The 57427-nt window shown below is 63.1% G+C and carries 54 protein-coding genes (2 of these 54 running past the window's edge); 21 read left to right on the top strand and 33 right to left on the bottom strand.

The window, feature by feature from the left end; all coding sequences use genetic code 11:
* Together GC119_RS00580 and GC119_RS00575 are read right to left on the bottom strand one after the other, a co-directional pair.
* Positions 1 to 1687, bottom strand: partial view of a UPF0182 family protein gene (locus GC119_RS00580; RefSeq protein WP_070573880.1) — the 5' portion only. Its footprint begins 1274 nt before the window's first position; 1687 of the gene's 2961 nt are visible here — the first part of the coding sequence; its start codon is at positions 1685 to 1687; the stop codon falls past the left edge of the window.
* Between the two features lie 20 nt (positions 1688 to 1707).
* Positions 1708 to 2787 (bottom strand): PDZ domain-containing protein, encoded by a 1080-nt coding sequence (locus GC119_RS00575; RefSeq protein ID WP_176745889.1) that lies wholly within the window; start codon positions 2785 to 2787, stop codon positions 1708 to 1710.
* Between the two features lie 166 nt (positions 2788 to 2953).
* Between GC119_RS00575 and GC119_RS00570 the strand changes: the two genes are divergently transcribed.
* Entirely contained in the window at positions 2954 to 4246 is a 1293-nt protein-coding gene (locus tag GC119_RS00570; protein WP_070777674.1) for a zinc-dependent metalloprotease, read from the top strand.
* A 120-nt stretch (positions 4247 to 4366) separates the two neighbouring features.
* On the opposite strand, the gene GC119_RS00565 is transcribed toward GC119_RS00570, so the two are convergent.
* A complete protein-coding gene (locus GC119_RS00565) occupies positions 4367 to 4915 on the bottom strand; it encodes a M48 family metallopeptidase (protein WP_226829139.1) in 549 nt (182 codons plus the stop codon).
* A gap of 504 nt (positions 4916 to 5419) precedes the next feature.
* Here GC119_RS00565 and GC119_RS00560 point away from each other — a divergent pair.
* Positions 5420 to 6376: a hypothetical protein gene (locus GC119_RS00560; protein ID WP_151952232.1), complete on the top strand. Its 957-nt coding sequence runs from the start codon at positions 5420 to 5422 to the stop codon at positions 6374 to 6376.
* Here GC119_RS00560 and GC119_RS00555 read toward each other — a convergent pair.
* Positions 6271 to 8349 carry an ATP-dependent DNA helicase UvrD2 gene (locus tag GC119_RS00555; RefSeq protein ID WP_226829137.1) on the bottom strand — a complete coding sequence of 693 codons (2079 nt, stop codon included), beginning with the start codon at positions 8347 to 8349 and terminating at the stop codon, positions 6271 to 6273. The two genes, GC119_RS00560 and GC119_RS00555, sit on opposite strands and share 106 nt — an antisense overlap.
* On the bottom strand, positions 8346 to 9344 hold the full coding sequence (nudC, locus tag GC119_RS00550; RefSeq protein ID WP_070574053.1) for an NAD(+) diphosphatase: 999 nt from the start codon (positions 9342 to 9344) through the stop codon (positions 8346 to 8348). Before nudC ends, GC119_RS00555 begins: the two co-directional genes overlap by 4 nt.
* 91 nt (positions 9345 to 9435) lie before the next feature.
* Here nudC and GC119_RS00545 point away from each other — a divergent pair, with 91 nt between their 5' ends.
* The gene (locus tag GC119_RS00545) at positions 9436 to 10497 is read left to right on the top strand and encodes a phosphotransferase (protein WP_070573889.1); all 1062 of its coding nucleotides are present in this window, start codon (positions 9436 to 9438) and stop codon (positions 10495 to 10497) included.
* Between the two features lie 73 nt (positions 10498 to 10570).
* On the opposite strand, the gene GC119_RS00540 is transcribed toward GC119_RS00545, so the two are convergent.
* Complete coding sequence (locus GC119_RS00540) at positions 10571 to 13987, bottom strand: ATP-dependent DNA helicase (RefSeq protein ID WP_151952231.1); 3417 nt, start codon at positions 13985 to 13987, stop codon at positions 10571 to 10573.
* Positions 13984 to 17226 (bottom strand): PD-(D/E)XK nuclease family protein, encoded by a 3243-nt coding sequence (locus GC119_RS00535; protein WP_070573892.1) that lies wholly within the window; start codon positions 17224 to 17226, stop codon positions 13984 to 13986. Before GC119_RS00535 ends, GC119_RS00540 begins: the two co-directional genes overlap by 4 nt.
* Positions 17227 to 17438: 212 nt before the next feature.
* Here GC119_RS00535 and GC119_RS00530 point away from each other — a divergent pair, with 212 nt between their 5' ends.
* Both GC119_RS00530 and GC119_RS10885 read left to right on the top strand, forming a co-directional pair.
* A complete protein-coding gene (locus tag GC119_RS00530) occupies positions 17439 to 18035 on the top strand; it encodes a TetR/AcrR family transcriptional regulator (protein WP_070573894.1) in 597 nt (198 codons plus the stop codon).
* A 55-nt stretch (positions 18036 to 18090) separates the two neighbouring features.
* The gene (locus tag GC119_RS10885) at positions 18091 to 18312 is read left to right on the top strand and encodes a DUF3107 domain-containing protein (protein ID WP_070573896.1); all 222 of its coding nucleotides are present in this window, start codon (positions 18091 to 18093) and stop codon (positions 18310 to 18312) included.
* Between the two features lie 117 nt (positions 18313 to 18429).
* On the opposite strand, the gene GC119_RS00520 is transcribed toward GC119_RS10885, so the two are convergent.
* Positions 18430 to 19059, bottom strand: coding sequence for a ferritin-like fold-containing protein (locus GC119_RS00520; protein WP_070573898.1), 630 nt, complete (start codon positions 19057 to 19059; stop codon positions 18430 to 18432).
* A 58-nt stretch (positions 19060 to 19117) separates the two neighbouring features.
* Here GC119_RS00520 and GC119_RS00515 point away from each other — a divergent pair, with 58 nt between their 5' ends.
* Positions 19118 to 20623, top strand: coding sequence for a DEAD/DEAH box helicase (locus GC119_RS00515; RefSeq protein ID WP_070573900.1), 1506 nt, complete (start codon positions 19118 to 19120; stop codon positions 20621 to 20623).
* A gap of 25 nt (positions 20624 to 20648) precedes the next feature.
* Here the strand turns inward: GC119_RS00515 and GC119_RS00510 are convergent, their stop codons facing one another.
* Entirely contained in the window at positions 20649 to 21494 is an 846-nt protein-coding gene (locus tag GC119_RS00510; protein ID WP_151952230.1) for a PHP domain-containing protein, read from the bottom strand.
* A gap of 56 nt (positions 21495 to 21550) precedes the next feature.
* On the opposite strand from GC119_RS00510, the gene GC119_RS00505 reads away from it, so the two are divergent.
* Genes GC119_RS00505 through GC119_RS00495 form a run of 3 tightly spaced genes read left to right on the top strand, consistent with a single transcriptional unit; the run spans position 21551 to position 25376 of the window.
* Complete coding sequence (locus GC119_RS00505) at positions 21551 to 23044, top strand: aminopeptidase P family protein (RefSeq protein ID WP_070573903.1); 1494 nt, start codon at positions 21551 to 21553, stop codon at positions 23042 to 23044.
* The gene (locus GC119_RS00500; protein ID WP_070573905.1) at positions 23045 to 24193 is read left to right on the top strand and encodes a P1 family peptidase; all 1149 of its coding nucleotides are present in this window, start codon (positions 23045 to 23047) and stop codon (positions 24191 to 24193) included. It abuts the gene before it with no gap.
* Between the two features lie 55 nt (positions 24194 to 24248).
* Positions 24249 to 25376: an Mrp/NBP35 family ATP-binding protein gene (locus tag GC119_RS00495; RefSeq protein WP_070573907.1), complete on the top strand. Its 1128-nt coding sequence runs from the start codon at positions 24249 to 24251 to the stop codon at positions 25374 to 25376.
* A gap of 87 nt (positions 25377 to 25463) precedes the next feature.
* Here the strand turns inward: GC119_RS00495 and GC119_RS00490 are convergent, their stop codons facing one another.
* Complete coding sequence (locus tag GC119_RS00490) at positions 25464 to 25844, bottom strand: twin-arginine translocase TatA/TatE family subunit (RefSeq protein WP_070573909.1); 381 nt, start codon at positions 25842 to 25844, stop codon at positions 25464 to 25466.
* A gap of 129 nt (positions 25845 to 25973) precedes the next feature.
* Between GC119_RS00490 and GC119_RS00485 the strand changes: the two genes are divergently transcribed.
* Positions 25974 to 26597 (top strand): O-methyltransferase, encoded by a 624-nt coding sequence (locus tag GC119_RS00485; RefSeq protein ID WP_176745890.1) that lies wholly within the window; start codon positions 25974 to 25976, stop codon positions 26595 to 26597.
* 58 nt (positions 26598 to 26655) lie between these two features.
* Here the strand turns inward: GC119_RS00485 and GC119_RS00480 are convergent, their stop codons facing one another.
* The 8 genes from GC119_RS00480 to fdxA form a co-directional block, all read right to left on the bottom strand.
* Positions 26656 to 26826, bottom strand: coding sequence for a DUF3117 domain-containing protein (locus GC119_RS00480; RefSeq protein WP_070573915.1), 171 nt, complete (start codon positions 26824 to 26826; stop codon positions 26656 to 26658).
* A gap of 95 nt (positions 26827 to 26921) precedes the next feature.
* The gene (locus GC119_RS00475; protein WP_070573917.1) at positions 26922 to 28139 is read right to left on the bottom strand and encodes a hypothetical protein; all 1218 of its coding nucleotides are present in this window, start codon (positions 28137 to 28139) and stop codon (positions 26922 to 26924) included.
* Positions 28120 to 28386 (bottom strand): DivIVA domain-containing protein, encoded by a 267-nt coding sequence (locus GC119_RS00470; protein ID WP_070573918.1) that lies wholly within the window; start codon positions 28384 to 28386, stop codon positions 28120 to 28122. Before GC119_RS00470 ends, GC119_RS00475 begins: the two co-directional genes overlap by 20 nt.
* Before the next feature lie 22 nt (positions 28387 to 28408).
* The gene (folP, locus tag GC119_RS00465; RefSeq protein ID WP_070573920.1) at positions 28409 to 29281 is read right to left on the bottom strand and encodes a dihydropteroate synthase; all 873 of its coding nucleotides are present in this window, start codon (positions 29279 to 29281) and stop codon (positions 28409 to 28411) included.
* Positions 29278 to 30054: a TIGR00730 family Rossman fold protein gene (locus GC119_RS00460; RefSeq protein WP_151952229.1), complete on the bottom strand. Its 777-nt coding sequence runs from the start codon at positions 30052 to 30054 to the stop codon at positions 29278 to 29280. The genes folP and GC119_RS00460 overlap by 4 nt, the downstream gene beginning before the upstream one ends.
* Before the next feature lie 61 nt (positions 30055 to 30115).
* On the bottom strand, positions 30116 to 31396 hold the full coding sequence (locus GC119_RS00455; protein WP_070573924.1) for a citrate synthase: 1281 nt from the start codon (positions 31394 to 31396) through the stop codon (positions 30116 to 30118).
* 105 nt (positions 31397 to 31501) lie between these two features.
* Positions 31502 to 32641, bottom strand: coding sequence for a succinyldiaminopimelate transaminase (gene dapC / locus GC119_RS00450; protein WP_070573926.1), 1140 nt, complete (start codon positions 32639 to 32641; stop codon positions 31502 to 31504).
* Positions 32638 to 32964, bottom strand: coding sequence for a ferredoxin (gene fdxA, locus GC119_RS00445; protein WP_061942434.1), 327 nt, complete (start codon positions 32962 to 32964; stop codon positions 32638 to 32640). The genes dapC and fdxA overlap by 4 nt, the downstream gene beginning before the upstream one ends.
* 120 nt (positions 32965 to 33084) lie before the next feature.
* On the opposite strand from fdxA, the gene GC119_RS00440 reads away from it, so the two are divergent.
* Positions 33085 to 34143 carry a GNAT family N-acetyltransferase gene (locus GC119_RS00440; RefSeq protein WP_070777677.1) on the top strand — a complete coding sequence of 353 codons (1059 nt, stop codon included), beginning with the start codon at positions 33085 to 33087 and terminating at the stop codon, positions 34141 to 34143.
* On the opposite strand, the gene GC119_RS00435 is transcribed toward GC119_RS00440, so the two are convergent.
* The 4 genes from GC119_RS00435 to GC119_RS00420 all read right to left on the bottom strand — a co-directional run bounded on the left by GC119_RS00435 (position 34140) and on the right by GC119_RS00420 (position 39711).
* Positions 34140 to 35810, bottom strand: coding sequence for a VanW family protein (locus tag GC119_RS00435; RefSeq protein WP_070573930.1), 1671 nt, complete (start codon positions 35808 to 35810; stop codon positions 34140 to 34142). The genes GC119_RS00440 and GC119_RS00435 overlap by 4 nt on opposite strands.
* A gap of 1 nt (position 35811) precedes the next feature.
* Complete coding sequence (locus GC119_RS00430) at positions 35812 to 37077, bottom strand: PIG-L family deacetylase (protein ID WP_070573932.1); 1266 nt, start codon at positions 37075 to 37077, stop codon at positions 35812 to 35814.
* A complete protein-coding gene (gene typA, locus GC119_RS00425; protein WP_070573934.1) occupies positions 37077 to 38990 on the bottom strand; it encodes a translational GTPase TypA in 1914 nt (637 codons plus the stop codon). The genes GC119_RS00430 and typA overlap by 1 nt, the downstream gene beginning before the upstream one ends.
* A gap of 88 nt (positions 38991 to 39078) precedes the next feature.
* A complete protein-coding gene (locus GC119_RS00420) occupies positions 39079 to 39711 on the bottom strand; it encodes an MBL fold metallo-hydrolase (RefSeq protein ID WP_070573936.1) in 633 nt (210 codons plus the stop codon).
* 78 nt (positions 39712 to 39789) lie between these two features.
* On the opposite strand from GC119_RS00420, the gene GC119_RS00415 reads away from it, so the two are divergent.
* Both GC119_RS00415 and GC119_RS00410 read left to right on the top strand, forming a co-directional pair.
* Positions 39790 to 40119 (top strand): DMT family transporter, encoded by a 330-nt coding sequence (locus GC119_RS00415; protein WP_083304112.1) that lies wholly within the window; start codon positions 39790 to 39792, stop codon positions 40117 to 40119.
* A complete protein-coding gene (locus GC119_RS00410) occupies positions 40116 to 40493 on the top strand; it encodes a DMT family transporter (protein WP_070573938.1) in 378 nt (125 codons plus the stop codon). The genes GC119_RS00415 and GC119_RS00410 overlap by 4 nt, the downstream gene beginning before the upstream one ends.
* Here GC119_RS00410 and GC119_RS00405 read toward each other — a convergent pair.
* From GC119_RS00405 to GC119_RS00395, 3 genes are read right to left on the bottom strand one after another with little or no spacing between them, the layout of a single operon-like run.
* Positions 40441 to 41514, bottom strand: coding sequence for an NADH:flavin oxidoreductase/NADH oxidase (locus tag GC119_RS00405; RefSeq protein WP_070573940.1), 1074 nt, complete (start codon positions 41512 to 41514; stop codon positions 40441 to 40443). The two genes, GC119_RS00410 and GC119_RS00405, sit on opposite strands and share 53 nt — an antisense overlap.
* A 6-nt stretch (positions 41515 to 41520) precedes the next feature.
* Complete coding sequence (locus GC119_RS00400; RefSeq protein WP_070573942.1) at positions 41521 to 42306, bottom strand: alpha/beta fold hydrolase; 786 nt, start codon at positions 42304 to 42306, stop codon at positions 41521 to 41523.
* 52 nt (positions 42307 to 42358) lie between these two features.
* Positions 42359 to 42988 carry a thymidine kinase gene (locus GC119_RS00395; protein ID WP_070573944.1) on the bottom strand — a complete coding sequence of 210 codons (630 nt, stop codon included), beginning with the start codon at positions 42986 to 42988 and terminating at the stop codon, positions 42359 to 42361.
* Between the two features lie 145 nt (positions 42989 to 43133).
* Between GC119_RS00395 and GC119_RS00390 the strand changes: the two genes are divergently transcribed.
* The 6 genes from GC119_RS00390 (at position 43134) to GC119_RS00365 (ending at position 50096) form a co-directional block, all read left to right on the top strand.
* Positions 43134 to 45353, top strand: coding sequence for an NADP-dependent isocitrate dehydrogenase (locus GC119_RS00390; protein ID WP_070573946.1), 2220 nt, complete (start codon positions 43134 to 43136; stop codon positions 45351 to 45353).
* A 149-nt stretch (positions 45354 to 45502) separates the two neighbouring features.
* A complete protein-coding gene (locus GC119_RS00385) occupies positions 45503 to 45895 on the top strand; it encodes a lipopolysaccharide assembly LapA domain-containing protein (protein ID WP_070573948.1) in 393 nt (130 codons plus the stop codon).
* A 48-nt stretch (positions 45896 to 45943) separates the two neighbouring features.
* Positions 45944 to 46267, top strand: a complete 324-nt coding sequence (locus tag GC119_RS00380; protein ID WP_070573950.1) for a putative quinol monooxygenase — start codon at positions 45944 to 45946, stop codon at positions 46265 to 46267.
* Positions 46268 to 46595: 328 nt separating this feature from the next.
* Positions 46596 to 48362, top strand: coding sequence for an N-acetylmuramoyl-L-alanine amidase (locus GC119_RS00375; RefSeq protein WP_070573951.1), 1767 nt, complete (start codon positions 46596 to 46598; stop codon positions 48360 to 48362).
* Positions 48363 to 48474: 112 nt separating this feature from the next.
* Complete coding sequence (locus GC119_RS00370; RefSeq protein WP_151952228.1) at positions 48475 to 49185, top strand: PIG-L deacetylase family protein; 711 nt, start codon at positions 48475 to 48477, stop codon at positions 49183 to 49185.
* Positions 49182 to 50096: a patatin family protein gene (locus GC119_RS00365; protein WP_151952227.1), complete on the top strand. Its 915-nt coding sequence runs from the start codon at positions 49182 to 49184 to the stop codon at positions 50094 to 50096. The genes GC119_RS00370 and GC119_RS00365 overlap by 4 nt, the downstream gene beginning before the upstream one ends.
* An 87-nt stretch (positions 50097 to 50183) precedes the next feature.
* Here the strand turns inward: GC119_RS00365 and tpx are convergent, their stop codons facing one another.
* From tpx to GC119_RS00345, 4 genes are all read right to left on the bottom strand, one after another.
* Positions 50184 to 50681, bottom strand: coding sequence for a thiol peroxidase (gene tpx / locus GC119_RS00360; RefSeq protein ID WP_070573956.1), 498 nt, complete (start codon positions 50679 to 50681; stop codon positions 50184 to 50186).
* Positions 50682 to 50738: 57 nt separating this feature from the next.
* On the bottom strand, positions 50739 to 51179 hold the full coding sequence (locus GC119_RS00355; protein ID WP_070573958.1) for a SufE family protein: 441 nt from the start codon (positions 51177 to 51179) through the stop codon (positions 50739 to 50741).
* A complete protein-coding gene (locus GC119_RS00350; RefSeq protein ID WP_151952226.1) occupies positions 51176 to 52081 on the bottom strand; it encodes a sulfurtransferase in 906 nt (301 codons plus the stop codon). Before GC119_RS00350 ends, GC119_RS00355 begins: the two co-directional genes overlap by 4 nt.
* A gap of 83 nt (positions 52082 to 52164) precedes the next feature.
* Entirely contained in the window at positions 52165 to 52965 is an 801-nt protein-coding gene (locus GC119_RS00345) for an alpha/beta fold hydrolase (RefSeq protein ID WP_151952225.1), read from the bottom strand.
* A gap of 95 nt (positions 52966 to 53060) precedes the next feature.
* Here GC119_RS00345 and GC119_RS00340 point away from each other — a divergent pair, with 95 nt between their 5' ends.
* The gene (locus GC119_RS00340) at positions 53061 to 53576 is read left to right on the top strand and encodes an adenine phosphoribosyltransferase (RefSeq protein WP_151952224.1); all 516 of its coding nucleotides are present in this window, start codon (positions 53061 to 53063) and stop codon (positions 53574 to 53576) included.
* Between the two features lie 166 nt (positions 53577 to 53742).
* Here GC119_RS00340 and GC119_RS00335 read toward each other — a convergent pair whose 3' ends face one another.
* The 4 genes from GC119_RS00335 to GC119_RS00320 form a co-directional block, all read right to left on the bottom strand.
* Positions 53743 to 54264 (bottom strand): O-acetyl-ADP-ribose deacetylase, encoded by a 522-nt coding sequence (locus GC119_RS00335; RefSeq protein ID WP_070573966.1) that lies wholly within the window; start codon positions 54262 to 54264, stop codon positions 53743 to 53745.
* Positions 54265 to 54304: 40 nt separating this feature from the next.
* Positions 54305 to 54673: a DUF488 domain-containing protein gene (locus GC119_RS00330; RefSeq protein ID WP_070573968.1), complete on the bottom strand. Its 369-nt coding sequence runs from the start codon at positions 54671 to 54673 to the stop codon at positions 54305 to 54307.
* A 73-nt stretch (positions 54674 to 54746) separates the two neighbouring features.
* On the bottom strand, positions 54747 to 56753 hold the full coding sequence (locus tag GC119_RS00325; protein ID WP_151952223.1) for a BCCT family transporter: 2007 nt from the start codon (positions 56751 to 56753) through the stop codon (positions 54747 to 54749).
* A 127-nt stretch (positions 56754 to 56880) separates the two neighbouring features.
* A complete protein-coding gene (locus GC119_RS00320) occupies positions 56881 to 57138 on the bottom strand; it encodes a hypothetical protein (protein WP_070777689.1) in 258 nt (85 codons plus the stop codon).
* Between the two features lie 92 nt (positions 57139 to 57230).
* Between GC119_RS00320 and GC119_RS00315 the strand changes: the two genes are divergently transcribed.
* Positions 57231 to 57427, top strand: the beginning of a protein-coding gene (locus GC119_RS00315) for an aldo/keto reductase (RefSeq protein ID WP_226829135.1). It continues 781 nt past the right edge of the window; only the first 197 of its 978 coding nucleotides appear in the window; it begins with the start codon at positions 57231 to 57233; its stop codon lies beyond the right edge, outside the window.

The raw sequence follows: 57427 nt of genomic DNA, 5'->3' as shown, positions 1-57427 counted from the left end.
GTGCGATCTTCTTGACGCGTTCGCGTGGCTGTCGGTTGAACAGAATCTGCGATTCCGGATTGACGGCATCCGAGAGGACGATCTGCTCGTCCTGGAACTTCACCGCGAAGGCCAGACGGTTGAACAGGCTGCCCACGTTCGGTCCGCCCTCACCCTGGAAGGTCGTGTAGACCTGAGCGCCGCCGTCCTTTTCATCGTCGGTCGGGTAGTCGATTTCGCGCTTCTCACCGTCCTCGGGTCCGCCGACAATCGAGTAGGTGGGCGACTGTTCGCCGAAGTAGACGCGCGGTTCGTATTCGCCGAGCTCGCCGGTTGGCGGGATGTTGGACTCAAGGAACGCCGGACGCCCGTCGGCTCCCTGTTTGTTGCCGTAGGCGGCAACAATTCCGAAGCCGTGCGTGTAGACAACCGCCTGGTTGAGCCACGAAGCAGAAGCCTGTGATTCCGGATTGAGTTCACGCACCGAAATCACGGTGTCCTGCTGTTTGCCGTCGATTTCATAGCGGTCGACGTCCAGCTGCTCGGGGAAGGAATAGAACGACCGCTGCTGCTGCAGCTGTCGGAACGTGTCCGACACCAGGTTCGGGTCCAGGAGTCGAATAGAAGCCGCAGTTTCAGCGTCAGCCCGAAGGGCACCTCGTTCGCCTTCTGTGGAGGGCTTGTACTGCTGCACTTCGACATCGTCAATGCCGTAGGCATCCCGCGTGGCATCAATGTTGCGCTGCAGGTAGTCCTTCTCAAGGCTCTGCTCACTCGGCTGCACCATGAACTGCTGCACTGCCGCGGGCAGGCCGATGATGGAAACAGCGCCGAGCACCAGCAGCATGACGACTGACACCACCGAAAGCTTCCACATGTCTCGGAAGGCATTGGCAGCAAGCAGGGCCGCAACGACCACGCCGGCAATGGCGATGATGAGCAGTGCCGGAATCGTGATGTTCACGGCGGTGTAGGTGGCACCGGCCATGAGACCGGATTCGTCCATCAGCCGAGTGTAGCGCTGCAGGAAGATGCGGCCAGCCTGAATAAGAACCAGGATCGCTGCCGTCACCGCCAGCTGCACGCGAGCTGCGCGGGTCAGCTGAATGCCCTTCTCTTCGCCGGGTCGGATCCCGCCGAAAAGGTAGTGGGCGACAGCTGCAGCGACAAGCGACAGCAGCGCCGCCATCGCCAGGAAGTCACCAACCACTTTCAGCATCGGCAAGGTGAACACGTAGAACGAAATGTCCAGACCGAATTCCGGGTCTGCTTTGCCAAACGGCGTGGGATTGAGGAAAAGGAGGACCTCTTTCCACGCACCACTCAACGACACTCCGCCGATACCGCCGATGACCAGGGGCATGACAATCGTCATGAGACGGCGCAGCGGTTCAATGGCTTCCCGATAGCGGTCGAGGTTTTCCTGCTGCGGAGTCTGCGGCACATAGACCGGACGCTTGCGGTACGCCAGCGTCAGCGGAAGAAAGACAGCAAGACCCATGACGATGAGTCCGACTGCGAACAGTGCAATCCGGGTGATCCACTCCTTGGTGAACACCGCCAGGTAGTCAACCTGGGAGAACCACAGGACATCCGTATAGATCTGCGCAAAGAGCACGTAGAGCGCCAGCAGGGCAATGACCGCGGCTATCGTCAGCACGAGGGGCGATGGGCCCTTTCGCTTCGCTGTTTCCTGACTGTTGGACACTGGGTTCCTTTCGAAGGCTCTCACTTGTCGGCGCTGCACGAAGGCAGGTCGGATGTTCGGTCTTCTGCAATGTCCTCCAGCGCGGTCCTCGCCGCGTGGAGATTGTCAATTCCTATGACCGTGATTTCACGGTTCTCGGCGGCTTCAAGCGCTTCGGGGCAGTTGCCGCGCGGAGACAGGAAATACTCGCTGCCCGCGTCGTCAGCGGCAGCTACCTTCTGGCGCGCTCCCCCAATGGGCTGGACTGTGCCGTCGGCCGTGATCGCTCCGGTTCCGGCGACCTTCTTGTCGCCTGCGAGCGGGCCTTCGGTCAGCTTGTCGATGATCGTCAGGGCGAACACGGTGCCCGCTGACGGCCCTCCGACGTTGTCGAGGTTGAACTTCACGTCAACGGGGAAATCGAAGTCCTGGTCGAGCAGGACTCCCATCCGGTGTTCGCCGTCGAGCATCGTCGGCTGGATCGTTTCGGTCCGCTGCTGCCCTTCGCTTTCGAGGCGGAGCTCCACTGGCTGGCCCTTTTCGACTTCGCCGTGAATTGTCTGCAGGGCGTCGGGCCCTTCGACTTCTTTGCCGTTGATGGCGAGCACAGTTTCGCCCTGGGTGACTTTGCCGCGCGCCGGCCCGTCTGCTGGATCTTCAGCCACCCGCATGCGCACCGTGTAGTCCATGCCCAGTTCGCTGAGTGCCGCGGCTGTCGCAACGTCCTGCGAACTGGTCATCTGCGCCGTGTTCGTCTGGCTGACCTGCTCTCCCGTGATTTCCAGCGGGTAGAGGGACTCGGTCGGCACGACCGTCTCTGTACCCTTGACCAGCCCGATGAATGCGCGCAGGGCGCTCATGTGTCGATCTGGGCCTCCCACCACGCCGACGGTGAGCATATTGAGCTGCCCGTCAGTGGGATAGGTCTGCGCACCCGTGATTTCAACGACGTCCTTGTCGGTGTCTTCGACTTTGCCGAGCGTATTGAACACCGGCCCCGGAGTTTCTACGATGTACGCCACGGGCACAACAGCGGCGATGAGCACGAACACGAACGCGAGAAAGCCCGAAAGAGCGAATGCGGAGATCCGCCTGCGGGGCTGGTGAGAGGGCCTGGCCACAGTGTCCTTTCGGTTTGTCGGCTTGCAGCATTCTAGTCGGTGCTGCAGCGCGACCACCATTTGGCATTACGTCCTCAGCGAAATGCGCACTCCCTGCGGCGCAGGGAAATCTTTTGAGCCCGGGCTTCGTTACTCTGAGAAGAACGATCAACCCTTGGGGGCCAACATGAGTGATGACAAAGACCGTCCAGATGACGACCCGATGAACAACATGTTCGGCATGTTCTTCAGCGGCGGGCAGGGACCTTTCAGCATGGATCCAGGCCAGCTGGGCTCGATGATGAGCCGCTTCCAATCGATGATGACCCCTCCCGATCCCGAAGACGCCGCTCTGCAGACAGCCGAAAGCGCCGTCCCCCAACCTGACCCGACCGTCACGAGCGAGACCAGCCAAGCCGCGGCAGACGCATTCCGACTTGCCGAACTGTGGCTGTCGAAGGTGACAGACGCCTCGTCAGAGGCTGCGAGTGTTGAAGCACTCAGCCGTCGAGGCTGGGTCAAGGAAACCATCGGCGGCTGGCTGTCGCTGGCCTCCCCCATTCAGGAGCGCACCGCCTCGGGACTGACCGAGAGCATTTCTGAGCAGATTCCCGAGGAGATGCGCGGCTTTCTCAGCAGCGCGCAGCCGATGCTCGCCTCCATGACCACCTCGATGTTCGCCTCTCAGCTGGGACAGGCCGCGGCGGCACTGTCCGGCTCCGTACTCACCGGCACGGAGTACGGCCTGCCGCTTGCAGCCAGCGGACGTCCGTCCATGGTCAGCGCGAACATCACCGGCTTCGCCGCCGAAATCGACGTCGACGTCAACGAGCTGCGCATCTACCTGGCCACACTGGAACTGGCGCACTACGCACTCTTTGCGCGCGCTGCGTGGCTGCGCAAGCACATTGAAGACGCCGTGCGCGCCTACGCCGCGACGGTGGAAGTCAACGGCAGCGCACTCGGCGGAATCGCACCGGACATGGATCCGCAGAAAATGCAGGAAGCGGCCGAACAGATGCAGAAGGAACTGTTCAAACCAGCCGACACGGCGGAGCGCCGAGCCGCCGAGCAGAATCTCCAGCGCCTGCTGTCGACGGTGGCCGGCTGGACTGATGTCGTCGCCTACGCCGCGGTTGAACCACTCGAGAAGCGCGACCAGATCCGCGAAGCACTGCGGGAGCGCTACAGCGCCCAGTCCGAAGCAGAAGCCGAATTCGCTTCGCTCATCGGCCTGAACATCCACCCGACCCGCCTCAACGATGCGGTTCAGCTGTTCACCTTCCTCGAACAGACAGAAGGCGCCGAAGCGCGCGACGCGGTGTTCAACCAGGCCGAGTCCCTGCCGTCTGCTGTTGATCTTGACGACCCACTGGGCTACCTGGAGCGCCGCAGCCCCGAAACCGGGGATGCCGATATTGACAACATGGATGAAGCACTCCAGCGGCTTCTGGACGAGGAGTCCGGCAAGAACGACTGAGCATCGGCGGCTTCTGCTGTACCGTGCTGAAGCCGAACTCAACGGAAGGGCGCTGTGGGCATACCCCCAGCGCCCTTCGCGTCAGCTGCGGACTTCAGCTGCCTGCCGCACGATCGTGCGTCAGCCGCACACCGCGGCCTCAGCGGCATCCTCGCCGTGAGCGAAGCCTGCGAGAAAGATCTCCGCATCAGCCGTTCGCGGGTGCCGGTTCGCCAGCGCCCGAAAAGCCGGCGAGTGGTCGAGGTGCCGCAAGTGCGCGAGTTCGTGAACAAGAACCGCTTCAAGCACCCAGCGAGGAACGTTCCGCAGACGGTCCGACACCCTGATGTCGCCCGTCAGGCCGCTGGCAGAGGCGAATCTGCGCCGCTGGTTGCCTGTCCAGCGCACCGAGCCCGGTTCGATTCCATCGCCGAAATACCGTTGGTTGAGCTCTTCTGCCAAGGCGCGAAGCTTGTCGTCACTTCGCGGAGCGTTAGCCCGCCGGCGCTGCGCACGCTCTAAGAGCTCGGCTATTCCAGCGAGGTTTGCAGTGACGTCAAAACGCTGGGGCACCGCAAGCTTCCAAGCGTCGCCCGCAGGCTGGAGCGTGTAGGTTTTCTTTCTGCGCGCAGAGCGCACAACCGTCATCTCGCCGCTGCGCAGCATCCGTTCAACTTCTGCCGCAGTCATGGTGCTCATCCAAGCAGAGGCCGCGTTCGAGAACAAAGTGACACCAAAAGACAACTGGTGTGATAGACACCACACTGTTAAATCCAACAGTTTCTCGAATTTTATGAATCAACACCCGAAAGCCTTGTGTTTCCGGGATTCCGCACCCTTTGCCAGCACCGTTATCCACATCAGTTTCCACAAGCCCGGGAGAAGTCTCCACAGAGAATCCGCACATGTCCACACTGCCGCCGGGAAATCGCTTTGACGGCACCCCACACAGCCCTCTAACTTTAGGAATGGACCCGCGGAAAACGCAGTGATCACGGGCAAGGGGAAGGCACGTGAAAACTGACGGCCCTGCGGGTCCGCCACCCGAGCAGGGCCTGCACAGTGACTTCGGCGCTCACCCGCCGACGGCCTCACAGTAGGCCCTGCTTGCGTTTTATCCACAGGTTTTCCACAGATGCGGAAAGCATCTTCCATCTTCTGAGCATGCCCCGTAGATTGACTGCACTACCGGAGGTGAAGATGCTCATAGTCGATCCGGCCGTTGCCGTCATCAGCCGAACACACGCGTGCGTTCAATTCGGAATCGATGCCCCCGTTATCCTGTCCGGACTCAGCGACAGCGAGTCCGCCCTGCTGGACGCCCTGCGCCTGGGCATTGAAGAACACGACCTCATATCCGAAGCCCAACAACTCGGAGTCGAAGCGGACCGAGCGCACGAACTGTGCAGACTCCTGACGGATGCAGGGGTGCTTGTCGTCACCCAGGTTCCCGGCGCATCTGCCCCGTGGCGCCTGCGCACCTGGGCAGCACAGAACTCGGCCGATCCCCTCGAGCTCGCCGCAAAGGTGCGCCGCTCCCCCGTCTACGCCATCGGCCCTTTCAAAGGCGAGTTCGCCTCGGCAGCTGAGGCTGCGGGAATGCGGGCCGCACCGGCGGACAGCAGCAATGACCCGCGAATCCACCCCGGCAGCCTGGTGATCCTCACTGCGGTGTGGATGCCGGACCTGCTCAGCGCCGATTCGCTGTATGCCCGCGACATCGACCACGTCCATGCTGTCATCGGCGACCACTTCGGAACTGTCGGCGGAGTCGTTGTTCCCGGCGCATCACCGTGCTCACACTGCGGCGTGCGCTGGGCCAAACAGCATGATCCCGGTTGGCTGGACGCCTGGAAGGCTGTTCATCGCAGCGGCCCGCGGGCTTCGCAGGCTGACCCTGCACTCGTAGCCATTACGGCCGCTCACACGGCATCCCGACTGCGCGCAGATCGCGCAGGGATGCCGGGCCTGCACAGAAAGCTGATCGTGTCAGATTGGGGAATCGAAGAAGACGATGTCGCGTTCCACCCCGACTGCCGGTGCCGTCAGGGTTCCGAAGCCACTCCGGAAGCGGCGGCCGTAATGTCCAGCAGCTCCGATCCGAACTGTGCGAGTTTGACCGACCCAAGCCCTGGAATAAGAGCCAGCTGATCCCTGTTGCCCGGCATCGCTTCGGCTAGAGCACTCAGCGTCGCCTGTGTCAGCACCATGTATTCGGGCACGCGGAGTTCTTCGGCTTTGGCGGCCCGCCACCGGCTGAGTTCGCTCAGCAGCCCGCTGTCTGCAGGAGACGCACAGCTGGCGCATCTGCCCATGCGCCGATCGGCAGGTTCCGAAAGTGCCTTTCCACACTGCCGACAGGCTCTGCTGACTACTGTGCTGCGCGGTGCATCTTCGCGGCGTACAGCCTGAGCCCCGCGCATTTCTGCAACAAAGCGCGACACTCTGCGCTGGGTGCGCGACCCCGACTGCCGCATGCGCGCCCATGACAGGTCGAGTGAATCCCGGGCACGGGTCACTGCAACATAGAACAGTCGGCGCTCTTCGGCTATGTCGCGCGGAGTCTGCGCATAGGAAATGGGCATGAGCCCCTCGGTGAGCCCAATGAGGTGTACGCAGCTCCACTCCAGGCCCTTCGCGGCGTGCACGCTGGCCAGCGTTACTCCGTCAACGGTCGGGGCGAACTGGTGTTCACGGCGGTCTTCGAGTTCTGCGCTGAACTGCGGCAGAGTAATGGGCAGCTGCGAGTTGCGCTGCATATCCGAGGCCAGCTGCACGAGCGAATTGAGCGATTCCCATTTTTCTCGCAGCGCACCCGTTGCCGAGGGAGGCTGGGCCTGCCATCCGATGCTGGAGAGCACCTCGGCGACTGCCGTATCGAGCCGCTCCGTGCGCCGTGCGGCAGCAGACGAGCGCAGAAGGACCATGGCTTCTTTGACCTCCCTGCGAGCAAAGAAGCGCTCTCCCCCGCGCAGCACGTAGCTGATACCGCGGGCTTCGAGGGCTTCCTCTACAGCTCTGCTCTGCCCGTTGGTGCGAAACAGCACGGCGATGTCAGATGCCCGCACGCCCTGCGCTATCTGCGCTTGAATCCTCTGGGCTGCCGCAGCGGCTTCCGAAACGTCGTCAGCGTATTCCGAGGCGGAGGGCGGCTGACCGCCTTCGCGCACCGGCTGCAGTTGCAGGGCGCCGCTGCCGGTGTGAAAGAGGACCTTGTTGGCGGCCTCGACAATGGATGCGCGTGACCGATAGTTGCGCACCAGTTCGATGGTCGTGGTGCCTGCGAACCGCTGGGCGGTGCTGAGAAGGTAGTTCGATGTGGCTCCCGCGAAGGTGTAGATAGTCTGAGCGGGGTCCCCGACAACGCACAGAGAGTCTCGATCGCCCAGCCAGCGCATGAGCAGGTCGTACTGCAGGGGCGACACGTCTTGGAATTCGTCGACGACGAAGTGACGATACTGACTGTGCACCGTGGCAACGAGATCGGCACGCGTGCCCAGCACTCCCGAGAGCGTCAGCAGAACGTCCTCGAAGTCGAGCAGGCGCCGTTCTGTTTTGAGGTCGCTGTAGCCGCGCATGATGTCGACAATCGCCGAAGCGCTGAGCCCGCCGGGCAGTTCCCGACTGTGGGCCTGCTGGGCGTATTCGTCGATGCCCAGCAGACTGACAGCCGCGTACTCGATTTCCGCAGCTACGTCGCGGACGAGTTCGCGCTCGACCGTCAAGCCGAGGTTTCCCATAACGCGGGCAACGGAACCAGCTTTGTTGGGCATGAGTTCCGGGAACGGCCCTTCGGCGAACATCGGCCAGAAGTAGCGCAGCTGGCGCAGTGCCGCGGCGTGGAATGTGCGAGCCTGGGCGCCCGCAACACCGAGGGAGCGCAGCCGAGAGCGCATCTCACCCGCTGCTTTTGCCGTGAACGTCAGAGCCAGAGTCTGTTTGGGGTCACGTTGGCCGGTAAGCGCACCGTAGGCAATGCGGTGTGTCATGGCCCTGGTCTTGCCGGTGCCGGCCCCTGCCAGCACGACAAGAGGACCGCCGGAGTGTTCGGCTACTGCGCGCTGTTCGGTGTCGAGCGCTTCCAGCAGCTGTGCCGCTTTGGATGTCACAGCATTGGATGTCACAGCAGCTGTTCTCCGTTCATCCACGCGCTGATGATCTGTCCGGCAATGGAGACTTCGCCGGGCAGGGAAAGCGAGCCGTCAGCTGTTGCCGATGCGATGTCGTCACGGCTGAACCATTTGACGTCAGCGATTTCGCAGCCGTCGGCTGTGATCGTGGCCGACCGGGCTCGCGCTGCAAACCCGAGCATGAGCGAACAGGGAAACGGCCACGGCTGCGAGCCGAGATAGCGGATGGTGTCGCAGTCGATGTTGGATTCTTCCTGGACTTCGCGCCGCACTGCCTGTTCCAGAGTTTCTCCGGGTTCGACGAACCCGGCCAGAAGCGAATAGCGGCCTTCTGGCCACAGTGCGTTGTTGCCCAGCAGAATGCGCTCCGTTCCGCTGTCGTCAGTGTGCAGAACGGCTGTTATGACGGCCGGATCCGTGCGCGGGAAGTGCTCCGTTCCGGCTGCGGGATCGACGCGCACCCACCCGCCTGCCGAAGGCACCGTAGGGTCTCCAGTGCGCGGTGAATGCGTGTGGGTTCTGTGCCAGTTGTCGAGTGCCACGGCGGTGGTTGCCGCATCAATGTCAGCATCGCTGAGTTCTGCGGCAAGAGCGCGCAGGTCAACCCACGTGGGGTCGTCCATTGCGGCACCGGCCGCCGGGGCCAGCAGGAAGTCGTCGGCTGAGGCCGCGCTGTCGTCAAGAACAGCACTGTCGGCTGTTGAGCGGCCGGCGTCATCAAGCAGCAGCGCCACGAGGTCCGCGGCCCCGCTGCGGCCGATGTAGACCCGCGTGCCGGTCAGTTTGTCCCAGTGCGGCTTGAGATCGGCCAATGAGAACATGTGCAGACCTTCGCGGGACACGAGAAGACTGCCGCGGTGGCAGAAGAAGATCCGTGTGCCGCTGCGGGCCAGGACATCTGCAACGCTGCCGTCAGCGCCGCGGTCGGTGTGGTTGCGGTCTGTCCCAACACGGGACAGTGAGCGGGTCGGCAGCAGGTAGCGGTTCATGACCACCACGATAGCCGTCAGCACTGACACTGATCTGACACGCGCCTCGGCGAACCTGAAGAGCAGGTCCTGCCCGGGTAGATTGGGGGACGTGGACACTTTCGATCTTCGTGCAGTGGCAATCAGCACCGTCATGTTGGACGGTTTCAAGGCCAAGCGCTGGAAACGGCTCGATGACGAACGCGGCCCGCGCCTGTTGGTCAGTGACGATGACCGCACCGTCGTCGTAGCAGCCTTTGACCAGGCGGCGGCGATTGACGCCGAAGCGGAAAAACTCGCATCCGCTGTTCTGCGCTCTATTCTGCCGACAGAACGCAGCTTCGCCGTGCCCCGCGTTATTGAGTCGCGGACTTTCCGTCCGGGACAGTTCAGCGACGACGAATGCTGCATTGCGATTTCGCAGCCGCTTGAGGGCGCGCCCATGTCGACGGAGGATTTCCGCACGGCACCGAGTCACGTTGATTCTCTCGCCGAGTGTCTTGCGGTTCTGCACAGTGCGGAGACCGGTCCGATTGCCGATGCGGGGCTTGTGGTTCACGAGTCTCAGGAGGTTCGGGGCCTGCTGTGGGACCTCCTGGACCGAGGTGCCGCCACCGGCCAAGTGCCACCCGAACTGCTGGAGCGGTGGGAGACTGTTCTCGAAACTCCCGCCGTGTGGCATTTTCTGCCGGTTCCCCTGCACGGCGATCTCACGATCGATGCCCTGCGCACGAACGGAAAGTCCATTGTGACGGTCGCAGATTTCAGTTCCCTGCGCGTGGGCGACCCTGCCGTTGACCTCGAAGCGGTATCGCATCTGCTGGATCCCGAAGAGTTTGACCGTTTCCTCCGCGTGTACGCGGAACGTGTGCGCCATGACGACGCTGGTCTGCGCAGTCGTATTGACCTGCGCAGCGAAATGGCTGTTCTCGAACTTCTTCTGACCGCCGTCGATTCGGGTGAGAAAGCACAGATCAAAGAAGTAGAGGTTATGCTCGCTGACCTTGCCGCGCTCACTGCTCCGCAGGGCGGCAATGACGCTGCCGCGGACAGCGAAGCTGCACCCCAACCCGACGCCTCGCAGGAAGAGACCTCGCAGGCAGTCGACAAGGACAGTGACGCTGCGGCCGACGAAGCAGCTTCCGGCAACACCGCAGCAGTCGACGATCCATAGTCGGCGGGTGAACCCGACCGCCTGCGCCCGCTGTCCTTCGACGCTTCTGATGACGACGGTGATGCCACCGACGTCATTGACCGCTGACGGCTGCCACCAGCTGTTCCCACGTGAGCAGGCTCGGTTCGCTGCCGGGCGTGCCCGCCGCGGCGAAGCGCACGACGGTGTCGCTTCCCAAAAAGTAAAACGCCGCTGACACATCCCGGCCCGCAAACTGCGGCATGCGGGCGACGGCGTGGGCGTACATGGACAGCTGGACAGCACGATCTGTCATTTCGCGTTCACTGCGCGGCGCGGAGCCGGTCTTCCAATCAACGACTTCAAGCGCGCTTCCCAAGTCGAATACGGCATCGATTTTTCCGGAGATGACCTTCGGTCCGACCTTGAGTTCAAAGGGCAGTTCGACCGCAGCCGGCGTCCGCCTGGCAAACTCTGAGCTTTCGAACCTGTTTTTGAGCTTCTCCAGCCGTGCTCTTTCGTGTTCCCCCAGACGTCTGGGAGCATGGTCGTCCAGTTCGAGCAGACTGGACTGGCCGAACCTGTTCTCGACCCAGGCGTGAAACTCCGTGCCAAGGGCTGCCGCCGAAGAGGGCTTCTGCGGCATGGGCCTGCTGCGCTGCCGGTCGAATTCTTCGCGGTCTCCCACGAAGTCGACCAGGGCTGTCGTTGACAGCCGGCTCAGTTCTGCCGGTTCGCTGTGCGGTTCCGGTTCGAGCAGCGCCTGCGCGCTTCTGACCAGCGGTCCGATATCGGGCCTGTCGGCAAGTTCGTGCAGTTCGATCCCGGCAGCTGACCGGTAGACCGCGAGAAGTTCTTGCCTGTGCGAGCGTGTCTGATCGTCAATCGCCGGCGGCCATTCCACGCTCGTCGGGGGTCGGCTGACGCCGTCAACTGCTTCGGGCATCTGCACCTCCCGGCCGAGTGCTGCGCCGATCTCCTCCAAAAACGGCGACAGGGTGTTCGGCTTGGTACGGCTGGTGATTGCCGATGCGCCGAGCCACAGGTGTGACTCCGCGCGAGTGACCGCAACATAGGCGAGGCGACGCTCTTCCGCCAGATGATCGTCTTTGATCTGCTCGCCGATGGGCCCTCCGAACAGCTCTTTCGCATCCGCTGCCGTGCTCAGATCCTGCCGCGTTGTGTCCAGGTCCACCAGGTGCTGCCGGTCTCCGCGGAGAGGGTATGGCAGTTCGGCGCCCGTCAGCCAGGCCTTTGTGCTCTTCGGGAGGGTCGGGAGGTCGCCGACGGTGTTGTCGGGAATGGCCACCGCACTGAATTCAAGCCCTTTGGACGCGTGGATCGTCATGATCTGGACAGAATCTGGGTCGGCTTCTTCTGCAGCTGCTTCGAGCGCTTCGCTTTCTTCTGCCACCATGAGCCAGGCGAGGAAGTCCGCAGCCGTTGCAGACGGGTGCTGTGCCCCGTAGTTCTGCGCCATCGTCTTCAGAGAATCGACGGCCCTGCGGTGGGGTTCGGGATTGGGCAGAGCTTCGATGTCCAAGTCGAGATTGAATACGCGGACGACGGAGCGCAGGGCTTCGACGGGTGAAGACGCACTGCGGCGGACCGCTCTGAGCCGCAGCGCCAGGGAGCGCAGGCGGCCGACCGCCGCCGTGGACAGTCCCGCCTGCTCTGCGAGATCGGCTGATGTGGTGTCGTCGACGAACTCGTCAATGCACTCAATGAGCGTTGGGACTGCTTCTTCGTCGAGTCCTTCACCGCGCATCCGGCAGAATCGGCTGAGTGCGCGTATGTCCTTAGCCCCCAGTGCGGTCTGCGGACCGCTGAGCAGTCGCATGACCTCGGTTGCCGCCGTAATGTCGACGGCCGATGCCAGGGCTGCAACCGCATCGGCGGTGTATGGGTTGTCGAGCGACCCGCGCGACCCGACGATCGCGTACGGCACTCCCGCTGCGCGCAGCGCGTCCGCAATGGGCCCGATGGACTTGCGAGCCCGAACCAGCACCGCGCGGCTGCCCGTCCGATCCTTCATCCACAGGGCCAGTTCTCGGTACTGGTCAAGGCCGTAGTCAACATCTGTGTTGCCCTCTGTCACACAGAAGGTGACGGTGCCGACCGCCGCCTGGTCTGACTGCGGCTCGGCGGGGCCGCCTGTCTTGGCGTGCGATTTGTGCTTCAGCGGCTCCGACGCGGTTTCGGAAATTGCTTTGAGCGGTTCTGACACGGCGTTGGCAGCATCGAGGATGAGCTGCGCGTTTCGGAAGGAAATGCTGAGCGTGTATTCCTGTGCCGGATGGCCGCGGAATCTGAACTGCTCTGGGAAGTCTCGAAGGCTTCCGGCCGAAGCCCCTCGCCAGGCGTAGATGGACTGCCGGTAGTCCCCGACCGCGGTCACTGCTTTGCCCGCAAACAGGGTCTGCAGAAGTTTGAACTGGCTGTCCGAGGTGTCCTGGTACTCGTCGAGCAGAATGATGTCCCAGCGGCCGCGCTCTTCGGTGAGGGCCTGTTCGTCGGCATTCATGATGGTGTAGGCCGATGCGACCTGGTCGGAGAACTGCATGCGCCCGGTTTCGCGCTTGTGTTCTTTCCACCGGCCGGCCAGCAGCGCGTACTGTTTTTTGCGCATCAGCGATTCGATGAGCTCCGATGTTCCGGCTTCGCGCACTGCTGCCACGGCTCGGTCGGTGAATTCAGGTGTCAGCGTGCGCATGCCCGCGGCTTCGCCGGCCAGCTGTTCAAGACGGGCGCCCAGGGCGTCTTTTTCTTCTTTGGGAATGCGTTTGCGGCGAACCGCGGCAGCGTGTTTGACCAGCTGCTCGGAGCCGACCGCGTGGGCCAAAGAGAGGTCCAGGTAGTCGATGACATCAGCGGATGTCTTGAGGTGTTCGTCAATCTGCGAGGCCAAGTGCAGTGCGTCTTTGATGACTGTGGCGCGTGATTTTTCAGAGGGAATATCTGCGTCGGTCGCTTGGTCGACGAGCGAACCGAACTCCTGGATGGCTTCGGCGTCGTCCAGAATGGCGGTGCCGTCTTCGATTCCAACGGCCAGGCCGTACTGGCTGACGAGTGCGGCGGCATAGGAGTTGTAGGTCTGGACGGTCGGCCCGAACAGTGCATCCAGCGGGTCAGATGCGCCCACTGTGCCGCGCTGCCCTTCTGCCGCGCGGGTCTGCCTCTCGACGTTCCACCGCTCTGCGCCGTCGCGGCAGGATGCTGCGTGGACTTCGAATGCGCGGATGAAGTCATTGATGCGCTTGGCGAGTTCACCAACTGCTTTGCGGGTGAAAGTGAGTGCAAGAATGCGGTCCTTGGCGACGTAGCCGTTGGCCACGAGCCACAGCACGCGCTGGGCGATAACCGCGGTCTTGCCCGAACCAGCACCTGCGATGACGACTGCCGGGGCGTCGACGGGGCTTTCGATGATCCTCTTCTGTTCGGCCGTGGGCATCGGTTTGGTGCCGTCTTTGAGAGGCGTCCCGACAATCTGGGCTAGGTCTTCGGCTGAATACTGCGGCGGGGTTTGGTTCACGATTCGTCCTCTCCGGTCTGGACGGCGGGGCACGAGCGCTTGACCGGGCAATAGCGGCAGGCCTGGGCACTAGGTGTGGCTGGGAACTGGGCCGAGCGAATGCCGGCTGCGGTTGGCCGCACGCTGTCGGCCAGGAATGCACGTCGTGTTTCTTCACTCATGGCGTCTTGGGTGCGCACGTTCGATGTTCCACGCGCCCCGGCAGCTTTGCGGGGATACATGAGCATGCCGCCCCCGGCGCCGTTGCCGAAGTCCTGCAGCGGAGCCGAAGCGGTTTCCTCCGCTATGCGGGCCCCGGGCAGACCCATGGCTGCCTGATAGGCGGCCAGCTGCGGATCGGCTTGCGCGTCTTCTTTGGATTTCGGGGTTTTTCCGGTCTTGAAGTCGACAATGTGCAGCCGGCCCTCGCTGTCGCGTTCCAGTCGGTCGATGCGCCCGCGAATCAGCCAGCCTTCGCGGCTGTCGGCGACAAGGGTCTTTTCGGCGCCCATAAACCGGTAGCCGTCGCTGCGTCTGCTCACGAGGAAGTCGTTGAGGTTGCCCACCATGTCGAGCCCTTCGGCGTACTGTCTGTCGCGCTCCCATCGTGAGGCGAACTCAAGATGCTCAAAGCCCTCTTCGAATGCCGCTTTCAGCTCTGTGTAACCGCCGTGCGGATGTCTTTCGGCCAGAGAGTGTATGAGGGTTCCCAGCCGCTGGGCGTTTGTCGACGGCAGTGCGCCGGCGTGGCGCGACAGCAGCCATTTGAGCGGACACTCCAAGAACATTTCGAGGGTTGACGGTGAGATCGTCACGGGGGCGTCATCGGCTGCTGCGGGATCGACGGTGGACCGTTCGCGCCATGCACTCCACGTATGAGGCGACGCGGCTTCTACACCGGCTTCGGCGAGGCCCGCCAAAAGCAGCGCCCACGGTGCAGAGTCGTCTCTGCTGTTTTCAAACCGGCCGCGCGCAAATCCCACCAGCTGGCGCATTGACGCCGGCCCCACGGTCGCGTGGTCGGATACAGGGCTGAGAACACGGGGTTCGGGGGCCGGCTGTGTGCCCTCACGGCCGAACTGGGCGGCGGCTTTCTGCGTGTGCTCGAAGAACACTGACGGCAGGATTTCACCGTCATTGACGGCAAGAACCACCGCCGTGGAGCGGGCCCGGGACAGCGCTGCTAGGAACATGCGGCCTTCGTCGCGGACCGTGGCCTTCTGCAGTTCACGGTAGCTGGGGGCGCTGTCGAGGGCCGCGAAAGCATCGATGCCACCGCCGCCTTCGTCACCATCGGCGATGCGCCACACACCGGCGGCTAGGTCTTCGTCGAGACGCTGTTGGAGGAAAACGGATCCCCGGACCCTGGTGTTGGGCCACGTGCCCTCTTGGACATCGGCGATGATGACGTGTTCGAAATCGCGATGTGCCACCGCGGCCGGTGTGGACACAATGACTTCGCGGCTCTGTCCGGAGTGCGCCAGGGAGTCCTGGGCAACCGCCTGGCCGAGAACTGTCACCGCAAAGCTTTCGGCGTCGACTTCTCTCCGGTCGGTGAACTTCTGTGCCAGCGTCTGCAGTCGGATGACGGCGTCGAGGTCCGCGTTGCGTTCGTCTTCTGGATCAGATTCCGCACGCCGCTGCCAGTCATCGGCAACACCGAAGGCCTCCCAGACCTCCCATACGGCCGCTTCGGGTTCGAGCCTGCGCACCCGGTCTGCCGCAATCAGCACGTCTGCGAGCATGCGCACCGTCCGGGGCGCGCTCGATGCAGCGTCTGGGCCGTGCACACCTGTCGGCGCGTCGGCGCTTTCAGCATGTGCTGCTGCAGCGGCCGCCAGAAGAGCACCCAGACTGCGGTCACCGCCGTCGTCCCTGCTGTCAGTGCGCATCAGCGCTCGACGCAGACTTCCCGCGCCGACAACGTCGAGCTCCCCGTAGGGGCCGGTGGCGATGTCTTCGCACAGGCGTTCGCGTTCACCCGGTTCGCAGCTGTCCCCAAGGGCCAGCAGACGAAGAATGTGGGCGGTTGCCGGCTGCGAACTCAGCGGCTGAACCTGCTTCTGCACCGGTATTCCGTGGGCTGCGAGCTCTGCCGCGAGCGCGGACGCAGACCCGGATGAGCGTGACAGCACAGCGCAGTCGTCCCATTGTGCGCCGTCGTCGTGCCACGTGCGGATGAGGGAGGCCGCCAAGCGCGCTTGGTCGGACTGGGTGCTGACGGCACTGGCACACACGGTTGACGCTCCGGCGGCAAAATCTTCGGCTGAAGCTGGAACGTGCCGGCGGTGCAGATCAGACGAAATGATGCGGGCCAGGGAATCGTAGGCGCGGCGCACACCACCTGCACCGCGGTGCACACGGGATGCTCCGTCGAGAGTGAAGGTCTGCGCGCCGGCTGCAAGCGATTGGAACAGCCTGCCGCCGGCACCGCGAAATCCCTGCACGGTCGTGTCGGGAGATGTCCACAGTCCTATCGTGGCGCCTTTGGATTCGAGCGCCAGCAGGAAGTCAAGCGCGGTGTCCGGGAAGTCCTGTGCTGAGTCAAGCAGAATGTGCGCCGGCAGGGGTTCAGAGGAGAAAGACCACTTCTGACCGGCCCTCGTGCCGTCGGCTGTGACGACTGCGGCTGCGCGGGCGAAGACCGCAGCGGTGTCGACTCCGCCGAAACCGGGGACCGCCAGGAGGTTTTCGTAGTCTTTGAGCACGACAGCCAGGGCCTGCCACTGCGCAAGTCCTCGCTGTCTGCCCAGCCGTTCGAGCTGGGCTGGTGTCACGCCGTAGCCCATGACGGCGTTGAGAGCGTCGCGCAGCTGACGGCGAAAGCCTGCGGTTGTCAGGAGTTCGGCGCTGAATCCGCCTGGCCACCGGGGGCCCGAAACCCGCCCGGATTCATAGCCTTCGAGAACTGAGGCGAGAAGATATTCCTGGTCCGCACCGGAAATGAAGTCAAGAGGCCGGCCGAAAACGGCGGCAGAGTGCGCTGAGACGAGCGAAAAGGCGTAGGAGTGGACTGACCGGGCGGCTGGTGCGGAGCGAATGCCGTCACCCGTCGGCAGGCGATCGCGCAGTGCATCTGCGTGCTCTCGGCTGGGCGTGAGCGCAAGAACGGACGGTTCTCCCCCGCGCTTGGCCAGCACGGAGTAGGAATCGATCAGCTGCGCGGTCTTTCCCGTGCCCGGACCGCCGAAGACCGCGGTCCGCTGTCCGGCGAGCAGAGTTTCTGCAGCGCAGTTTCCTGCGGCTTCGTTTGTCCTCATACTGCTATTCGACCACGAAGCACTGACACGAGTCGCGTGCGTGTCGAACAGCTGTCAGCCGCCGTCCAGGGGCTCAGCCCGAACCCGGCAACCACGCCGGGCCCATCCGCGTGCTTTGAAAAGCACTAGAATGATCTGTCATTCACCCCGCACCGGATCCTGTCCCGCACCCGCCGCCAGATAAGAGCTACAGCATGCCGCCGACACCTCGTATGAGACGCGCTCAGCGCCGCGCGCAGATCATCAGCGTTGCCACTTGCCAGTTTGCGCAAGAGGGCTACCACGCAACATCGATGGACTCGATTGCCGCGAGCATAGGGGTGTCCAAACCGGTCCTGTACCAGCACTTCGAATCTAAGCTCGACCTTTTCCTTACGGTCCTCGACGAGGCTATCGAGAAGCTCAAGCGGATGCTCGCCGCTTTGCTCGAAAGCGGTCACGACCGACGCGAGCGCGTGCATTCGACCATTAAGAGCTTCTTCATGTTCGCGGTTGAAGACCGCGAGGCCTTTGATGTGCTCATCCGCGCCGACAACGAAAACGACGAAAGCCGCAGGCATTGGCGTGACGCGCTGGACAGCTTTGCCGACACCGTCAGCCGGTCTATCCGCCGCGACACGACTGTCACGCAGGCCGAAGCGAACATCCTCGGCCACGCCCTTGTCGGGATGGCGAAGCAGGCGGCTTTCGAATGGTCGCGCAACCGCGACTACGATCCTTATGAAAGTGCTCGTCTGGTCGGCATCCTCGCCTTTGACGGGCTGTCGGCCATTGAGGACCCCCAGGTGGATCTGCGCCTGGGGGAATAAGCTCAGCCTCGTGAGAGGTTGCCCTTGCCAACCGCGAACCCGCCAAGGAGGCGCTATGGAAATCAAAATCGGCATCACGCAGTCCACGCGTGAGATCACCGTCGAATCCGATCTTGACGCTCAACAGCTCAAAGAGCTCGTCGATTCCGCGCTGACGAACCGCACCCCTCTCGTACTGGAGGACGGTCAGCGCCGCGTTGTCGTGCCGGCCGATTCCATCGCCTATGTTGATTCCGGTCCGTCCACTCAGGGCAGGGTCGGCTTCGGCATCAGCTGATCGGCACAGAAAAAGGGGGAGGCTGTGGGCCTCCCCCCCCCTTTTTTGAGTTCGCACCGGCGTCCATCGCACGAGGCGCCGGGCCCCTCCCGCGTTCACGCCGGGGTGAACGCGGGCTCAGGCGGTGAGCCCGAGGTCCGACATGCGCTTGGAGTGTCCTGCGAGCAGCCGCTGCAGAAGAGGTTCGTCAGGCTTTTTGAACACCGTGTCCGGAATCGCTGCGAATTCGCGAATGCGGGTGAGCGATTCGGCGACGAGCTTGCGTCCCCACAGTGCCAGGCGGCTGCCGATCACCTCGTCGCCTGCAACAACAGAGTGCAGGCATTCCCGGAGATAGTCGGCCGAGCGTGTATCATCGAACACGGAATCGACGACCTCTCGACTCTTGGGGTCAAGAGCTGTGAGGGCGCTTCGGCAGTACTCGGTCATGATCCCGTCGTAGACGTAGACCTTCATGACGGATTCGTACCAGTCTTTGGGTCGAGTGCGTTCCCGGAAAGCGCGGAACGAACCCGCCTGGCTTTCCATGAGGCTCGTCAGATCCCCGCCCAAGTCCGCCACCCGCGACGCCAGCCGCTCGAAGTGTTCGAGCGAATGCCCCGCAAGACGCGCAAGGCCGATGGATTCGCGGATGCTTGGCGCGTGCTGTGAGTCCGTTGATGTGAGTTCAAACGTCGAAAGTGCGTGGAAGGCCAAAACGGACAGCGTTGCCGCGTGGACTTCTTCAGGCGTGTTGGAGTCGGGCATGGCCCTAGCCTAACCGCCGCGAGTGCGTTCGCCGCACCGGATAGACAATAGGAAAAATGTGACTGAACAGAAGACTTTTGCTGACTTCGGGGTTTCCGGCCCCATTGTCGCGGCTCTTGCCGATCACGGCATCACCGAGCCCTTCCCCATCCAATCGATGACCCTGCCGATCGCGCTCGGCGGGGCAGACATCATCGGCCAGGCGCAGACGGGCACCGGCAAGACCCTCGGCTTCGGCCTGCCGCTGCTGCAGCGCCTCGACGCCCCGGTCCGTCCGGAGTTCGCTCCGGCGGAAAGCCCTGCCCCGCTGGTTCCCGAAGCCGGTCGTGCCCCGCGCGGTCTCGTTGTTGCGCCGACGCGTGAGCTCGCCCAGCAGGTCGCCGGTGAGCTTGCGACCGCTGCGGCCAAGCTGCAGGTCAAGGTCGTCACCATCTACGGCGGTCGGGACTACGAACCGCAGATTGAATCGCTCAAGGCCGGCGCCGATGTCGTCGTCGGAACTCCGGGCCGCCTGCTGGACCTGTACGGCCGCCGGATTCTCAAGCTCAGCGAAATCACGACCGTGGTTCTCGACGAGGCCGACGAAATGCTCGACCTGGGCTTCCTGCCGGATGTCGAGCGGATCATCTCCGCCCTGCCGGACAATCGTCAGACGATGCTGTTCTCGGCGACTATGCCGGGTGCGGTTGTCACCATGGCTCGTCGCTACATGAGTCAGCCCACTCACATTCGCGCGGTCAATGAGCAGTCGGCTCACGAAAAGACTGCGAACATCAAGCAGTTCGCCTATCGTGCACACGCCATGGACAAGGCTGAGCTTGTCGGCCGCGTCCTGCAGTCAGAGGGCCGCGGCCGAACCATCATCTTCGCCAAAACCAAGCGCACCGCCGACCGTCTGGCCGAAGAGCTCACGGATCGCGGTTTCAACGCCCGTCCGCTGCACGGAGATCTCAACCAGCAGGCGCGAGAGCGCGCTCTGAAGAACTTCCGCACCGGCAAAACCGACATTCTGGTCGCCACCGATGTCGCTGCCCGCGGCATCGACGTTGAGGATGTCACCCACGTCATCAACTACCAGTGCCCGGATGACGAAAGCACCTACATTCACCGGGTGGGCCGCACTGGTCGTGCCGGCAGCACCGGCATCGCGATCACACTCGTCGACTGGGACGACATTCCGCGCTGGAACATGATCGCGCGCACTCTGGAGCAGGACCTCGAAGCCAAGGAAACCTACTCCACGTCCTCTCACCTGTTTGAAGAGCAGAACATTCCCAAGGGCACCAAGGGGCGCCTGCCGCGGGCTCAGGCTGCGCGGTCTGAAGGTTCGGGCGGACGCTCTGGACGCGGCGGTGACAAGAGAAGACCAGCACGCGGCGAGCGCCGTCGCGATGACAGCAGACCTCGGCGCCCGCGTCGCCGCACCCGCGGGGGCAAGAGCGTCGAGCAGGGTTCAGTCGCGCAGAAGTCCGATTCAGCGCAGCAGCCGAAGAACTCTGGTGGAGATGCCCCGAAACCTCGTCGCCGTCGCCGTCGCACCCGGGGTGGAGCTTCCGAAGGCTGACCAGCTTCAGAAAGTGCCGAACGGCTCAGGCTTCGAGGATCTCGACTCCGCGAGCTCGTTCGGCGATTCTTTCCAGCTGCTCCGGTTCGGTGGTGTTCTCCCCGAGCCGGTTCGGCTTTCCCGCGCCGTGGTAGTCGGATGATCCCGTGACGATGAGGTCGTGCTTCGCAGCCATGCGCCGCAGTCGGCGTCGGCCTTCGGGTGGGTTGTCCCTGTGTTCGATTTCCAGGCCGTCCAGCCCTGCCTTAATGAGTTCGCGAATAGCCGCATCGCCGAGTACGCGGCCGCGAGCTGATGCCAGCGGATGAGCGAACACGGCGACTCCCCCGGCGTCGTGAACCATGTGCACCGCGTCGATCGCGGAGATCGCTGGGATCGGAACGTAGTACGGTCCGCGCGGCGAAAGCAGATGGGCGAACGCCGCGGTCCGGTCGGCTGCGAATCCGCCTGCCACGAGTGCATCGGCAATGTGCGGCCGCCCTATTGTAGTTTCGGGGCCTACGACTGCCAGAAGATCGTCCCAGTTCAGCGGGAAGTCTCTGCTGAGCAGTTCGACCATGCGCCGGCCCCTTTCCAGGCGGGCTCTGCGCATATCGGCAATCGCGGCAGCAAGCTCTGTGCCCTCGGGATTGTGCAGATAGCTCAGCAGGTGCACTGTCACCCCGTCGTGTTTGCACGAGACTTCCATACCGCGCACCAGGCTGATGCCCTCCCGCTTGGCAGCCGTGGCCGCCTCGGCCCATCCGCGGACCGTGTCGTGATCTGTGAGCCCCACGGTCGTCAAACCGGCCTGCGCGGCTTCTTTCAGCAGTTCGCCAGGCGGCTGTGTGCCGTCGGAGAAGCTCGAGTGGGTGTGCAGATCGATCGACATGCCACACAGTCTACTGAGGCGACTGACACGACAGGGCTGGCGACTATGCTGGTGGCATGACTACTGATCAGGCTCTTGAAGACCGTGTCAACAACCGTTCCCGCAGGCCGAACTCAAAAGCATTCCGCGATTTTGTAGCTCAGGGGTGGGAGCGCACTCCCGTTCCCGCCGAAGCCCTCGAAGCGTCCCGCTTCACCCCCGCCCGCCGCGAAGCAGTCTCCCAGGCGTTTCCCGGCGAAAGGGTTGTCGTGCCGGCCGGAAGTCTCAAGGTCCGGTCCAATGACACCGACTATCCTTTCCGCCCGCACTCGGCGTTCATTCATCTGACCGGGCTGCACGCTGATCTCGAACCGGACTCGGTGCTGGTGTTCGAACCGACCGAAAACGGCCACGATGTCACGTTCTACTTCAGCCCGCGTGCAGGAGCGGACACAGAAGAGTTCTTTTCGGACTCACGCTACGGCGAATACTGGGTCGGCAAGCGCCCGGAGCTGGAAACCATGGAGACCATGACAGGCGTGTCCTGCCGGCCCGTCTCCGAAGCCGCCGATTCGATCACGAAAGACCTCGGAAGCACGTCGGTGCGTCTGCTGCGCGGTGCTGACACCAGCCTTGAAGCCCAGGTTGATTCCGCTCGACGGGCAGTCCAGGCCGACCTCGAGGCCAGCCAGGCCGGTGACGACGAACTCGCCCAGTTCCTGTCTGAGCTGCGCCTGATCAAGGACGACTACGAGATCAGCGAAGTCCGCCGGGCAATCGCCATCACCCGCGACGGGTTCGACCACATCATCGACAGCCTCGACGAAGCCGTAGGCCACCACCGCGGCGAGAGGGTCATCGAAACCGCATTCTGGAAGGCCGCCCGCACCGAGGGCAACAACGTCGGCTACGAAACGATCGCCGCTGCCGGCAACAACGCCTGCACCCTCCACTGGACGAAGAACACCGGCAAGGTCAACCCCGGTGATCTTCTGCTGGTAGACGCCGGGGCAGAAGCCGACAGCCTGTACACGGCCGACATCACCCGCACCATCCCGATCGGCGGTCGCTTCACGGATGTCCAGGCGCGCATCTACGACGCGGTCCTTGAAGCTGCCGATGCCGCCTTTGCCCTCGCCGGTGAGCACGTCAACCGGCCCGTGAAGTTCGCGGAGATTCACGACGCCGCTATGCGCGTCATCGCGCATCGGCTGGAAGAGTGGGGGCTTCTGCCCGTTTCGGCTGAGGAATCGCTCAAACCGGAAGGGCAGCAGCACCGCCGGTGGATGGTCCACGGCACCAGCCACCACCTGGGTCTGGACGTTCACGACTGCGCTCAGGCGCGTGCTGACATGTATCTGGGAGCTGATCTCAAGCCGGGCATGATCTTCACGATTGAGCCGGGGCTGTACTTCAAGGAAGAGGATCTGCTGCTGCCCGAAGAGTACCGCGGCATCGGCGTGCGGATCGAAGACGACATTCTCGTCACCGACGACGGCGTGGAAAACCTGTCAGTCGGCTTCCCGCGAACCCGCGAAGAAATCGAAGCCTGGGTGCAGGGGCGCAGCTGAGTGGAACCGGGCCGTCTGCTTCCCGGGGTCGGTCCCGAGCACATCGGTGTGCGGGTCGGCACGTGCGCTGTGGAATCTCTCAGCGGTGTCACGGCTCTCATTCCGCCCGCGGGAAGCACGGTCGGGGTTGATTCCCGAGGTGGGGGTCCGGCCACGCACGAAACCGACATCGCCCGGCCGGGAACTCTGCCGTTCGGTGCTGACGGGATTGTGCTGACCGGCGGCAGTGCTCTGGGACTGGCCTGCGCCCGAGGAGTGCAGGACCGCCTGGTGGAGGCTGGTGTGGGCACACCGGTTGCGGGCACCCGGGTGCCGATTGTTCCCGCTGCCGCGATCTTCGACATCGGCCGGGGCGGTCCGCCTTCTCCCCCATCGGCTCCGGATGGCTATCGGGCGGCGGACAATGCGCTGAATCGCCCGGCTGCCACCGCTGCCGCCCTGTGTGAGTTCCGCGGCAGCGCAGGTGCCGGCATCGGCGCGTGGACAGGCCGGGGCTTCTGCCGAGGCGGAATGGGCTGTGCGTCCATTCTCACCGCCGACGGGCAGTGGGTAAGTGCGGTCGTCATCGCAAACCCGATGGGCACCGTGTTTGAGCCTGACGGCAGACTGGCCGCCGCGGGTGTGCTCAGCGCCTACGGACTGCAGCTGCCGTCGGCTGATCCGGAAGAGACCTCCCGCATGAGCGAACGTGCTCGACAGCGTCAAGAACAGGCGCCGACGAACACGACGATTGCCGTCATCTGCACTGATGCTTCTCTGACAGACTCACAGACAACCCGGCTGGCGGCATCCGCCCACGCCGGCATCGCCCGGGCCGTGTGGCCCTCACACACCATGTTCGACGGTGATACCGTCTTCGCTCTCAGCACCGGCCAGCGTCCGGGCAGCTCAGCGGCTGGCGCCGCCGGGGATTGCGCGGCTTCAGTCGAAATGCTCACGCGGCTCAATATCGCAGCAGCCGATGCTCTGTCGGCTGCAATCGTCGATGCGGTGCTCACCGCAGGCGGTCAGCACTGCCGACCTGCCAGCGCTGATCTTCCACCGGCGCTCGCCGATGTCTTTCCGCAGCTGTACAGCTCATGGAGCCGACACGCGCGACAGCGCCTGGACACGGTGCTGGCGGTGGCGGACACCGCGAAGCCGCGCTGAATGGCGGCGAAGTAGAATAGCCAGTCGAATATCGTCGTCAGAGGAAGGCCGGTCAGTGACATCTCCCAACAGGGACGCGGTCTATGAAGCCCTCAAAGGCGTCATAGACCCTGAAATCCGCCGCAGCATCGTCGAACTGGGTATGCTCGACGAGTTCACCATCGCGCAAGACGGCACCGTCGACGTCCGGGTTCTGCTGACAGTAGCCGGCTGTCCGCTCAAGGACACCATCATCAGCGACACCACGAAGGCCGTGCAGGCCGTTGACGGTGTCACTGCGGTCAACGTGGAGCTGGGCACCATGACACCCGAGCAGCGCCAGGAGATGCGCGAAAAGCTCCAGGGCCCCGGCGCCTCGCGCCCCATCCCCTTCAACGAACCGAACTCGCTCACCCGCGTCTACGCGGTGGCCTCCGGCAAGGGCGGCGTGGGGAAGTCCTCCGTGACCGCCAACCTCGCTGTCGCCCTGGCCCAGCAGGGCCTGTCCGTGGGTGTTGTGGACGCTGACATCTACGGCTTTTCCATCCCCGGCATGCTGGGACTGTCCGGCAACCCCACGCGCGTGGACGACATGATCATCCCGCAGGTGGCGCACAACGTAAAGGTCATGTCGATCGGTATGTTCGTCCCGCCGTCACAGCCTGTCGTGTGGCGCGGCCCCATGCTGCACCGCGCTCTGCAGCAGTTCCTCACCGACGTGTTCTGGGGCGACCTCGACATTCTGCTGCTTGACCTGCCGCCGGGTACGGGCGACATTGCCATTTCGGTGGGCCAGCTGCTGCCCACTTCGGAACTTCTGGTGGTCACCACTCCGCAGCAGGCGGCCGCTCAGGTTGCCGCACGCGCCGGCACGGTGGCCACGCAGACCCGCCAGCGCATTGCCGGTGTTGTTGAGAACATGTCCTGGCTCGAACTGCCCTCGGGTGAGCGCATGGAGATCTTCGGTTCCGGAGGCGGAACCGAGGTTGCCGAACAGCTGACCCGCACCACGGGGGCTAAAGTTCCCCTCTTGGGCCAGATTCCCCTGGACGAACCGGTTCGCTCCGGCGCAGACGCCGGGGCACCGGCGGTTCTGTCGCACCCAGACTCCCCCGCCTCGGTCACGCTGCGCGCAATTGCCCAGCAGCTCAGCCGCCGTTCGCGAGGCCTCGCCGGTCGTTCGCTGGGACTGTCGCCGGCCTGAGCGCTGCAGACAGCTGAAGAAGAGGGGCGTGCGAGGTGTTGAACCTTCGCACGCCCCTCTTCTGGTTTCACAACAGTGGGTCGGCTGTCAGGTGGCTTCCGTATCGAACGGCGCCGGTTTCGATGTGTCGCGCTGGCTGGCCTGTTCGGAGTACCTCTGCAGCGGTGAGAGCCGCATGGGCTCAAGGGGGCGATCGTCAGCAGGTTCAGGCTCATCGTCTTCCATGAGGGCTTCACGCACGATCCGGCGCGGGTCGTACTGGCGAGGATCGAACTTCTGCCAGTCGACGTCTTTGAAGTCATCGCCCATTTCGTCCTGCACGCTGTCGCGCAGGCTGACTATCTGCCGACGCAGGGTCTTCACGAAATCACGCAGCTGGGCGGCGTACTCCGGCATGCGCTGGGGTCCTACGACAATGAGAACAACAAGCACGATGATGATGAACTCAGTCCCGTTGATCCCGAACATGCACACCATTCTAAGCCGTGGCAACCACCGCCTTCCGCCGAGGTCAAGCACGCGCTTGGGCCTGTGACTATGCTTATCTCACGGGGTTTTGCAAGCCCGAAGCGAGCGAATGCTGAACAGGAGGAGCGATTGTCCAGGAACTGGGCGGCTGACAGCCACTACGCTTCTCGGTTCAACACCGCGACAGCTGCGGAAGAAGCTGCGCGCACAATCGCGGCCGACTACCAGAGTGCACCGCTTGGCGCCACATCGGCCAGACTGGTGACGATGCTCGTCAAGCTGACGGGTGCCAAGAACGTCGTCGAGCTCGGCACGGGCACCGGAGCTTCAACCTTGGCGATACTCGCCGGACTCGGGCCCGGCGGAATGCTCACCAGCGTCGACATCGACCGTGAGCGGCAGTCGGTCGCCGCTGAACTGGCCGAGGTCGCCGGTTTCAAAGCCCACCGGATCCGGTTCATTCAGGGCTTCGCAGAATCTGTTCTCAGCCGACTCTCACCGGGTGGCTACGACTTCGTCTTCGTTGACACCGACCCCGCGGGCTTTCCGGAGATCGTGCCGCAGGCATTGACGAAAGTGCGCAGCGGTGGGCTGCTGGTAGTCAATGACGCTCTGGGGTCGGGAACCGTCGCTGACCCTGCGACCCGCGACGCCACCTCGACTGCTCTGCGCCGTGTTCTGGCCGATCTTCAAGATTCCCCCAACCGCGTACTCCTGCCCGTTGATGCGGGACTGCTTGCGGTGCGGCACTGATCCCAGAACGAAAAATCCCGCCCTCCCCACCGGGAGAACGGGATTTGCGAAGCGATGATCAGCCGTCAAGAGCTCCGGCAAGGACACCCTTGAGATCCTGAGCTTCGTCCTGGCTGATTTCAATTACCAGACGACCGCCGCCTTCGACGGGCAGGCGAAGGACATAGCCGCGTCCCTCTTTCGTCACTTCAAGAGGGCCGTCACCAGTGCGAGGCTTCTGAGCTGCCATTCCAAATCCTTTCGCCGAACACAGTTATCAGCCATTATCCAACACTTTGTAGGGTTTCGCACATAACGAGACCATCTTCGTCATACGCGCACCGATCACGGCGGGAAGCCCGTTGGCGGGACAAGACGCCATAGAAGCGATATCCACAGCAGCTGCAGAATCGTGAAGCCGATGAGCGCAGTGGCCAAAGCGGTGCGGGATCGACTGCGCGCCTGCACCATCGCCAGTCCGAACATCGGCAGGATCAGGCGCAGGGTTGAAGTCTGCGGAGTGAAGAACATCAGCAGATACACGGCGTAGCCGAACAGGAACTGCTTCTGCGTCCGGCCGATCAGCTCACCGCTCGGTCCGAGTGTTCCCCACACGAACAGCACGATCAGCAGTGCCAGCGCAATCGGCCCCCACCAGCCCAGGTAGCGGGTCGATGCGGTCAGCCACTGCGTGAAGACCTCCGTGTGTCCCGTCCACGCGGCCTCGGTCTTCCTGTACGCGTCGAACTCTCCTGTGAGCATCCAGGCGCCCAGCGGCTGCAGCACTGCAAAGAAGCACGACAGCACACCCAGCGTCCACGACGTGACGGCTTCGCGCACCGGATACGGCTCTGTTCTTCGTCGACGAATCCGGTCCAGCAGGTGGATGAGCATGAAGAACGAAAACGCCACCCCTATGGGCCTGGCGAGGTCCATGAGCAGAACGGCCGGAATGGCCAGCACATAGCGACGAGCGTCAACGCACAGCAGGGCCAGGGCCAAGAAGAAGATGCCGGCGGCTTCCGAATAGCCCGTCGAGAACACGGCCGCCGCGGGAAAGAAGAAGACGAGCGCCGTCCCGGCGAGAGCGCGGACACCATCTGCGTGCCGACGGAACAGATACAGAATGGCGATCGCTGCGGCAAGCCCGAAGATGTGCGACACGATCGGCGAGAGGATCTTGTAGTCAATGCCCGTAAGGTCGCGCAGCCAGCCGACGATCGTGGGGTGCAGCGGATAGAAGGCCCACTGGTTCTGCTTGACTTCGCCGCTGTCATTGAGCGGAAGGACTCGCGGATAGCCTTCATCGGCAATTCGGCGGTACCAGTCAGCATCCCAAAACCCCAGAAACTCATAGAGAGTCGGCGGTTTGTTCTCCGACCAGAACGTGGGCGCCTGGAAGCGCATGACAATGCTGAACAGCAGCAGTGACACCGCACGGCTGACGGCATACACAAGCGCGGCCTGCGCCCACACCGGCAGCCGCAGCAGCGACGAAGTCAGCTGCTCGGCGGAAAACCACGACGTGCGTTCCCGCGCTGCTTCACTGTTCGCTTGAGACACCGTCTGCTTCTTCGAGTTCTTCTATGCGTGCAACAAGGATCTCGATGGCCCGATCGACCTGATCCCGGCGGTAGCCGCCGACGGCCGGTGAGAACCGCATCTGGGCGATATCAGCCGCGGATGCATCCTGCGAGGGCAGAGCTGCTTCGGGTTGACTCATACCGGAGTCGAAAATGCCGAAGGCGCCGGCGGCAGCCGCTGCGAACATGATGAGAGCAGCGCACACTCCAATGATCATCCAGGCCATGGGCCTATCCTCTCACAGGTGCTCAGCGCAGGCCCCGCTGTGCGCGCACCGGCGGCCGCAGACCGCGTATGCCCACAACCACATCAACCGCCTGACGGGTTTCTGCCGGGTCGTGCGTGCGGATGACGGCGGCGCCTGCATCAACCGCCAGCGCGGTGGCGGCAATCGTGGCAGCCAGGCGATCGTTCGGCCCCTGCGAGCCCACGAGCTCGCCCACGAAGTCTTTGCGCGAGATCGCGAGCATCACAGCGCTCTCCCCGGCCGTGAGCATGCCGAGGTCCCGCATAACAGCAGCCGACTGATAGGTGTTCTTTCCGAAGTCTGGTGTCGGGTCAAGAATGATGGCCCGCTCGGGTACGCCTGCCGCCAGCGCCTTTGTGCGCAGCTGCGCAAGCCCCGCCATGACCGTGGGCATGACCTCAGCCGAAGACAGTCCCAACTGATTGCGATGCGCGTCCGTCCGCGGCGTCAGGCCGCCGGTGTGGGAGCAGACCAAGCCGGCCTTCGCCTCGGCGGCGGCGTATGCGACGTCCGGATCAGCACCCGCCCACGTGTCGTTGATCAGGCCAGCACCGGCCTGAACGGCAGCGCGGGCTACCGGCGCCCGGTAGGTATCACACGAGATGAGCACATCCGGGTGCTCCTCGGCCAAAGCAGAGATCACCGGTGTGACCAGAGCAATCTCCTCGGCTTCAGACACGGCCGGCCCGCGACCGGCACGCACTCCCCCGATGTCGAGGATCCGGGCGCCTTCGCCGACGGCTGGCTCGGCGCTGCGCAGAGCATCATCGACGGTTGCGGCAGACGTGTAGAAAGAATCCGTCGACCGGTTGATGACGGCCATGATGACCGGCTGCAGCGGCCCTGCCTCAACCCCGCGAACTCGGAACGTCACGGACGAAAACGACCGGTGGGAATCGGCTTGTCAGCGGATTCGTGAATAAAGGCTATGGCTTCATCGACCGAATCGGTCAGGTGGAACAGTTCAGCATCACCTGGCGAAATCGTGCCGCGTTCAACGAGCGCGGTGCGAATCCAATCGACGAGACCCGACCAGAAATCCGTGCCCATGAGCACCACCGGGTAGCGGTTCTTCTTGCGGGTCTGGACAAGTGTGAGGGCCTCAAACAGCTCATCGAGGGTTCCAAAGCCGCCGGCCAGCACAATTGCTGCCGAGGAGTACTTCATGAACATCGTCTTGCGCACGAAGAAGTAGCGGAAGTTGATGCCGATGCCCACGTAGGGGTTGAGCCCCGATTCGAACGGCAGCTCGATGCCCAGCCCCACCGATGTCCCGCCGGCTTCGGCCGCGCCCTTGTTGCCGCCCTCCATGATTCCGGGCCCGCCTCCGGTGACAACAGCATAGCCCTCGGCCACGAGTCTGCGGCCGAGCTCTTCGGCCAGGGCGTACTCCTCTGTTCCTTCGTTCAGGCGCGCAGAGCCGAAGATCGACACCGCCGTCGGCAGTCCTGCCAGCGAACTGAACCCCTCGATGAACTCCGCGTGGATCCGCATGGTCCGCCACGGGTCTTCGTGTACCCACTCCGAATCCGGGCGGTTGTCCAGCAGCCTCTGGTCAGCGGTTGTCTCCGGTACGTGCTGGCTGCGCAGGTGCAGTGACCCCTTCGTGTAGAAGAGTTCGTCGTTCGAAGTATCAGAGCTGGTCATAGTGTCCTTTCACGAAAAAGGCGGGGCGGGCACAGTGCCCCACCCCGCCTTCGCCCAGCCGTCAGTGCGACGGGTAGGTCCGATGCTTTTCGCCGGTGTAGATCTGGCGCGGACGGCCGATGCGGGTGGTGTCGTCACCGCGCATTTCAATCCACTGGGCAATCCAGCCGGGCAGACGGCCCATGGCGAAGATCACCGTGAACATGTCCGTGGGGAATCCAAGGGCCTTGTAGATCAGGCCGGTGTAGAAGTCGACGTTCGGGTACAGTTTGCGGCTGACGAAGTAGTCGTCGTCAAGGGCAACCTTCTCCAGCGCAGTTGCCAGATCAAGCAGGTCGTCGTTGCCGCCCTGTTCTTCGATGATGTCGTGTGCGGTGTGCTTGATGATGGCAGCGCGCGGGTCGTAGTTCTTGTAGACCCGGTGGCCAAAGCCCATCAGCCGCACGCCGCGCTCTTTGTTCTTGACCCGCTCCATGTAGCTTTCAGCGCCGTCGTCGGACTGCGAAATCTCTTCGAGCATTTCCAGCACTGCGGAGTTCGCGCCGCCGTGCAGCGGACCGGCAAGTGCGTTGATGCCGGCGACAATCGACTGGTAGAGGTTGGCCTCCGACGAACCGACCAGGCGCACCGAAGATGTCGAGCAGTTCTGTTCGTGGTCTGCGTGCAGGATGAACAGCAGGTCAAGTGCCTTGCGGACATTCTCACTGTCGGCGAATTCTTCGCCGGTGACGCCGAAGTTGCTGCGGAAGAAGTTGCCGACGAGGCCGTACTGCGGTTCGGGGCGGACGACTGAGTCAACGCCGAAGCGGCGACGGTGGGCAAGAGCGGTCAGAACCGGCATGGCTCCGAGCAGGCGAACGGCAGCTTCTTCCATCTGTGCGTCGTCGTAGACGTCGATGGTGTCCTGGTTGAAGGTGCCCAGAGCCGAAACGGCGGTTGAGAGGATCGACATGGGGTGGGCGTCTTCTGGCATGGCCGCGACGATGTCGTAGACGCCCTGGGGAACTTCCACGTGCTGGGCGATGCGGTCTTCGAAGGCTTTCAGCTGTTCAGCAGTGGGCAGTTCGCCCTTGATGAGGAGGTAGGCGACTTCGACGAATGATGCGTTCTCGGCGAGGTCTTCGATGGCATAGCCGCGGTAGCGCAGGATGCCTTCAGCCCCGTCGATGAAGGTGATGGCGGAAGTTGACGGGGCGGTGTTGCCGAAGCCGGGGTCAAACGTCACACGGTCGCTTTCGGTCAGGAGCTTGCTGATGTTCAGCCCCTCAGTACCGGCTGTTGACCCGATGCCTTCGAGTTCGAGCTCATGGTCATCTACCCGAAGGAAGCCGTCCGCCGCCATTGATTCTCCTCTGTTCGAACTTCGCACTCTCTGTTCCGCTGTGGTTGAGAGACATGAAGAAGATTACCCAATTGTGGGAAAAACAGTAAATCGCTGAGAGTTCACTCAACGTGTGATATTTGAGCTTCCGCGCAGTCGTTGCGCTGCCGCGCAGATCCTGTCGTCCGGTGCTGTCAGGGCAAGCCGGACGTGCTGCCCGCCCTCTGGTCCGTAGATGAAGCCGGGGCCGGCCATAATGCCCAGTCCAGCCAGCCACTCCAGCGTTGCCATGCAGTCTTCGCCGCGGGTTGCCCACAGGTACAGGCCCGCTTCCGAATGGTCGATGCGCAGCCCAGCCTGTTCGACGGCAGGGCGCAGAATCTCACGGCGGCGCCGGTAGGCTTCACGCTGCTGTTTCCAGTGCGCATCGTCGTTCAGTGCGGCAACCATCGCGGCCTGAACGGGCGCGGGAACAATCATGCCCTGATGCTTGCGCGTGGTGGTCAGCTCGCGGATGAGCACCCGGTCGCCCGTGACGAATGACGCTCGGTATCCGGCGAGGTTTGACTGCTTCGACAGCGAGTAAACACTCAGCACACCGCTGCGGTCATCCCCGATGACGTCCGGGTCCAGCACTGACGGGGTCGGCCTTTCGCCCCTCCAGTTGAGAGCTGCGTAGCATTCATCCCCGGCCACCACAGTGCCGTGGCGACGCGCTTCTGCAACGACCGCCCGCAGCTCTTCCAGCGAATCAATGCGACCGGTGGGATTGCTCGGCGAATTGAGCCACAGCAGTCCCACGCCTTCCAGCGATGCTCCCGCGGCAATGTCGGCAGCATTGATGCGCACGCATTCGACACCGGCCAGGCGCGCACCGATTTCGTACGTGGGGTACGCCTGGGACGGGCAGGCCACACGCAGTCCCAGTCGAGCGAGCCCCAGCAGGCTCGGCAGGGCGGCAACGAACTCTTTCGACCCGACGGTCGGCAGGATTTCACTGTCCGGGTCAAGTTCGATTCCCCGCACGCGCTTGGACCAGCTGGCAATCGCTTCGCGCAGCTGTGCCGTGCCGTCGACTGTGGGGTAGCCCGGAGCGTCTGCCGCGGCCCGCAGGGCCTCCTGCACGAGTTCCGGTGTGGGATCGATGGGCGTGCCGATCGAAATGTCGACGATGCCACCGGGGTGTGCTTCGGCTGTCTGCCGTACGGCGGCCAGGCGGTCCCACGGGTAGGCCTCCAGGTGAAGGCCGTAGCGTTCGTAGGTCACTCGTCGTGTTCCTGTTTGGGAAGTGCTGCGACGATCGGGTGGTCGTAGCCGACATTGCCGACTCCGGCGGCACCGCCGGGAGAGCCGAGGTCGTTGAAGAAGTCGACATTGGCCGTGTAGTACTCCGCCCACTCTTCTGGAACATCGTCTTCGTAGTAGATGGCCTCAACGGGGCAGACCGGTTCGCAGGCGCCGCAGTCCACACATTCGTCGGGGTGGATGTAGAGCATCCGCTCGCCTTCGTAGATGCAGTCAACGGGACATTCGTCGACGCAGGCGAGGTCCTTGAGGTCAACACAGGGCTGGGCAATGATGTAGGTCACTGGGGCTCCTTCTGCTGAGCGTGCGGTGACACGCTCCCGGCTGAATTCGTCTGGTCCAAGACTACTCCCCCGCTAAGGTGGTGACGTTTCCAGTCTCGGTCGCCATCGGAGGTCAGAAGAGTGTTCGAACCGCAGCCGGGCATGCGCGTGGTCATCCGCTACAGCGACGGCGGACAGCTGACAGACGCTCTCGGGAGTGTTCTCGCCGCAGATGCTGACTCCGTGACGGTCGACTCCAAGCGCGGCCCCGTGCGGATTGATCGGTCCTCAATTGAGCTCGCCCACGAAATCCCACCGGCGCCTCAGCGCCCCGGCCCTGTCCACTCCACGGTGTCGACAGCGGATCTGCGCCGCATTTCAGCGCAGGTGTGGCTGCCGGGTGAAACCGTGTGGCTCAACCGGGACGCGGTTGCCGAAGAACTCAGCTCTGATGAGGGTGCGCAGTCGGCAGTGGAGTCCGGGTGGCTTCTGCGCGCCGCTCCCGGGGCCGATGCGCGGGCGAACTCCGCCCTCGTGCTCACCGACCCTCAGTTCCCCGCGGAAGAGGCCCTGGGGGCCGTTCAGAAGTGGTACGCCGACCGAGACCTTCACCCTGCCCTGCAGATCTTCTCAGCTGGAGCACAAGGCGAACTCGACTCCGCCTCGGCCCAGGTGTCCCAGCTGCTGCGACCGGCAGGTTTCACCCCCAGCGACACCTGGATCACGATGACAGCTCCGGCCCGCGAAGCCGCTGGTGCCGCCCAGCCGCCGCAGGGGCTCGAGATCGTGCAGTCCGACAGGGCCCACGCGGTGCACTTGTCAGCGTGGGGTCATGACGACACCGAGGACATGCGCGCGCTTGTCCACAGTGCACCGCAGGTGATTATTCTCTCAGCCGTCGCAGTGCACCCTGATGGGTCGAAGTCGCTTGTGGGTGCTGTGCGGCTGGCTGTTGCCAGCAAGTGGGGCTGGTTGGACAATCTGGTTGTCAATCCGCAGCTTCGCCGCCGCGGTGCCGGGAGGGCCCTCGTGCAGGCTGCCGCCCGCTTGGCTGCGGTTCAGGGCATTCGGTCTCTCGGCTGCGATGTTCCCGCGGCAAACGAAGATGCGACGGCGCTGCTGTCCAGTTTGGGCTTTGCGGAGCACCACCGCTTCTGGTTCGCAGTGCAGAACGACGCGGCGCAGAACCAGGGAGCCTAGTCGCACTCAATCCGATTGACCGGCGAGTACACGGTCGTGAACTGATCCTTGCTCACTTTGCCGGTCTCAATGTTCTTCATCGTGCGATAGATCGTGATCGACCAGCCGCCCCTGGGCGATTGCGGTTTGCAGCTCGGCCCGGACTTCTTCACGGTGGACGGACTCGTGTGGGCAAAGCGGCCCGATTTTCCGGCTTCGACTTCGAGAGTCTTCTCACCCTTGATTTCAGCATTGACCTTGCCGTCGGACACCGACATGTGAAGCACGACTGGTTTGTCCGAGGTGTTGGTGAAGGCCATGTCGATCGAATGCCAGTCGAGCGTGGCTTCGCGACCCTCCGGGTAGCGCGAAATATAGCGCGAGTGGGCTTTGTGCTCGTCCAGCTGCATACCGGAGAAGAACGCGGCGTTGAACAGCGTCGTCGACACCTGCGAAACGCCGCCGCCGTAGTCGTCTTTCATCTCTCCACCCGAGATCACACCGGCTTTGCGATAGCCGTTGGCGGCGGTGCGCTTCCCGAGTGCTTTGTTGAGGCTGAACTGCTCACCCGGCTGAACAACGGTGCCGTCGACCTTTCCGGACGCGACTTTGAGGTTCGTGTCTCGACCCGCCTGTGACGAGTACGGGGTGGAGAACTTGCCGATCGTCTCCATCTTCATGTTCTTGGCATCGTCTGTCGTAAATGACGCCTTCTTCGCAGTCAGGGGAACCTCGGCCCTGCGGTCGTCAGCTGACAGGGCGGCGTCGACGGCTTTCTGCACATCAGCGTCCTTTGCCGAAATCCCGTCCTTCGAAGGCACCACCGACATCTTGCCGTCGGAGAACTCAAAGCTGGCGTTCTGGGCTTCTTCGCCCACACCGTCGTTTTCCTCAAACAGCGCTGTCTTCAGCGCCTTGCCGTCGAGTTCCAGAGCGAGTTCGGAGTCTCTGGGAACAAAGGAAGCCGCCTGGGCAATTGCCTTGGGTGAGAGCTTGAGTTCTTCACCGGACTTTTCGCCGGCTGCCTCCAAGATCACCGGGGATGCGACGGCCGGTTCGGCAATATCCGTTTTTGCCCGCTGTGCTTCAGCATCGGTGATGTCGGGCTCAACGGCCTCCGCCTCCGCGCTCAGGGGTTTACCGTCCTGTGCGGGCCACTGGGTCTCAACGGCATCGACAATGTCCGCTGCTGTGACCTCGCGCCCGTTTTTGCCCTCGGTGATTTCCGGCTTGTCCCCGGAGAAGGCCAGCTCGGCGTTCTTCGGAGTCACGCTGAGGTCTTCAGCCAAAGATTCCGCCGTCGTGTCGAGCGCCTGGCTGTCGACCTCAATGGCCAGTGATTTGTGGTTTGGCCTTCCGGTCAGGCCGCGAAAGATGTCAACTGGGTTGAACCGGGCGCCGGTGAGCGCATCGACCGTGTTTTCGGCCGAATAGTCCAGCGAAACATCAGCCGGTGAGAACTCGGCCTCCGTGCCCTCCCCCGCACTGAGCAGGACGGGTGCTTCAGAACGCTCCGCAAGCCCTTCGTCGAGAGCCTTCACGGCTTCCTCGCGGCTCATCGAGCCGATATCGATTCCAGCCACGTGAGTTCCGGCGGGAACAGCCCGGCCCGTCCAAAAAGCCAAAGCCACATAGCCGATGACAACAACCGCGGCAGCCGTCAGGGTGGCCCGCAGAGCTTTTGACATATCAGAGCTTTCGGTTTGTGCGCAGACTCGGCAGGGTGAATGACAAGACGGCGGCGATGATCATGGGTCCGAAAAGCCAGGCCACGGATCGCAGAGTCCCAGTGACCAGGACACTGCCGCCGGGAAGCAGGGCCGGCTGTGAGCCGATGAACGCCGTCAGGCTCATGGTCACCGCGCTGAGCACGAGTGCCGCAGTTGAGCGGTTGGCTTCGGCGACGTACCACAGCACGCAGCCGGCCAGAGCCAGTGCCAAAAGCAGTCCCCACGGCACAATGACCGCCTGTCCGGCAAGATCGAACAGGGACGCTCCCAGATGCTGAAATGTGCCGAGAGCACCGGCGATGAACCCGAGGAAGACACTTGAGAACACCATCGCTGCAGGAGTGGGCGGCTCTGGGTGGTCATCCTCAACCAGGAACTCGAGGATGTCGGCACCGGATGCACCGCGGGGGGCTGTGAAGTATTCGGTGTCCAGCAGCACGGTGCCGATGTTGTTCGACAGGGCGTAGAAATCCCCGGCAACCTGCAGCTGAGTGGCGTGGGCTGCCATCGCGCGGGCTTTGCGGGCGCGCTGAGCGCTGATGTCCTGGCTGAGAACAACAGGGTCTTCGGCCGGGATCGTGGGGACTTTTTGGGCGGCTTCGAAGCCGGTGAGGTCGAAGCCGGGACGGTCCACGTTGAACATCTGGTCGACGGCATCCTGGGGTGTGTCGACGTAGATGATCCGCGCCCGATGTTTGCGTTTGAGCTTCGACATCGCGCGCAGTGTTGCTTCGTGCACGCGCACGTGGTCCGGATGGCCGTATCCCCCGCCTGCCGGGTAGGTCACGACGAGGCGCGGCCGACGGTCTTCGATGACTGCTGCAATATATGCGGCGACGTCATCGACTTTCGCTGCGCACAGCGATTCGGGCGGGGTGTCCGCTGGCACCTGCGCATGGCCGTCAGGACCCCATTCCATTCCCGAGTCCTCAAAGCGGCGTTCTGGCAGCTGACCGGCCCCGCCGGTGGGAGTGCCGAGAAACGCCCAGTCGTCCACGCCGAGGACTCTCATCGCATCGGCAAGCTCGCCCTCCCTGTGGGCGGCCAGCGCTTCGCGGCGGCCTTCCAGGGTGCTTGACAGCGGACCGATGACCTCACCGCCCTCCCCGCGGGTGGCGGTGAGGACCGTGAGGGGCACCTGAGCTTCGCGCAGTCTGGCAATGGTGCCGCCGGTGAGGATAGATTCGTCGTCCGGATGGGCGTGGACGAAGAGGACTCCGTCCATCAGGAATCCCGGCGACGGCGGGCGTTGGCCGCCTTGCGCCGCTCAGCCTGGTCGAGGATGACCTTCCGCAGGCGAATGGCGCCGGGAGTCACTTCGACGCATTCGTCTTCCGCGGCGAATTCAAGGGACTCTTCGAGCGTGAGTCTGCGCGAGGGGGCCAGGTGTTCGAAGCTGTCGGCGCTGGCTGCGCGCATATTCGTGAGCTTCTTTTCCTTGGTGATGTTGACGTCCATGTCTTCGTTGCGGCTGTTCTCGCCGACGATCTGGCCCTCGTAGACCTCCGAGGTGGGTTCGACAATGAACGAACCGCGCTCCTGCAGGGCGATCATGGCGTACGGGGTTGCCGCACCCGCGCGGTCGGCGACGAGCGAACCGGTGTTGCGGAACTCGATTTCACCGGCCCACGGCATGTAGCCGGCGCTGATGGAGTTGGCAATGCCCGCACCGTGGGTTTCGGTGAGGAACCGCGTGCGGAAGCCGATGAGACCGCGTGCCGGGACCCGGAACTCGATGCGGACCCAGCCGGTGCCGTGGTTTGTCATCGACTCCATCTGGCCCTTGCGGCTGGCCAGCAGCTGGGTGACCGCCCCGAGGTTCTCTTCGGGCACATCGACCGTGAGCAGCTCGACGGGTTCGTGCAGGGTGCCGTCGATCGTCTTGGTGACGACCTGCGGTTTGCCGACGGTCAGTTCGAAGCCTTCGCGGCGCATCTGCTCGACCAGCACGGCCAGGGCGAGTTCGCCTCGGCCCTGGACTTCCCAAGCGTCGGGGCGCTCGGTGGGCAGCACCTTGAGGCTGACGTTGCCGACCAGTTCCTGGTCGAGGCGGTCCTTGACCATGCGGGCGGTGACCTTGGTGTTCTTTTCGCGGCCGGCCATGGGCGAGGTGTTGGTGCCGACTGTCATGGAGATCGCCGGATCGTCGATGTGGATGGGCGGCAGCGGGCGCGGATCGTCAAGGTCGGTGATGGTGTCGCCGATCATGACGTCTGGGATGCCCGCGATTGCGAAGATGTCACCGGCTCCGCCTTCTTCGACTGGCACGCGCTCCAGACCGCGGGTTTCCAGCAGTTCGGTGATTTTGACCTGTTTGAGGTCGCCTTCCTTGTTGATCCAGCCGACCTGGGCGCCCTTGCGCAGCACGCCGCCGTAGATCTTCACGAGTGCCAGACGACCCAGGAACGGCGATGCGTCGAGGTTCGTCACGTGGGCCTGCAGCACGCCGTCGTCGGTGACGGTCGGGGCTGGAATGTTCTCCATGATGGCCGCAAAGAGCGGTTCGAGGTCGGTGCCTGCTGGCACTTCGCCGTCTGCGGGCTGTTCGGCCGAGGCGATTCCAGCGCGGGCTGAGGCGAAGATGGTGGGCACGTCGAGAACGGCGTCGACATCGATGTCGGGGTCTTCTTCGGAAAGGTCGCTGGCCAGTCCCAGCAGGAGGTCCTGGGCTTCTTCAACAACACCGTCAATGCGGGCATCCCCGCGGTCGGTCTTGTTGATCAGCAGGATCACCGGGAGTTTGGCCGCAAGGGCCTTGCGCAGCACAAAGCGGGTCTGCGGCAGCGGACCTTCCGAAGCATCGACCAGGAGCACAACCCCGTCGACCATTGACAGGCCGCGTTCGACTTCACCTCCGAAGTCGGCGTGGCCGGGGGTGTCGATCACGTTGATGGTGACGGGCTCACCGGGTGCTGACGGGCCGTTGTAGATGATCGAGGTGTTCTTCGCCAGGATCGTGATGCCCTTTTCACGTTCCAGGTCGCCGGAGTCCATCACGCGGTCCTGGACCTCGCCGTGGTCCCCGAACGCGCCGCCCTGTTTGAGCATCGCGTTGACCAGCGTGGTCTTTCCGTGGTCGACGTGCGCCACGATCGCTACGTTGCGGAGGTTGTTTTTGCGTGATGTCTCAGCTGCCATCAATTCACTTTCTTCTCAGAAGATCCGGGCGCACTGCGTGGGCCCAACCCCTAATTATAAGGCTGTGCCCGGCGCATTCGGGCGGTGTTCACCAGCCGCGCTCCTGCCACTCATCCAGATGTGGTCGCTCCGCGCCGATTGTGGTCGGCGCACCGTGGCCCGGCAGCACTGCCGTGTTGTCGGGCAGCGCGTCGAAGATCCTAGAGCGCAGGTCGGCCATGAGGCTCGCAAAGTCCTCGGCGGACCAGGTTTTGCCGGGCCCGCCGGGAAACAGAGAGTCCCCGGAAATGAGCACGGTGTCCTCGCCGTCGCGGATGATGAGCGCAATAGAACCGGGTGTGTGCCCGCGCAGGTGGGCGATTTCAATGGCAACGTCGCCGACGGTGATGATGTCTCCGTGGTGCAGGCGCTCGGTGATGACGACGCCCGTTTCTTCCTCAATGGCCGCCGCGTCGTATTCTCCTGCCGCGGATTCGGCGCCGGTGGCTGCGAGCGCGTCGCGCAGAGCGCGGATGTGGTCCCAGTGGCGATGTGTTGTGAGCACGCGCTCCACGGGCTCATCCCCTATGAACTGCCTGATGGCGGGCCAGTCGTCCGCCGCGTCGACCAGCAGACGGGCTCCGCTGTCGCGGTCGGTGACCAGGTAGACGTTGTTCTCCATATCCGAAACCGCAGTCCAGCGGATCTCGAGCGAAGGGGTGTTGATCGTGTTTTCGGTCATCTCAGCCTCCCTGACGCACCGGGAAAGGCCCGATGCTGCTGTTATCGTTGAGTCCCAGTCCATCACAGAGAGGGTGTCGTGTTCGAGTCTTCTGCTGTTGCGTGGGCAGTGCTGCTGATATCCGGCGCGTTCGAAGCCATGTGGGCTGCGGCTATGGGTGAATCGTCGTGGTCAATGCGCAAGCGGATCATTGTGTTCAGCATCGGCACGATTGTGTCGATGGGCGGCCTCTACGCGGGCCTGATGGTGATTCCCGTCGGTGCAGGCTACGCCGCGTGGGTTGGGGTCGGCGCAGTCGCCGCTCTTGTCTATTCGGCTCTGCGCGGTCGCGAACAGCTCACACTGAAGCGGCTTTTCTTCGTTTTTGTCCTCATTGCCGGAATCGTGGGCCTGGGGGTGTTCTCGTGAACCGCTTTGCACCCAACACCCGTGCCGGAGCGTGGATTGTTCTGCTGGTCTCCGGAGCGTGTGAGGCCCTGTGGGCACACGCCCTGAGCAGCGGACTGCGAAGCTTCGGCTGGATTCTGCTGTTCTATGCGGGACTTCTGGTGTCTCTGACGGGTCTGCGCTTGGCAATGCGGATCATCCCGATGGGTACCGCCTATGCCATGTGGACGGGGATCGGCGCGGCAACAACCGCCGTGTGGGCGGCTGCTGCCGGTGAGCCGTTTCCCCTGCTCAAGATCGCAAGTCTGGTCCTTGTGGTGATCGGTGTTGCCGGTCTGGAGCTCACCAGCGGCCACGCACGTACTGTGGCGGATACGGAATCCCCCGAGGACTGAGCCCGAGTTCGCAGGCTGCGCGCAGCGGCCACGACGGTTCGCGCAGCGCCGCCCGCCCGATGAGAACGGCGTCTGCCTGGCCCGTGGCAAGTATGGTATGCGCCTGTGCTGGGTCGGTGATGAGGCCGACCGCCGCCGTCGGCACTCCGGCCTGGCGGATTCTCTGCGCAAAGCCGATCTGATAGCCCGGCCCTGCGGGGATGTCAGCCGGAGTGTTCCCACCCCCGGACACGTCGATGAGATCGCACCCCTCTTCGTGCAGAACGCGCGAAAGTTCAACAGCCTCGTCAATCCCGAAACCGCCGTCGACCCATTCCTCAGCGGAGATGCGCACGAGCACGGGAAAGTCTTCCGGCACCCGAGCACGCACCGCGGCCAGCACGTCGCGCAGCAGCTTCCACCGGCCGGTGCCTGAACCGTATTCGTCGTCGCGGTCATTCGACAGCGGGCTGAGGAAGGAATGGATCAGGTAGCCGTGTGCGCCGTGGATTTCGACGGTGTCGAATCCGGCAGCGACGGCTCTTTCGGCGGCCGCACCAAAAGCTTCGACGACGTCCCTGATGTCTTCGGCACTCATGGCAGTCGGTTCGGCAAGCCCCGGGTAGGCGAGGTCACTGGGTCCAAGTGTCGGCCATCCTCCGGCTTCCTTGGACACCGTCCCCTTTTCTTCCCCGGGGAACGGCCGGTGCGTGCTCGCCTTCCGACCGGCGTGCGCCAGCTGAATCCCAATGGCCGCTCCCTGAGCGTGAGCGAAGTCGACAATGGGCTTCCACGCCTGGGCCTGTTCGTCGTTCCAGATGCCTGCGTCCTGCGGTGAGATCCGTCCTTCGGGAACAACGGCGGAAGCCTCGGTGATGATGAGGCCAAAGCCGCCTGCGGCACGCGCGCCGAGGTGCATCAGATGCCACTGACCCGGCACTCCGTCGCGGTTTTCGCACGAGTACTGGCACATGGGTGGCAGCCACACGCGGTTGCGCACGGTGAGTCCGCGCAGGGTCATGGGACTGAACAGCTGTGTCATGGGTCCTCACAGGTGGGTGCGGAAGAACTTGCCCAGGTGTTCGGCGGCGAGTTCGGGGTGTTCGATCATGAACACGTGTCCGGCATCGGGAATGGTGACATGCGTGCCGTTCTGCGCCGTCTCAGCCAACTGCACCATGGACTCCGGTGTGTTGACGACGTCCTGGGCTGCCGATATCCACAGCGTGGGCACCGCAATGTCGGCGGTGCGCTCGGAGAGGTCGTAGTCGGCGAGCGCCTCACAGCACGCGATGTAGGCCTCAGCCGGTGTTGTCAGAAGCTGGTGGGCGGCCATGTGGCCCGCGGCGATGTCGTCATCGAGGAAGCCTGCCGCAAACCACAGGTCGAGTGTGTCCGGCACGGACGGGGCGATGCCGTCTTTGCGCACGCCTGCGATCCTGTCGTGCCAGTCCTGCGGCTGACCGAACTTCGCCGCGGTTGCCACGGGAGCTGCCGCGCGCACCCGGTCGGAGTGATTGAGCGCCAGTTCCTGCGCTACCCCACCGGAGATCGAACAGCCTGCGTAGCCGAAGGAGTCGGCACCGAGTTCGTCGGCAACCGCAACGACGCCTCGGGCCATGGAGGCAACTGACACCGGCTCTTCAGCAGAGAAGTCCCGTCCAGCATCGGCGCCGTGACCGGGCAGTTCCGTGAGAACCACCCGGAAGTCATCGGCAAGCCGTGCTGCGACAGATGCCCACACGGAAGCGTGTGTGCCCAGGGGCGGGCCGAAGATGAGCAGCGGGAGGTCTTCTGATTCGGGGTTGAGAACGGAGTAGGTCAGTGTAGTCATATCAGCTCCAACGGTGAGTGTTCGTTATTTCTTCCTGCGAAGCACACGGCGGTCAGCCGAATGATCCGCCTGATTTCTCCAGATAGCACTGCGGGCAGAGCGACTCATAGGTGACATCAGCCCCCTCGATCGCCACCTGCGAACCGGCGAAGACGAAATCGCCGTCGGCCTTGCGCCCGTTGAACATGGCCTTCTTTCCGCACCGACAGATGGTTTTGAGCTCTTCGAGGGTGTGGGCGATCTCCAACAGCCTGCGCGAACCTGGGAACGCCTGCGTGCGGAAGTCTGTGCGCAGGCCGTAGCACATGACAGGAACGTTTTGGCCCACCGCGATTCGCATGAGGCCCTCAACCTGTTCAGCGGTGAGGAATTGGGCTTCGTCCACCAGAAGGCAGGAAACCGGCTGCACCGGCTGGTCGACGTGGGTGATGAGGGCGGAGGGATCGGCGTACTCGGCGGCTTCGCGGAAAACGGTCTCGACATCGTCGTCTTCGCGCACGAGGATGTCGACGGTGCGACAGACTCCCAGACGCGAAATGATCTTGTCCGCACCCTTTGTGTCGACGTGCGGCTTGGCCAGCAGAATCCGCTGTCCTCGCTCTTCGTAGTTGAACGCAGCCTGCAGGAGTGCTGTCGACTTTCCGGAGTTCATCGCTCCGTGCCGAAAATACAGTTTGGCCACCCTGTCCGTCCTTCCTTCGCGAACGGCAACAGGATACCGGCACCGGCAGCGGCGCCCAGCTGATGCGAGGGCCGCCGGAGGGCGAACCCGCGGATAGATAGAATGGCCCCCGTCAATCCCATAGCGAGTTGGAGTGATCCTCTTAATGGCTAAGATCATCTACACCCGCACCGACGAAGCGCCTCTGCTTGCAACGTATTCGCTCAAGCCGATCGTTGAAGCCTTCGCGCACACCGCCGGTGTCGAGGTCGAAACACGCGACATCTCACTGGCCGGTCGAATCCTGGCACAGTTTGGCGATGTCCTCCCCGAAGACCAGCAGCACCCCGACTCCCTGGCCGAGCTCGGCGAACTGGCCAAGAAGCCTGAAGCCAACATCATCAAGCTGCCCAACATCTCCGCATCCGTTCCGCAGCTGAAGGCGGCTATTGCCGAACTGCAGAGCCAGGGCTACGACCTTCCCGAATTCCCAGAAGAGCCGAAGACCGAACAAGAGCGCGACATCCGCGAACGCTACGGACGTGCCCTCGGTTCGGCCGTCAACCCGGTCCTGCGCGAAGGCAACTCCGACCGACGGGCACCGCAGGCTGTGAAGAACTTCGCCAAGGCCCACCCGCACCGGATGGGCGAATGGACGAAGGACTCTGGCACCCGCGTGGCAACCATGTCCGCTGACGACTTCCGCTCGAACGAACAGTCTGTCGTCATGGAAGCCGACGACACCCTGCAGATCCGCCTGCGCGGCGAAGACGGCGAAACCACTGTTCTCAAGGACGGCCTGAAGGTCCTCAAGGACGAAGTCGTCGACTCGACTTTCATGAACGTCCGCGCCCTGGAGAAGTTCCTCAAGGAGCAGATCGCCCAGGCCAAGAAGGACGGCGTTCTGTTCTCCGTCCACCTCAAGGCCACCATGATGAAGGTGTCCGACCCCGAACTGTTCGGCCACGTTGTCCGCGCGTTCTTCCCGGAGGTCTACGAAAAGTACGGTGAAGAGCTCACCGCCGCAGGCCTCACCCCGGACTACGGCCTGGCAGCCCTGCTCAACGGGCTTGACGCTCTCGACCCCGAAGTTGCTCAGGGTGTCAAGGCCGAAATCGACGCGGGCTTCGAAAACGGCCCCGCACTGGCCATGGTCGACTCCTCGCGCGGCATCACAAACCTGCACGTGCCCTCGGATGTCATCGTGGACGCTTCCATGCCCGCAATGATCCGCGACGGCGGCAAGATGTGGGGCGCTGACGACGGTCAGCACGACACCCTGGCTGTCATCCCCGACTCCAGCTACGCCGGGGTCTTCCAGGCCACCATTGAGGACTGCAAGGCCAACGGCACGCTCGATCCCGCCACTATGGGCACCGTGCCGAATGTCGGCCTCATGGCGCAGAAAGCCGAAGAGTACGGCAGCCATGACAAGACGTTCATCCTCGACCGCCCCGGCACGGTTGAAGTCGTCAACGCCGCGGGCGATGTCCTCATGTCCCACGAAGTCCAGACCGGCGACATCTGGCGCGCATGCCAGACGAAGGACATTCCGATTCGCGACTGGGTCAAGCTCGCTGTGACCCGCGCTCGTCTGTCGGACACCCCTGCCGTGTTCTGGCTCGATGAGAACCGGGCACACGACCGCAACCTCATCGAGAAGGTCAACACCTACCTCAAGGATCACGACACCTCGGGCCTGGACATCCAGATCATGAGCCCCGTGGATGCCGCCAAGCACTCCCTGGCCCGCATCCGCAACGGCCAGGACACCATTTCGGTGACCGGCAACGTGCTGCGTGACTACAACACCGATCTCTTCCCGATCCTCGAACTGGGCACATCGGCGAAGATGCTCTCGGTGGTTCCGCTGCTTGCCGGCGGTGGGCTGTTTGAGACCGGTGCTGGCGGATCGGCGCCCAAGCACGTCCAGCAGGTGCAGCAGGAAAACCACCTGCGCTGGGATTCGCTCGGCGAGTTCTTCGCCATTGCCGAGTCCTTCCGCCACTTCCTGCACTCGCAGGACAACCAGCGTGCCGGTGTTCTCGCAGACACCCTGGACCGGGCAACGGAGACGTTCCTCAACGAGAACCGCTCGCCTTCGCGCAAGGTCGGCGAAATCGACAACCGCGGCAGCCACTTCTACCTGACCCTGTACTGGGCAGAAGAGCTGGCCAAGCAGACTGACGACGCCGAGCTCGCCAAGGCACTGGCTCCCATTGCCGAAGCGCTGCGCGAAAAGGAAGGCGTCATCACCGAGGAGCTGCTGGCTGTTCAGGGCCAGCCGGTCGACCTCAACGGCTATTACAACCCTGCTGACGAAACGCTGAGCACACTCATGCGCCCGTCGCAGACGTTCAACGCGATTATCGACGAGCTGGGCTGAGCGTCGATCTGACAGACAACAGCTGAGGGCCGGAAGTTCACCGCGTCCGGCCCTCAGCGCTGTGTGCACAGTGACAAACCCGATGCCCCGACAAGCTGACCTGCGCGGGCGCGGATGAAAGAATGGGTGCAGAGAGAAAGGACGTCCCCATGACTCAGCCCAACGGCGATCACTCCCCCGTTCCTGAAAGCAGCTCCCCCGAAACCGTCGAACAGGCAGCTGAAACTGCACCCCAGCAGGCACAGACACCGGCACAGTCCCAGGCCCAGACACCGCCGCCTGCTGTGAAGGCTTCCGGCGGACTGTCGGCGGGCATTTGGGCTTCGCTCATCATCGGTGCCCTCATTCTGGTGCTTCTGCTCATCTTCATCATCCAAAACAACGAGCCGACCCAGTTCTACTACTTCGGCTGGGAGTTCACCCTGCCGCTGGGCGTATCCATTCTGCTTGCCGCAATTGCGGGCATCGTCATCGCCGGCATCTTCGGCACAGTCCGCATGTTCATCCTCGGCCGGCAGATCAAACGCGCCAACAAGCGCTGATACGGCAGGCCCACCGAGGATCTGCCACACCCTGAGAAAGGACAGGATATGTACTTCATCGTCGTCAAATTCCGTGTCAAAGACGAGTTCGTGGCCGACTGGCCCAACATCGCCCGCGAATTCACGGAGGCCACGCGCGCAGAGCCGGGCAACCTGTGGTTCGACTGGTCCAAGAGCCTGGAGCGCGATGATGAGTACGTGCTCGTCGAGGGCTTTGCCGATGACGAAGCCGCCAGCACTCACGTCAATTCGGAGCACTTCAAGAAGATGCAGCAGGACTTCCCGCAGCACCTGAAGGAAACCCCGCTCATCGTGTCCCGCAAGGTCGAAGGCAGCGACTGGGACCGCATGGGCGAAATCTCGGTCGACTGACCCTTTAGGGCACACGCAGTCGATGCGTACAGACGGGGACCGCGGAACCTTCCGCGGTCCCCGTTTCTGCTGGTGCCCTAGTCTTCCGAGCTTTCCTCGCCCAAGCTGAAGCTCACTTCGGACTCTGCCCGCACCTCGGCTGTCCTCTCAAGGGTGCGTGCAACACTGCACGTCTTCCCGTGGGCGTGGGCGAGGGCCCGTTCGACAGTGCGCGCAGCGCGGCACGGGCTAGGACTCTTTTGCAAAACGCCCACAACAATACGCCGACAGCGGCTTATCAGCCCGTACAGTGAGAAAAACCTTTGTCTTCCCCATGAAAAGGACTCACATGCGACACCTACCGGCAACACTCGGCGCCATTGGGCTCGCCGTTGCGGTAGCCGTGCCCGCTGCCGCGGCGCCGAGCGCCGGCAGCAGCTCCGAACCGGCACCGCAGGAGACCCCCGCCAGCACTCCGCAGGAAAAGGACAGCGACGGGCAGGATCCCAAGGTCGAAACCGTCAAACAGAAAGTTGACGACGGCACATCGGCCCTCATCAGCGCAACCGGCAAGGGCAATGAAAACTCCGTTGTCATCTTCGGTGCCACATGGTCATCAGACGCTGACCCCACCATCGAGTACCGCTCGAAAGTCACCAACAGCCTCAAATGGTCGATGTGGCAGGAACTCGAGGCCGACCCTGACGAAGGCCCCGACGACGGCTCGAACGAGGCCAACACCCCCGGCACGGGAGCCGTCAGCGCTGCCTACAACGAAAAGATCGAAGTGCGCACCAAGGGCGCACCCGTCACCGTGACCGTCACGACCACCCCGATCACGGACGCCGACCGCACCATGGTCGGCGGCGTCAACGACGAAGGCACATTCTCCTCCCCCGACCTCAACGAACCCGCATCGTCCGCGCCGGAAGCCGACTCCACCTCGGCAGCCGGCAGCGGCCCCATCGCCGGCGGCAAACTCAACGCCAAGAAAGCCGCATCCATCGGCGGCTTCAAGTACTTCTCGCGCAAGCAGTGGGGTGCGCGGAAGGCTCGCTGCTCGACTTCGACGACCAACCGCAACACCGCGACGATCATCCACCACACGGAAGGCTCGAACAGCTACTCCAAGGAGCAGGTTCCGGGCATCCTCCGCGGTATCCAGTCCTACCACCAGGGCAGCCGTCACTGGTGCGACATCGGCTACAACATGCTCGTTGACAAGTACGGCAACATCTACGAGGGTCGCCCCAAGCTCGACAAAGCCGCCATCGGTGCCCACGCATCGAGCGTCAACCGCGGCACGTTCGGCATTTCGGTGATCGGCTCCTACAAGAAGAAGGCGCCTGAGGCAGCAATCAACTCGGTTGCCCGCATCGTCGCCTGGCAGTCCTCGAAGTGGAACTGGAAGATCGACTCCAAGGTCACCCTGACCTCGGCAGGCGGCGCCACCCGCAAGTACCCCAAGGGTGCGAAGATGACCGTGCAGCGCGTATCCAGCCACAGGGACATCGGCAACACCGACTGCCCCGGCGACGGTCTGTACAGCCAGCTGGGTGACATCCGCAAGAAGGCCATCGGCTTCCAGAAGGGCAAGCCTCCGGCACCGGCTGAAAAGCCCAAGAGCCCCATCCAGAAGTTCCACGAGGCCAACAAGTCCAAGACCGGCAAGCCCACGGGCAAGGAGCACGGTGGACTGCCCGGCGGCGGCGCCTACCGTGCGTTTGAAAAGGGCGCGGTGCACCACTCCCCCAAGACAGGCACCCACTTCACCCGGTTCGGCTCCGGTATTCAGAAGGCGTGGGCCGCTCAGGCCTACGAACGCGGCAAGCTCGGCTACCCGACAGGCGAAGAGTCGTGCACCATCAAGGACGGCGGCTGCTACCAGGCGTTCCAGAACGGCTCGATCCACTGGTCGCCGAAGGTCGGTGCGCGCAAGCTCATGTACAACTCCGGTATCCGCAAGGAATGGGCCAAGCAGGGCTTTGAACGCGGCAAACTCGGCTACCCCACAACCGAAGAGTTCACGTGGGGCAAGTACAAGCGCGTCAACTTCGAAGGCGGCTACCTCACCTGGAAGAAGGGTGAAGGAGTAAAGCAGCACAACAAGAAATGATCGTATAAAGCCTGTGGGGCGGCAGTTCTCTGCGAACTGCCGCCCCACTTGCCTGCGGTGGCTTGGCTGAGCATCTGCGGCCGACGCCGAGGCGGAGGTTAGAGTGGTTGATATGACTGAGCTTGCGAGGCTGGACACCGAAGGCGTTGAACGGGTGCTTGCGGTCGTCGCCCACCCGGACGACATGGAATACGGCGCATCGGCAGCAGTCGCCAAATGGGCGGCTGAGGGAATCGACGTCCACTATCTGCTTCTGACCGCCGGAGAAGCGGGCATCGCCTCAATCGAACCGTGCAGAACCGCCGATATTCGCGCTACGGAGCAGAAAGCCGCCTGTGAGATCGTCGGTGCGGCCTCGCTGGAGATCCTCGACTTTCGCGACGGAATGCTGGAACCCGATCACAGTGTGCGCAAGGCGATTGCCCGCAGAATCCGCACGGTTCGCCCGCACATGGCAATCTCTCTGACGTGGGAACTCGAAGTCGGATTCGGCATCAACCACGTCGACCATCGCGCCTGCGGAATGGCTTTGATCGATGCAATCCGGGACGCCGACAACCCCTGGATCTTCCAAGACCTGGACCTTGAACGTTGGAAGGTGGACCGGGCCCTCTTCTGCGCAGCAAACCGCCCAACGCACTACGTAGACGTATCCGGCGAACCCCTGCAGAAGGGCATCGCTTCACTGGCCGCCCACACGCAGTATCTCGAAGCGCTGCCCGAACATCCCAGCCCAGAAGAGATCAACCGAGGTGTGACGGAGGAAGCCGGCAGGCGCCTCGGGATTGAAGCTGCCCTGCCGCTGCGCGAGGTGCGACTGTGACTGTCAGCCCCTGGCAGCCGGAGTCCGAGCCGAGCGTCACCGACACGGCACTCGTATTTGAGGGCGGAGGCATGCGAGCGGCGTTCTCTGCGGGGATAGCCATCACGCTCATTCGCGCGGGCATCGACTTTCCGCACACGTTCGGGGTCAGTGCGGGCAGTTCGACCACCGCGAACCTGGTGTCACGCGACATCACGCGGGCCAGACGCAGCTTTGTCGAGTTCTCCACCGACCCGCAGTTCGGTTCACTGCGCACTTTCGCCCGCGGGCAGGGACTGTTCAACGCCGAGTACATCTATCAGAACACAGCACTGCCCGACCAGGCCCTCCCCCTTGACTGGGACACCTTCTGCGCCCACCCGTCGCAGGTGTCGGTAGTGGCTTTCAACGCTGAGGACGGATCCACCGTCGAATGGCAGCGCGCAGATTTTCCCGCCATGGACGACTACCTGCTGCGAGTGCGCGCATCCTCGACTATGCCCATCGTCATGCCTGTCACCGACGTCGACGGCACGCTCTACGTGGACGGTGCACTCGGCGACGGCGGCGGAATCGCGCTGCCGGCCATGCTCAACGCAGGCTTCGACCGGGGCGTATTTGTTCTCACCCAAGAGCGGAACTACCGCAAACCGCCCTCACGGTTCAAACACAGCACCCGGCAGATCTTCCGCCGCCTGCCGGCAGTTCCCGCAGCCATGGAAACCCGGGCGCAGCGCTACAACAGCACCCGCAAGCAGCTGTTCGACCTCGAAGCAGACGGCAAGGCCTTCATCATCGAACCGGACATCATGCGCATCGGCAACTCCACCCGGAACCTTTCACAGCTGGCTGCCGCACACCGACACGGACTGTTCATCGGCCGGCGCGAACTTCCAAGGCTGCGGGAATTCCTGGGGCTGCCCTACGCCTGAGCTTCTGAGGCTCCTGCAAAGCAGAAGGGTCGGCGGGAAAAGTCCCGCCGACCCCACGACGTCAGCCGCGTGCTGACCAACTGAGCTTTACTGAAGAGCGCTCAGCGCCGCCTCGTAGTCCGGTTCCTGACCGATTTCGGGAACCTGCTCGGTGTAGACAACCGAACCTTCGGCATCGACGACGACGACAGCGCGCGACAGCAGACCCTGCAGCGGGCCGGAAGTCATCGTCACCCCGTAGTCCTCACCAAAAGACGAGCGGAAGGCCGACCCGCTTACAACATTGTCGATGCCCTCCGCCGCACAGAAGCGCTCCTGCGCAAACGGAAGGTCCTTCGAAACGTTGAGAACGACCGTGTTGTCACGGCCGCCGGCCTTCTCGTTGAACGCACGGACGCTTGCCTGGCACACACCCGTGTCAATGCTCGGGAAGATGTTGAGGACAATCTGCTTGCCCCCAAAATCTGTCAGTGCGACGTCAGAAAGGTCCGTTCCCACAAGTGTGAACACAGGAGCTTTCGCGCCCTTCTCGGGGAGCGTTCCGACGGTGGTGATGGGATTGCTCTGGAAAGTGATGTCTGCCATGAGAATTCCTTTCGTAGATTGGCCGATCCTGCGGTGCTCAGACCACCGGACGGGAGGTCATTGGTCGGCCTTTTCACGAACCTGCCGCTGAATGCGGGCGAGCATCCCCGACATTCCGTTCAGCCGAAGTGGACTGACCTGCTTTTCAATATTGAGCTTAAGCGGGAAATCTGCGGGAACGTCGAGGACTGTCTGCACGGTCGATCCGTTGAGCCCTTCGTTGAGGATGCCCGCAAAGCCGCGCGTGGTCGGAGCTTCTGGCGGTGCCGAAAAGAACAGGTGCACAGTGCTGTCCGGCTGGGTGCCGTCAACCTCCACCCGGATGAAGATCGGCGACTGGCACTCCGGAACCGGCTCGAGAAGCTTCGGGTCGTCCTTCAGCCGCTGCGGAAGGTCCGGCAGTTCGTCGCTGAATTCCAGCAGCAACTCCAGCCGCTGGCTTTCCTCCATAGCGCCGAAGTCGTCGGCGATTTCCTGCAGTGCCTGCGGGATGGTCACTTCTGCGGAGCCTCTCCCGGCTGGTCTCCCTGAACAATGGGCACGCGCATAGCGTTGCCCCACTCGATCCAGGAGCCGTCGTAGTTCTTCACGTTTTCAAAGCCCAGCAGGTAAGACAGGACAAACCAGGTATGGCTGGAGCGTTCGCCGATCCGGCAGTAAGCGTAGGCCACGTCGGTCTTGCCCAATCCGAGATCGTCAATGTAGATCTTGCGCAGTTCCTCAGCAGATTTGAACGTGCCGTCGTCATTGGCCGCGGTTGCCCACGGAACGGAGTGCGCGGTCGGAATATGTCCTCCGCGCAGAGCGCCCTCTTCCGGGTAGTCCGGCATGTGGGTGCGCTCACCGGTGTATTCCTGCGGGCTGCGCACGTCGATCAGCGGGATCTGGCCGATGGCTTCCAGCACCTCTGGCAGGAGAGCACGGATGGGTGCGTCGTTGCGCTCCACAACCGGGTAGTCGGAGCGTTCACGCTGCGGCTTCTCGCGCGTCATTTCGCGGCCTTCGGCCTCCCACTTGGCACGACCGCCGTCCATGAGCCGCACATCGGCGTGGCCGAAGAGCTTGAACACCCACATGGCGTATGCGGCCCACCAGTTGGACTTATCGCCGTAGACGACGATCGTGTCGTCGCGGCTGATGCCCTTGGAGCTCATCATTTCGGCGAATTCGGGCCCCTGCACGTAGTCGCGAATCACCTGGTCGTTCAGTTCGGTGTGCCAATCGATCTTGACGGCGCCGGGAATGTGTCCGCTTTCGTAGAGCAGAACGTCTTCGTCAGATTCGACGATGACAATTCCGGGGGTGTTGAGGTTCTCTGCCACCCACGCGGTGGAGACAAGCGCTTCCGGGTGCGCGTAGTCGGCGAACTTCGGGTCGGTCGTGTCGGGTGAAGCGTTCACTGGGCCTCCGTACGGCTTAGACAATAGGTCATTGTTTTCTAGCCTAATAGACATATGTGCCGTCGAAGCAATTGAGGACGACCTCAGCTGTCGGCGGTCTGCCCAAGGAAACCGCGAAGCACCGCCAGGAATTCCTCCGGCTTTTCTGAATGCACCCAGTGGCCGGCGTCTTTGACCATGACTTTCTGTGCTCGCGGGAAGAGGGCCCGCATCGGCTTATCGTGTTCATCGCGGATGTAGTTCGACTTCGCGCCGCCCATCCACAGGACGGGACCGTCGTAGGTCTTGCCGGCGAAATCGGGGAACGCGTTGATGTCACTGACCGCGCTGTTGAGCATGGCGACGTTCGCTTGGAACTCAAAGCCGCTGTCTGTCCGGCGCAGATTCTGCAGCAGAAAACCGCGGACAGTGGAGTCAGACACACCGGCTTTTTCGAGTTCAGCATCGGCTTGGCTGCGGCTTTCAAGCGCGGCGAGGTCGAGGCCGGCCAGTGCGCTCAGCAGCGGCACAAAGTTGGAGTCCTCCGAACTGACCGGCGACATGTCTTCGACAATCAGCGACTTAAACAGCTGCGGTTTGCGCAAGGCTGCGACCATTGCCGTCTTCGCTCCCATCGAATGTCCCAGCAGCACCACTGTTTCTTCACCGGTTTCGGGAAGCACCGTGGTTTCTATGAACTCGATGACGGCTTGGGCCATGTCCTCGTAGTTGAAATCCTCGGTCCACGGCGAGCTGCCGTGATTGGGCAGATCCACCAGGAAGCAGCGGTACTGATCTTCAAGCGCCTTGGCGGCGGTGAGAAAGTTGCGTCCGCGGCCCATCAGGCCGTGGAGGAAGACGACTGCCGGTCCGGTCGTGCCGTAGGCGGTGTAGGACAACTGCATGGGGCCTCCCTAAACTGATCCGGTGTTCGATCTTAGTCGTCCGCAGCCGCTCCGCGGGCGAGGTGCCGGTGGGCCCCGCCGCTAGACTACGGGGCGTGACTGATGATCTTTCTCGCTTGAGCTCGTTTATTCGCGTCATTCCGGACTACCCGTCCGAGGGCATCCAGTTCCAGGACATTACGCCGCTGCTGGCTGATGCCTGGGCGCTGCGCAGGGCGGCCGAACTCATGGTTGAGCCGTTTGCCGGACAGTTCGATGTTGTAGCAGGAATCGAGGCGCGCGGATTCATCTTCGCCGGTGTCGCAGCCGCCTTGACGGGCACGGGCTTTGTGCCGCTGCGCAAAGCCGGCAAACTGCCGATCGCCGCTGCGCGGGTTGACTACGACCTCGAATACGGTTCGGCGGCAATCGAAGCGAGCAACCAACTGGCCCCCGGAGTTCGAGTGCTGCTCATCGACGACATCCTCGCCACCGGCGGAACGCTCGCTGCGGGCCTGGAGCTCATCAGCACGCTGGGAGCACAGACAGTCGGAACGTCCGTCCTGCTGGAACTGCAGGATCTTGAGGGCCATAGGCGAGTCCCGAACGTGCATTCGCTGTTCGCTGTGTGACCGTCGGTGCGGACCCCCTTGGTGCTGCCCGCCCTCTCGAAGCCAGGTTTGCGCTGTAGTGCAGATTCACGCGCTGATGCAGCGCATTAACGCGCAAACCTGCATTACAGCGTGAACCTGCGATGGGACGGCGCGCTGCCCAGAGCGTCGAACTGCAGTCGGTGCGTCAAGAATCGAGTTGAGCGCGGAAAGCGCGTTCAGCTTTCTCCCCGAAGGGCACAAACACAACCCGACTCACGGTGTCCCCGACCTCGTCATCCGTACTCTTGACGGTTTCGACCGCAATGCGGGCGGCATCGTCCATGGGCCAGCCGTACACACCGGCGGAGATGGCCGGAAACGCAACACTGTGCGCGCCAAGCCGCTTGGCTTCGCGCAGCGATTCGCGGTAAGCAGACGCCAGTGTCGCCGAACGGTCTTCTTTCTTCGCGTACACCGGACCGACGGTGTGGATCACCCAGGATGCGGAAAGCTCTCCCCCGGTTGTTGCGGCAGCCTGGCCCGCCGGCAGCCCATCAGGGTACGACTGCTCACGCAGCTGTTTGCACTCGGTCAGAATCGCGGGCCCTCCCGCGCGGTGAATCGCACCGTCAACGCCTCCACCGCCCATGAGCGTGGAGTTTGCCGCGTTGACGATCGCGTCGACTTTCTGCTCAGTGATATCGCCCGGTTCAATGATCAGTTCCATGCCTATCGCTCCTCTGTGCGGTCGAAAACGGCTGACCGTTTCAGACGCTGTCCTGCAGCCACTGGGCAAGTACGGGCACGTGGGAGTGCTCAACGTCTTTGGCGGCTGTCAGCAGGGTGACGTGGGCGCTGTGGGAAAGCCGCTCGGCAAGGGCTGCGGCTTCGCTGTTCTCATCGAGCTCCGCCCGGTACCGGCTTTGGAATTCCTGCCAGCGGCCTTCGCGGTCATCGTGGAACCACGACCGCAGCTGGCTGCTGGGGGCAGCGTCTTTGGCCCACTCGTCGATGTTGAGGTCTTCTTTCTTGATGCCTCGGGGCCACATGCGATCCACGAGGACACGGGTGCCCTTTGTCTCGGACTCTTCTCCGTAGGTCCGCCGGAAGGTCCACTTCGAACTGAGCTCAGCCATTGCGGCTCCTTTCACTGTGCTTTTCTGATTCCCAGTGCCTCGCTGCACCCCGGGTGAGGCGAGCGGACACGGCTCAGCGCTTGTTCATGCGCTTGGCACGCTTGCGTGCTTCCTTTTCCAGTTTGGCGCGTTCGCGGCGCTGTTCCTTTGTCATGGAGTCAAGCTGTCCGTGCGGGTCGAGGTATTCGCCGGTTTCGTAGTCGTATGGCACCGGATTGCCCTCGGAATCGGTTCGCTGGTACCAGTCGGTGGCTTCTGGCGATGTCGAATCGAACCCGTACCCGGCGGAGTACTCCGAGTTCGGTTCGGTCTGCACAACTTTGACGGCAAAGTTATCGCCGTAGTTCTCCAGCCCGTAGCGCACGGCGCTGTCGAGGATTTTGCGCTGGTAGTTCTGCCGGTACGTGCGCGGGTCGCTGCGCAGTGCCTTCCACAGTCCAACGCACATGAGCACGATGATCACCGAGAACGGAAGCGCTGTGATGACGATGAGGTTCTGCAGGCCGGTCAGAGCGTCGTCTCCCCCGGTCAGCAAGATCACGATGGCGATTCCCGCCATGCACAGCGACCAGAACACGGTCACACCGCGGCGTGGGAAGGGATTGCCCTTCTGCGCAAGCTGCGAGTTGACCAGCGATGCTGAATCAGCGGTTGTGATGAAGAAAATCGCCAGCATGAACATGAGCAGCGGCGCCACAATCTGCCCGCCGGGCAGGTGGTCGAGGACAATGAAGATGGTCTCTTCCGGTGCGGGCATTTCACCGGTTCCGCCGGTGACTGCGCCCGCAGTGTGTTCAAGGTAGATCGCGGTGCCGCCCAGGATGGTGAATGCGAGCACGATGATCGACGATGGGATGAGCAGCACGCCCATGACGAACTGGCGGATGGTGCGACCACGGGAGATCTTCGCGGTGAAGATGCCGACGAACGGCGACCAGCTGACCCACCACGCCCAGTAGAAGATCGTCCAGTTGGTCAGGAACTCTTCCGTGTCGTCGCCTTCGGACATGTTGCGTGCCAGCATTGTCGGCAGTTCGCCCACGTAGTCGATGACAACACCCGGTACGACGTTGAGCAGGAACGCAGTGGGACCGACGATGAGGAAGAAGAACGCCAGGCCCACCGACAGCCACATATTGGTGTTCGACAGCAGGCGAATGCCCTTCGAAACACCGGATACTGCGGATATGATGGTGCCGATTGTCAGCACCATGATGATGAGAATGGCGATCGTGTTGCCGGTCGTGTTCCAGCCGGTGACAACCTCTGCGCCGCGGGCGATCTGCAGTGCGCCGATGCCCAGCGAGGCGGCGGTTCCGAACAGGGTCGCGATGATAGCCAGACCGTCGATGATCCTCGAACCCAGCGAGTTCGAGTCACCCGTGATGAAGCTGAGGATGGACGACATAAGCGGCACACGGCCGCGACGGAACGAGAAGTAGGCAACAGCCAGGCCGACAATCGCGTAGATGGCCCACGCGTTGAGGCCCCAGTGCAGCGCTGTCTGCACGAGACCGCCGACGATCGCGGGGTCGGTGCCGCCTTCATATGCGTTCGGCCGCGGCTGAAGGTAATGCAGCAGCGGTTCATAGGGGCCGAAGAAGATCAGCGCAATGCCGATTCCTGCCGCAAACAGCATGGCCGCCCACGAACCGGTGGAGAATTCGGGCTTTTCGCCGTCGAGCCCAAGGGGAATGCGGCCGGCTCGGCTGAAGGCCAGCACCAACAGGAAGACGAGCAGACCGGCTGCGATCACCGTGAATATCCAGCCGAGGTTCTGCATAGTCCAGGTGAGCATGGTGCCGGAGATGCTCTTCACAGCTTCTGGCTGAACAATGCCCCAGGCCACGAAGGAAATGATCAGCGCACCGACAACCACAAGAATCGGCTTGTCAATGCCGTAGCGAACGCGCTGATCTTCGATGGACACGCCGGGTACCAGGGCGGGGTGAACCCCGTGCGGATATTTTGGCGGTTGGAAGATCTTCTTGCCCGCACGCAGGGTCTTATCGAGCTTGCTGTGGGGCTTTTCCGGCGGAGTGTCCTCTGCTTTCGAAGGCGTCTGTGGTTTGTCGTTCATAGTTTTCTACCTTAGGAAACCGCAGAACTATTGCAAGGACACCGTTTTTCGGAGGGGAAAGCAGAACAGAAGCACGAGGCGGAAGTCGCCTTCCGCCTCGTGCCTTGGGGTTGTTCGCTGAGCTGAGTCAGACAGCTGCCGCCCTCTGGCGGGCCCGGTTGTAGTTGAGGAGGCCGCGCACCCAGGGGGCGTAGTCTTCGCGCGGGACTTTTTCGGAAAAGACGTCCGTTTGTGCGTCGTAGGCGAAGTTGTCGTTGAGAACAGCCAGTCGAATGAACTCTTCGCAGGCGCTTTCGGGAATGCCGAATTCCTCGGCGAACTGCTCGCGGCTGAACGCAGCGGGTGCGGTTTCTGTGAACGGGCGGATGTTTACATCTGTCTTCATCACCCTTCTATTCAAGCAAACGCCGCGCGCAGCTCCCAGGCGACCCCACAGCGCGGCTGACATTCTGCCCGGTGCGCACCTAGGCTGGGCGTATGAGTGATAGCACGCAGATGAAGTACAACCGCCTGGGCCGTGCGGGCCTCAAAGTGAGCGAACTGTCGTTCGGTTCGTGGGTCACATTCGGCGATTCCATCGACACCGGTCTTGCCAAAGAGTGCATGCAGACAGCTGCCGAGGCGGGTGTGAACTTCTTCGACAACGCCGAGGTCTATGCCGGTGGGAAGTCCGA

This window comes from Brevibacterium sp. Marseille-P9724 (assembly GCF_902500275.1).
Classification (GTDB): Bacteria; Actinomycetota; Actinomycetes; order Actinomycetales; family Brevibacteriaceae; genus Brevibacterium.
Note: the sequence above shows the minus strand (reverse complement) of the source record. Positions and strands in the feature narration are given on the sequence as shown.

What these genes read in the sequence shown, in the direction of transcription:
- GC119_RS00570 (WP_070777674.1), top strand. Translation starts at nt 2,954, where the DNA reads ATGAGTGATGACAAAGACCGTCCAGATGACGACCCGATGAACAACATG.
- GC119_RS00565 (WP_226829139.1), bottom strand. Translation starts at nt 4,915, where the DNA reads ATGACTGCGGCAGAAGTTGAACGGATGCTGCGCAGCGGCGAGATGACG.
- nudC (WP_070574053.1), bottom strand. Translation starts at nt 9,344, where the DNA reads ATGAACCGCTACCTGCTGCCGACCCGCTCACTGTCCCGTGTTGGGACA.
- GC119_RS00535 (WP_070573892.1), bottom strand. Translation starts at nt 17,226, where the DNA reads ATGAGGACAAACGAAGCCGCAGGAAACTGCGCTGCAGAAACTCTGCTC.
- GC119_RS00530 (WP_070573894.1), top strand. Translation starts at nt 17,439, where the DNA reads ATGAGACGCGCTCAGCGCCGCGCGCAGATCATCAGCGTTGCCACTTGC.
- GC119_RS10885 (WP_070573896.1), top strand. Translation starts at nt 18,091, where the DNA reads ATGGAAATCAAAATCGGCATCACGCAGTCCACGCGTGAGATCACCGTC.
- GC119_RS00520 (WP_070573898.1), bottom strand. Translation starts at nt 19,059, where the DNA reads ATGCCCGACTCCAACACGCCTGAAGAAGTCCACGCGGCAACGCTGTCC.
- GC119_RS00510 (WP_151952230.1), bottom strand. Translation starts at nt 21,494, where the DNA reads ATGTCGATCGATCTGCACACCCACTCGAGCTTCTCCGACGGCACACAG.
- GC119_RS00505 (WP_070573903.1), top strand. Translation starts at nt 21,551, where the DNA reads ATGACTACTGATCAGGCTCTTGAAGACCGTGTCAACAACCGTTCCCGC.
- GC119_RS00490 (WP_070573909.1), bottom strand. Translation starts at nt 25,844, where the DNA reads ATGTTCGGGATCAACGGGACTGAGTTCATCATCATCGTGCTTGTTGTT.
- GC119_RS00480 (WP_070573915.1), bottom strand. Translation starts at nt 26,826, where the DNA reads ATGGCAGCTCAGAAGCCTCGCACTGGTGACGGCCCTCTTGAAGTGACG.
- GC119_RS00470 (WP_070573918.1), bottom strand. Translation starts at nt 28,386, where the DNA reads ATGGCCTGGATGATCATTGGAGTGTGCGCTGCTCTCATCATGTTCGCA.
- GC119_RS00460 (WP_151952229.1), bottom strand. Translation starts at nt 30,054, where the DNA reads ATGACCAGCTCTGATACTTCGAACGACGAACTCTTCTACACGAAGGGG.
- GC119_RS00455 (WP_070573924.1), bottom strand. Translation starts at nt 31,396, where the DNA reads ATGGCGGCGGACGGCTTCCTTCGGGTAGATGACCATGAGCTCGAACTC.
- GC119_RS00435 (WP_070573930.1), bottom strand. Translation starts at nt 35,810, where the DNA reads ATGTCAAAAGCTCTGCGGGCCACCCTGACGGCTGCCGCGGTTGTTGTC.
- GC119_RS00430 (WP_070573932.1), bottom strand. Translation starts at nt 37,077, where the DNA reads ATGGACGGAGTCCTCTTCGTCCACGCCCATCCGGACGACGAATCTATC.
- typA (WP_070573934.1), bottom strand. Translation starts at nt 38,990, where the DNA reads ATGGCAGCTGAGACATCACGCAAAAACAACCTCCGCAACGTAGCGATC.
- GC119_RS00420 (WP_070573936.1), bottom strand. Translation starts at nt 39,711, where the DNA reads ATGACCGAAAACACGATCAACACCCCTTCGCTCGAGATCCGCTGGACT.
- GC119_RS00405 (WP_070573940.1), bottom strand. Translation starts at nt 41,514, where the DNA reads ATGACACAGCTGTTCAGTCCCATGACCCTGCGCGGACTCACCGTGCGC.
- GC119_RS00400 (WP_070573942.1), bottom strand. Translation starts at nt 42,306, where the DNA reads ATGACTACACTGACCTACTCCGTTCTCAACCCCGAATCAGAAGACCTC.
- GC119_RS00390 (WP_070573946.1), top strand. Translation starts at nt 43,134, where the DNA reads ATGGCTAAGATCATCTACACCCGCACCGACGAAGCGCCTCTGCTTGCA.
- GC119_RS00385 (WP_070573948.1), top strand. Translation starts at nt 45,503, where the DNA reads ATGACTCAGCCCAACGGCGATCACTCCCCCGTTCCTGAAAGCAGCTCC.
- GC119_RS00380 (WP_070573950.1), top strand. Translation starts at nt 45,944, where the DNA reads ATGTACTTCATCGTCGTCAAATTCCGTGTCAAAGACGAGTTCGTGGCC.
- GC119_RS00375 (WP_070573951.1), top strand. Translation starts at nt 46,596, where the DNA reads ATGCGACACCTACCGGCAACACTCGGCGCCATTGGGCTCGCCGTTGCG.
- GC119_RS00370 (WP_151952228.1), top strand. Translation starts at nt 48,475, where the DNA reads ATGACTGAGCTTGCGAGGCTGGACACCGAAGGCGTTGAACGGGTGCTT.
- tpx (WP_070573956.1), bottom strand. Translation starts at nt 50,681, where the DNA reads ATGGCAGACATCACTTTCCAGAGCAATCCCATCACCACCGTCGGAACG.
- GC119_RS00345 (WP_151952225.1), bottom strand. Translation starts at nt 52,965, where the DNA reads ATGCAGTTGTCCTACACCGCCTACGGCACGACCGGACCGGCAGTCGTC.
- GC119_RS00335 (WP_070573966.1), bottom strand. Translation starts at nt 54,264, where the DNA reads ATGGAACTGATCATTGAACCGGGCGATATCACTGAGCAGAAAGTCGAC.
- GC119_RS00330 (WP_070573968.1), bottom strand. Translation starts at nt 54,673, where the DNA reads ATGGCTGAGCTCAGTTCGAAGTGGACCTTCCGGCGGACCTACGGAGAA.
- GC119_RS00325 (WP_151952223.1), bottom strand. Translation starts at nt 56,753, where the DNA reads ATGAACGACAAACCACAGACGCCTTCGAAAGCAGAGGACACTCCGCCG.
- GC119_RS00320 (WP_070777689.1), bottom strand. Translation starts at nt 57,138, where the DNA reads ATGAAGACAGATGTAAACATCCGCCCGTTCACAGAAACCGCACCCGCT.